This window comes from Aquimarina algiphila (assembly GCF_007489275.1).
In the GTDB taxonomy this organism is placed as follows: Bacteria; Bacteroidota; Bacteroidia; order Flavobacteriales; family Flavobacteriaceae; genus Aquimarina; species Aquimarina algiphila.
In genome coordinates, this window is the sequence record NZ_VLNR01000038.1 from 1 (window position 1) to 57,671 (window position 57,671).

General features: G+C 33.1%; 63 protein-coding genes, 1 tRNA gene and 1 pseudogene (1 of these 65 running past the window's edge). 50 read left to right on the top strand and 15 right to left on the bottom strand.

Features of this window, described 5'->3' with window-relative positions:
• The 16 genes from FOF46_RS31625 to FOF46_RS17185 all read left to right on the top strand — a co-directional run.
• On the top strand, window positions 1–296 hold a 296-nt coding region (locus FOF46_RS31625), incomplete at its 5' end, for a hypothetical protein (RefSeq protein ID WP_167571870.1).
• 58 nt (window positions 297–354) lie between these two features.
• Window positions 355–954, top strand: a complete 600-nt coding sequence (locus FOF46_RS17115) for a hypothetical protein (RefSeq protein WP_143917295.1) — start codon at window positions 355–357, stop codon at window positions 952–954.
• 95 nt (window positions 955–1,049) lie between these two features.
• Entirely contained in the window at window positions 1,050–1,673 is a 624-nt protein-coding gene (locus FOF46_RS17120; protein WP_244299641.1) for a hypothetical protein, read from the top strand.
• Between the two features lie 47 nt (window positions 1,674–1,720).
• Window positions 1,721–2,125 carry a hypothetical protein gene (locus FOF46_RS17125; protein WP_143917297.1) on the top strand — a complete coding sequence of 135 codons (405 nt, stop codon included), beginning with the start codon at window positions 1,721–1,723 and terminating at the stop codon, window positions 2,123–2,125.
• Between the two features lie 21 nt (window positions 2,126–2,146).
• On the top strand, window positions 2,147–2,668 hold the full coding sequence (locus tag FOF46_RS17130) for a hypothetical protein (protein WP_143917298.1): 522 nt from the start codon (window positions 2,147–2,149) through the stop codon (window positions 2,666–2,668).
• A gap of 12 nt (window positions 2,669–2,680) precedes the next feature.
• Window positions 2,681–2,983 (top strand): hypothetical protein, encoded by a 303-nt coding sequence (locus tag FOF46_RS17135; protein ID WP_143917299.1) that lies wholly within the window; start codon window positions 2,681–2,683, stop codon window positions 2,981–2,983.
• A gap of 86 nt (window positions 2,984–3,069) precedes the next feature.
• Window positions 3,070–3,405, top strand: a complete 336-nt coding sequence (locus FOF46_RS17140; protein WP_143917300.1) for a hypothetical protein — start codon at window positions 3,070–3,072, stop codon at window positions 3,403–3,405.
• Window positions 3,389–4,225 carry a hypothetical protein gene (locus tag FOF46_RS17145; RefSeq protein ID WP_143917301.1) on the top strand — a complete coding sequence of 279 codons (837 nt, stop codon included), beginning with the start codon at window positions 3,389–3,391 and terminating at the stop codon, window positions 4,223–4,225. Before FOF46_RS17140 ends, FOF46_RS17145 begins: the two co-directional genes overlap by 17 nt.
• A gap of 47 nt (window positions 4,226–4,272) precedes the next feature.
• A complete protein-coding gene (locus FOF46_RS17150) occupies window positions 4,273–4,455 on the top strand; it encodes a hypothetical protein (protein WP_143917302.1) in 183 nt (60 codons plus the stop codon).
• A gap of 1 nt (window position 4,456) precedes the next feature.
• Complete coding sequence (locus FOF46_RS17155; RefSeq protein WP_143917303.1) at window positions 4,457–4,885, top strand: annexin; 429 nt, start codon at window positions 4,457–4,459, stop codon at window positions 4,883–4,885.
• Window positions 4,886–4,890: 5 nt separating this feature from the next.
• Entirely contained in the window at window positions 4,891–5,892 is a 1,002-nt protein-coding gene (locus FOF46_RS17160; protein ID WP_143917304.1) for a peptidoglycan-binding domain-containing protein, read from the top strand.
• A gap of 38 nt (window positions 5,893–5,930) precedes the next feature.
• Window positions 5,931–6,323, top strand: a complete 393-nt coding sequence (locus FOF46_RS17165; protein WP_208746790.1) for a hypothetical protein — start codon at window positions 5,931–5,933, stop codon at window positions 6,321–6,323.
• A 35-nt stretch (window positions 6,324–6,358) separates the two neighbouring features.
• Window positions 6,359–6,838, top strand: a complete 480-nt coding sequence (locus FOF46_RS17170; RefSeq protein WP_244299642.1) for a CHAP domain-containing protein — start codon at window positions 6,359–6,361, stop codon at window positions 6,836–6,838.
• Between the two features lie 16 nt (window positions 6,839–6,854).
• Window positions 6,855–7,517: a hypothetical protein gene (locus FOF46_RS17175; RefSeq protein WP_143917306.1), complete on the top strand. Its 663-nt coding sequence runs from the start codon at window positions 6,855–6,857 to the stop codon at window positions 7,515–7,517.
• A complete protein-coding gene (locus FOF46_RS17180; protein WP_143917307.1) occupies window positions 7,514–7,711 on the top strand; it encodes a hypothetical protein in 198 nt (65 codons plus the stop codon). The genes FOF46_RS17175 and FOF46_RS17180 overlap by 4 nt, the downstream gene beginning before the upstream one ends.
• On the top strand, window positions 7,698–7,928 hold the full coding sequence (locus tag FOF46_RS17185; protein WP_244299643.1) for a DUF4248 domain-containing protein: 231 nt from the start codon (window positions 7,698–7,700) through the stop codon (window positions 7,926–7,928). Before FOF46_RS17180 ends, FOF46_RS17185 begins: the two co-directional genes overlap by 14 nt.
• 68 nt (window positions 7,929–7,996) lie before the next feature.
• Here the strand turns inward: FOF46_RS17185 and FOF46_RS17190 are convergent, their stop codons facing one another.
• A complete protein-coding gene (locus FOF46_RS17190; RefSeq protein ID WP_143917308.1) occupies window positions 7,997–8,806 on the bottom strand; it encodes a hypothetical protein in 810 nt (269 codons plus the stop codon).
• 240 nt (window positions 8,807–9,046) lie between these two features.
• Between FOF46_RS17190 and FOF46_RS17195 the strand changes: the two genes are divergently transcribed.
• The 17 genes and pseudogenes from FOF46_RS17195 (at window position 9,047) to FOF46_RS17280 (ending at window position 20,251) form a co-directional block, all read left to right on the top strand.
• Window positions 9,047–9,964 carry a DNA adenine methylase gene (locus tag FOF46_RS17195; protein WP_143917309.1) on the top strand — a complete coding sequence of 306 codons (918 nt, stop codon included), beginning with the start codon at window positions 9,047–9,049 and terminating at the stop codon, window positions 9,962–9,964.
• 92 nt (window positions 9,965–10,056) lie between these two features.
• On the top strand, window positions 10,057–11,211 hold the full coding sequence (locus tag FOF46_RS17200; RefSeq protein WP_244299644.1) for an antirestriction protein: 1,155 nt from the start codon (window positions 10,057–10,059) through the stop codon (window positions 11,209–11,211).
• A gap of 151 nt (window positions 11,212–11,362) precedes the next feature.
• A pseudogene (locus FOF46_RS17210) lies at window positions 11,363–12,052 on the top strand (recombinase family protein).
• Between the two features lie 127 nt (window positions 12,053–12,179).
• Window positions 12,180–12,386, top strand: coding sequence for a hypothetical protein (locus FOF46_RS17215; RefSeq protein WP_143917313.1), 207 nt, complete (start codon window positions 12,180–12,182; stop codon window positions 12,384–12,386).
• Window positions 12,387–12,443: 57 nt separating this feature from the next.
• Complete coding sequence (locus tag FOF46_RS17220) at window positions 12,444–13,118, top strand: hypothetical protein (protein WP_143917314.1); 675 nt, start codon at window positions 12,444–12,446, stop codon at window positions 13,116–13,118.
• A 256-nt stretch (window positions 13,119–13,374) separates the two neighbouring features.
• Window positions 13,375–13,863, top strand: coding sequence for a hypothetical protein (locus FOF46_RS17225; protein ID WP_208746791.1), 489 nt, complete (start codon window positions 13,375–13,377; stop codon window positions 13,861–13,863).
• Between the two features lie 53 nt (window positions 13,864–13,916).
• Window positions 13,917–14,813, top strand: a complete 897-nt coding sequence (locus FOF46_RS17230; protein ID WP_143917316.1) for a hypothetical protein — start codon at window positions 13,917–13,919, stop codon at window positions 14,811–14,813.
• Between the two features lie 48 nt (window positions 14,814–14,861).
• On the top strand, window positions 14,862–15,179 hold the full coding sequence (locus tag FOF46_RS17235) for a hypothetical protein (RefSeq protein WP_143917317.1): 318 nt from the start codon (window positions 14,862–14,864) through the stop codon (window positions 15,177–15,179).
• 14 nt (window positions 15,180–15,193) lie between these two features.
• The gene (locus tag FOF46_RS17240) at window positions 15,194–15,463 is read left to right on the top strand and encodes a hypothetical protein (protein WP_143917318.1); all 270 of its coding nucleotides are present in this window, start codon (window positions 15,194–15,196) and stop codon (window positions 15,461–15,463) included.
• A gap of 11 nt (window positions 15,464–15,474) precedes the next feature.
• Window positions 15,475–16,398: a hypothetical protein gene (locus tag FOF46_RS17245; RefSeq protein ID WP_143917319.1), complete on the top strand. Its 924-nt coding sequence runs from the start codon at window positions 15,475–15,477 to the stop codon at window positions 16,396–16,398.
• An 81-nt stretch (window positions 16,399–16,479) separates the two neighbouring features.
• Complete coding sequence (locus FOF46_RS17250; RefSeq protein WP_143917320.1) at window positions 16,480–17,160, top strand: GNAT family protein; 681 nt, start codon at window positions 16,480–16,482, stop codon at window positions 17,158–17,160.
• Between the two features lie 197 nt (window positions 17,161–17,357).
• Window positions 17,358–18,437 (top strand): hypothetical protein, encoded by a 1,080-nt coding sequence (locus FOF46_RS17255; RefSeq protein ID WP_143917321.1) that lies wholly within the window; start codon window positions 17,358–17,360, stop codon window positions 18,435–18,437.
• Between the two features lie 73 nt (window positions 18,438–18,510).
• Window positions 18,511–18,834, top strand: coding sequence for a hypothetical protein (locus FOF46_RS17260; protein ID WP_143917322.1), 324 nt, complete (start codon window positions 18,511–18,513; stop codon window positions 18,832–18,834).
• Between the two features lie 29 nt (window positions 18,835–18,863).
• Window positions 18,864–19,064, top strand: a complete 201-nt coding sequence (locus FOF46_RS17265) for a hypothetical protein (protein WP_143917323.1) — start codon at window positions 18,864–18,866, stop codon at window positions 19,062–19,064.
• A gap of 21 nt (window positions 19,065–19,085) precedes the next feature.
• The gene (locus FOF46_RS17270) at window positions 19,086–19,499 is read left to right on the top strand and encodes a hypothetical protein (RefSeq protein ID WP_143917324.1); all 414 of its coding nucleotides are present in this window, start codon (window positions 19,086–19,088) and stop codon (window positions 19,497–19,499) included.
• A gap of 89 nt (window positions 19,500–19,588) precedes the next feature.
• A complete protein-coding gene (locus FOF46_RS17275) occupies window positions 19,589–19,987 on the top strand; it encodes a hypothetical protein (protein ID WP_143917325.1) in 399 nt (132 codons plus the stop codon).
• Window positions 19,988–20,020: 33 nt separating this feature from the next.
• The gene (locus tag FOF46_RS17280; protein WP_143917326.1) at window positions 20,021–20,251 is read left to right on the top strand and encodes a hypothetical protein; all 231 of its coding nucleotides are present in this window, start codon (window positions 20,021–20,023) and stop codon (window positions 20,249–20,251) included.
• Window positions 20,252–20,272: 21 nt separating this feature from the next.
• Here FOF46_RS17280 and FOF46_RS32570 read toward each other — a convergent pair whose 3' ends face one another.
• Entirely contained in the window at window positions 20,273–20,548 is a 276-nt protein-coding gene (locus FOF46_RS32570; RefSeq protein ID WP_143917360.1) for a tyrosine-type recombinase/integrase, read from the bottom strand.
• Between the two features lie 351 nt (window positions 20,549–20,899).
• Between FOF46_RS32570 and FOF46_RS17290 the strand changes: the two genes are divergently transcribed.
• Both FOF46_RS17290 and FOF46_RS17295 read left to right on the top strand, forming a co-directional pair.
• Window positions 20,900–21,970, top strand: coding sequence for a Fic family protein (locus tag FOF46_RS17290; protein WP_143917327.1), 1,071 nt, complete (start codon window positions 20,900–20,902; stop codon window positions 21,968–21,970).
• Between the two features lie 44 nt (window positions 21,971–22,014).
• A complete protein-coding gene (locus FOF46_RS17295; protein WP_143917328.1) occupies window positions 22,015–22,599 on the top strand; it encodes a hypothetical protein in 585 nt (194 codons plus the stop codon).
• Between the two features lie 177 nt (window positions 22,600–22,776).
• Here the strand turns inward: FOF46_RS17295 and FOF46_RS17300 are convergent.
• A tRNA-Asn gene (locus FOF46_RS17300) sits at window positions 22,777–22,850 on the bottom strand.
• A 273-nt stretch (window positions 22,851–23,123) separates the two neighbouring features.
• Complete coding sequence (locus tag FOF46_RS31630) at window positions 23,124–23,291, bottom strand: hypothetical protein (protein WP_160114279.1); 168 nt, start codon at window positions 23,289–23,291, stop codon at window positions 23,124–23,126.
• Between the two features lie 276 nt (window positions 23,292–23,567).
• Between FOF46_RS31630 and FOF46_RS31635 the strand changes: the two genes are divergently transcribed.
• A complete protein-coding gene (locus FOF46_RS31635; RefSeq protein ID WP_160114280.1) occupies window positions 23,568–23,729 on the top strand; it encodes a hypothetical protein in 162 nt (53 codons plus the stop codon).
• A 124-nt stretch (window positions 23,730–23,853) separates the two neighbouring features.
• On the opposite strand, the gene rseP is transcribed toward FOF46_RS31635, so the two are convergent.
• Window positions 23,854–25,167: an RIP metalloprotease RseP gene (gene rseP / locus FOF46_RS17305; RefSeq protein WP_109437890.1), complete on the bottom strand. Its 1,314-nt coding sequence runs from the start codon at window positions 25,165–25,167 to the stop codon at window positions 23,854–23,856.
• A gap of 157 nt (window positions 25,168–25,324) precedes the next feature.
• Here rseP and FOF46_RS17310 point away from each other — a divergent pair, with 157 nt between their 5' ends.
• The 3 genes from FOF46_RS17310 (at window position 25,325) to feoB (ending at window position 28,444) form a co-directional block, all read left to right on the top strand.
• Window positions 25,325–25,996, top strand: coding sequence for an SCO family protein (locus tag FOF46_RS17310; RefSeq protein WP_109437891.1), 672 nt, complete (start codon window positions 25,325–25,327; stop codon window positions 25,994–25,996).
• A 108-nt stretch (window positions 25,997–26,104) separates the two neighbouring features.
• A complete protein-coding gene (locus FOF46_RS17315; protein WP_143917329.1) occupies window positions 26,105–26,332 on the top strand; it encodes a FeoA family protein in 228 nt (75 codons plus the stop codon).
• A 15-nt stretch (window positions 26,333–26,347) separates the two neighbouring features.
• Entirely contained in the window at window positions 26,348–28,444 is a 2,097-nt protein-coding gene (gene feoB, locus FOF46_RS17320; RefSeq protein WP_143917330.1) for a ferrous iron transport protein B, read from the top strand.
• Between the two features lie 190 nt (window positions 28,445–28,634).
• Here the strand turns inward: feoB and FOF46_RS17325 are convergent, their stop codons facing one another.
• The gene (locus tag FOF46_RS17325) at window positions 28,635–29,561 is read right to left on the bottom strand and encodes a DMT family transporter (RefSeq protein WP_143917331.1); all 927 of its coding nucleotides are present in this window, start codon (window positions 29,559–29,561) and stop codon (window positions 28,635–28,637) included.
• A gap of 131 nt (window positions 29,562–29,692) precedes the next feature.
• Window positions 29,693–30,109 (bottom strand): hypothetical protein, encoded by a 417-nt coding sequence (locus FOF46_RS17330; protein ID WP_109437894.1) that lies wholly within the window; start codon window positions 30,107–30,109, stop codon window positions 29,693–29,695.
• Between the two features lie 95 nt (window positions 30,110–30,204).
• On the opposite strand from FOF46_RS17330, the gene crtD reads away from it, so the two are divergent.
• Genes crtD through FOF46_RS17345 form a run of 3 tightly spaced genes read left to right on the top strand, consistent with a single transcriptional unit; the run spans window position 30,205 to window position 33,465 of the window.
• Complete coding sequence (crtD, locus tag FOF46_RS17335; RefSeq protein WP_338120333.1) at window positions 30,205–31,689, top strand: 1-hydroxycarotenoid 3,4-desaturase CrtD; 1,485 nt, start codon at window positions 30,205–30,207, stop codon at window positions 31,687–31,689.
• A 6-nt stretch (window positions 31,690–31,695) separates the two neighbouring features.
• Entirely contained in the window at window positions 31,696–32,325 is a 630-nt protein-coding gene (locus FOF46_RS17340) for a carotenoid biosynthesis protein (RefSeq protein WP_109437896.1), read from the top strand.
• Entirely contained in the window at window positions 32,326–33,465 is a 1,140-nt protein-coding gene (locus FOF46_RS17345) for a lycopene cyclase family protein (RefSeq protein ID WP_143917332.1), read from the top strand. It begins immediately after the preceding gene.
• Window positions 33,466–33,548: 83 nt separating this feature from the next.
• Here FOF46_RS17345 and FOF46_RS17350 read toward each other — a convergent pair whose 3' ends face one another.
• The 4 genes from FOF46_RS17350 to FOF46_RS17365 all read right to left on the bottom strand — a co-directional run bounded on the left by FOF46_RS17350 (window position 33,549) and on the right by FOF46_RS17365 (window position 36,863).
• On the bottom strand, window positions 33,549–34,319 hold the full coding sequence (locus FOF46_RS17350; RefSeq protein WP_143917333.1) for a LytR/AlgR family response regulator transcription factor: 771 nt from the start codon (window positions 34,317–34,319) through the stop codon (window positions 33,549–33,551).
• A complete protein-coding gene (locus FOF46_RS17355; protein WP_167571871.1) occupies window positions 34,320–35,141 on the bottom strand; it encodes a sensor histidine kinase in 822 nt (273 codons plus the stop codon).
• Window positions 35,142–35,462: 321 nt separating this feature from the next.
• Window positions 35,463–35,939: a nuclear transport factor 2 family protein gene (locus tag FOF46_RS17360; protein WP_143917335.1), complete on the bottom strand. Its 477-nt coding sequence runs from the start codon at window positions 35,937–35,939 to the stop codon at window positions 35,463–35,465.
• A 189-nt stretch (window positions 35,940–36,128) separates the two neighbouring features.
• Window positions 36,129–36,863, bottom strand: coding sequence for a TerB family tellurite resistance protein (locus tag FOF46_RS17365; RefSeq protein ID WP_109437901.1), 735 nt, complete (start codon window positions 36,861–36,863; stop codon window positions 36,129–36,131).
• 223 nt (window positions 36,864–37,086) lie between these two features.
• Here FOF46_RS17365 and FOF46_RS17370 point away from each other — a divergent pair, with 223 nt between their 5' ends.
• From FOF46_RS17370 to FOF46_RS17385, 4 genes are all read left to right on the top strand, one after another.
• Window positions 37,087–37,497 carry a BrxA/BrxB family bacilliredoxin gene (locus FOF46_RS17370; RefSeq protein ID WP_109437902.1) on the top strand — a complete coding sequence of 137 codons (411 nt, stop codon included), beginning with the start codon at window positions 37,087–37,089 and terminating at the stop codon, window positions 37,495–37,497.
• A gap of 153 nt (window positions 37,498–37,650) precedes the next feature.
• The gene (locus FOF46_RS17375) at window positions 37,651–38,391 is read left to right on the top strand and encodes a lysophospholipid acyltransferase family protein (RefSeq protein ID WP_143917336.1); all 741 of its coding nucleotides are present in this window, start codon (window positions 37,651–37,653) and stop codon (window positions 38,389–38,391) included.
• 12 nt (window positions 38,392–38,403) lie between these two features.
• Window positions 38,404–39,405 carry an acyl-ACP desaturase gene (locus tag FOF46_RS17380; protein WP_109437904.1) on the top strand — a complete coding sequence of 334 codons (1,002 nt, stop codon included), beginning with the start codon at window positions 38,404–38,406 and terminating at the stop codon, window positions 39,403–39,405.
• An 11-nt stretch (window positions 39,406–39,416) separates the two neighbouring features.
• Complete coding sequence (locus FOF46_RS17385) at window positions 39,417–40,070, top strand: HD domain-containing protein (RefSeq protein WP_143917337.1); 654 nt, start codon at window positions 39,417–39,419, stop codon at window positions 40,068–40,070.
• A 225-nt stretch (window positions 40,071–40,295) separates the two neighbouring features.
• Here FOF46_RS17385 and FOF46_RS17390 read toward each other — a convergent pair whose 3' ends face one another.
• The 4 genes from FOF46_RS17390 to FOF46_RS17405 all read right to left on the bottom strand — a co-directional run bounded on the left by FOF46_RS17390 (window position 40,296) and on the right by FOF46_RS17405 (window position 49,053).
• On the bottom strand, window positions 40,296–41,513 hold the full coding sequence (locus tag FOF46_RS17390) for a S8 family serine peptidase (protein WP_143917338.1): 1,218 nt from the start codon (window positions 41,511–41,513) through the stop codon (window positions 40,296–40,298).
• Between the two features lie 588 nt (window positions 41,514–42,101).
• On the bottom strand, window positions 42,102–45,386 hold the full coding sequence (locus FOF46_RS17395; protein WP_143917339.1) for a discoidin domain-containing protein: 3,285 nt from the start codon (window positions 45,384–45,386) through the stop codon (window positions 42,102–42,104).
• A gap of 76 nt (window positions 45,387–45,462) precedes the next feature.
• Entirely contained in the window at window positions 45,463–47,466 is a 2,004-nt protein-coding gene (locus tag FOF46_RS17400; protein WP_143917340.1) for a M12 family metallo-peptidase, read from the bottom strand.
• Window positions 47,467–47,979: 513 nt separating this feature from the next.
• A complete protein-coding gene (locus FOF46_RS17405; RefSeq protein ID WP_109437908.1) occupies window positions 47,980–49,053 on the bottom strand; it encodes a PA0069 family radical SAM protein in 1,074 nt (357 codons plus the stop codon).
• A gap of 155 nt (window positions 49,054–49,208) precedes the next feature.
• On the opposite strand from FOF46_RS17405, the gene FOF46_RS17410 reads away from it, so the two are divergent.
• The 4 genes from FOF46_RS17410 to FOF46_RS17425 all read left to right on the top strand — a co-directional run.
• The gene (locus FOF46_RS17410) at window positions 49,209–50,189 is read left to right on the top strand and encodes a toll/interleukin-1 receptor domain-containing protein (RefSeq protein WP_109437909.1); all 981 of its coding nucleotides are present in this window, start codon (window positions 49,209–49,211) and stop codon (window positions 50,187–50,189) included.
• A 2-nt stretch (window positions 50,190–50,191) separates the two neighbouring features.
• Window positions 50,192–51,265, top strand: a complete 1,074-nt coding sequence (locus FOF46_RS17415; protein ID WP_407933699.1) for an isoaspartyl peptidase/L-asparaginase family protein — start codon at window positions 50,192–50,194, stop codon at window positions 51,263–51,265.
• A 281-nt stretch (window positions 51,266–51,546) separates the two neighbouring features.
• The gene (locus tag FOF46_RS17420) at window positions 51,547–52,224 is read left to right on the top strand and encodes a suppressor of fused domain protein (RefSeq protein WP_109437911.1); all 678 of its coding nucleotides are present in this window, start codon (window positions 51,547–51,549) and stop codon (window positions 52,222–52,224) included.
• A gap of 321 nt (window positions 52,225–52,545) precedes the next feature.
• Window positions 52,546–57,671 carry the 5' portion of an alpha-2-macroglobulin family protein gene (locus FOF46_RS17425; protein WP_143917342.1) on the top strand. The gene runs 400 nt beyond the window's last position, so the window shows 5,126 of its 5,526 coding nt (coding positions 1–5,126); its start codon is at window positions 52,546–52,548; the stop codon falls past the right edge of the window.

The following is a 57,671-nucleotide window of genomic DNA, read 5'->3' on the forward strand; positions in this document are numbered from 1 at the left end:
ATACGTCATCTGAAGAAAAGAAAGGTTTTTTACAAAAGCATAAAACGACCTTACTGGTCTTAGGAGGATTGGCAGTAGTAGGTACCGGAATTGCCATTGCTGTGAATTCTAACAAGAAGAAAACAGCAAAACCTATTTCAGGGACACCGAAAAAACGGATTGGACAGGGCAAACGAAACCTAACACAAAGGGATGAACTGGGAAGGTTTACCAAAGGCAATAGTCCACAACGTAGAAAACGAACAGCTGCTAAAAGAAAAGCCCCGGAGAAATTAATTCCGAAGGCATTATTATAGAAATCAAATCATAAAAGAGAATTCCGCTTTGACGGAAGCCATAAAAACAAGTTTTATTATGAAATCAAAAGCAAATACAAAAAATAGCCTTCTGGAAGTAGGCAAACATCTTACTACAGGAGTATTGGGAATGGTGGCCGGATCGGCAGTAGGAAGATATTCCCTTGCACTGGGTGCATTGACCATATTCGGAGGAGCCTACTACGGTAAAGACTGGATTACTTCTGCAGGGGTGGGAATGGCATTCTCCAATGGTTTTGGCAAGAAAGAAGCAACCACTAATGGGATTGATGGGATTACGGATAACCTTGATCAAGCCAAAGATCGGGCCGTTACTTCTTTAAAAGCTATTGGTAAAAAATTATACCTCGATAAATTATCCCCTGCTATGGCACAAAAGCTATCCCTTGGAAATCTGGAAGATCGCCCTTTGGTCTTTATGGGATCTGAAGTAGCAGATCAGGGTGATTTTGATACCAGCGAAGTGGATGAAATTATCCAAAAGATTGAAGCTGGGGAACCCATACCAACTGCTGATATACAAGAGGATTTTGTAGAAGGCCTGGAGGATGAAATGGGAGAGGCAGATTTTGGAAGTATTGATATTACCCAGCTCAATGGAGCTGAAGATATCTCCGAACTCAATGCAGTAGCGTAAATCCAGTACAAAGTATTCAGTACTAAAATAATGTACCTAACACTTTGTACTTAAGACTCATTACTAAATACTTAATACTAAAAAACATGAATACCATGAAAAAAAGTTCAAGATCACAGTTTTTAGAAATTGTGAATGCCCATATCTCACTTCGGGATCAGGCCAAAAAGTTTGATCCTGCTATGGTCAAAGTAGCCACAGGGATTAAAGAAGGAAGGTTACAATTAGCAGATACAGCCTATTATTCGATCAAGTTTGCTGGGAATAAAGCCAATATTGATATGTTTGAAACCCAAGATGCTAAAGAGATTGGGATTACCAATGTGACCCAAGCCAAGCTTCAGAAGGATCGTTTGTTTTTATGTAACCGTATCATCCTGTTAGCTTCAGAAATTGAAGGGGATCTTCCCGGGAGTGATTCAGAGCTCAAGAAAGTGATCAAACAAACTAATTTTGGCAGTATCAAAAAAGTAGGCGGATTACAAAATGGGGTATTCTCCCTAATTGCCAATAAAAAGATCATCATCGATGAGCGTCCAATGCAAGATTTTGCTACTGATGGCAATACAACGATCAATATAGGAACCTACTTTTTAGAAAGCCCCCGCTTTATTCGTGATGATGAAGAATTCGAATTCAATATCGAACTGGGTGATGATGCTCCTGAGAAGGCCCTTATCAAAGTAGTACTGGCAGGAACGGCAACTGTCCCTGCATAGGTCGGTCGATAATCGACATTTAAAATAATAATGAAATATCACTTTAGATGAATAACGAAGAAAAACCAAAAACCAAAGAGAGCAGAGTCACCTTTTCTTTTAAAGTAGATAAGGCAAATGGGCTGTTCACCGTTGATAATCTGGAACTCCCAAAACATACTAAGCTGGTCAAAGGATTACAATTGATCTCAGAATACCCGGATCGATTGTACTATCGCGGAAGTCAACGTATTGAAATTGGTGGAGAAGAACTGTTCCCAGATGGATTTGATAGTAAAATACTAATGTCCTCGCTTAGTGTTGCTCCAAGGGAACGCTTCTTTGAATTAGGAGATGTATTACCCGGTGATCTTTCCGTAAAGGTTCGATACCAGGATAAAGATCATAGTAGTGCTGCGTTTGGACAAGGATATAAGGTTAGTTTGATCATACTTATTGAAGAAGGTCTCTAAAAGACATTTAAAAATGAAAAAATGAAGTGTAAAGTTCAGTTAGACAATAAACAGGATGCTACTGGTGTTATAGTGCGAAGGAAGTTTGTTCCATTAAAATTTAGTATTCACACGGAAAATCAATTTTTAAACGCAGAGGCCAAACTTCCTTTTACTACTAATGCTGTTATCGGAATATTGACGACATCCAACGTTCAGAAAAAATGTAGTGATGTTCCCGGACCATCCCGTTTGTATTATGGAGTATTGCCTTCCAAAATGGAAGATACTAGCTTTTTGGATAGCAATCCCGGAACGACATATACAACAAACTACCCCCGGAATGTTACCATAGAAGAGCAAGTAGGAGGATGGTGGTATTATGCACATCCGGTAACGGATATCTTTCCTTTTATTGCTTCAGGGGATATTCCGGCAACACCCAGAACTCCAATCATTATTGATGTTCTTCAACCCGGACAATGCACTCCAGAAAAATATTACTTGTGGAGCTACCCCTTTTATGGATATGCTTTTATCTCGTTCAACTCACCCATACCTTAAAACCAAAAAAAGATGATCCTGGGAACACTATCTCTATTTCAGAAAAGAGGAATTTTTTATAAAGAACATCAACTCACTTCTGAAGATAAATTTTCAGTAATGATTGATTCGGCATTAACACCAGATGAAGAGTTAACGCTTTCTGATATTCCTGAAAAGTATCAAATTACCCCTGTAGCTGAATCTGGAACAACAGATTATATCCATGCCACTTTTGAAGATGAAGGTAAAGCCGAATACCCATATGAAGTTACAGTATGGTTATTGGTTGAAGAAGTCCCAGAAGCCCATAATGGGCATTTAAATAAAATATAAATCATATGCCTCTACATAAGAGTGCAATACTAAAACACACCATGTGTGCACGCTATGGGCGTGAGATAATAAAATAAGTTATGCTTATGAGAGAGGAATTTGCACTGCAGTATGCAGAGAGAAGAGTTAAAGAGCGGGGATTTAAGAACTATAGGATCGTATATAGGGAATTTATTATCCCTGCTATGGGTATGCTAAAATTTCAGGCGTATAACGAAATCTGGTTAGTCACTTATATTGATTGGGGCCTTGTTGTAAAATCTGATTACGGACGATATGACAATTGGTATACTAAAGAGATCAGGGAAAATATTCATGAACATGCAGATCGTATTGAGATTACCAATACCAGGAAGTACCAACGTAAAATCCGCTTTTTACAAGTGATCTTAAAAACAAAGGATGATGGAAGCAAGACATAGAAAACCCGGATCCGTTCGGTTAAATGATACGCAATATGCAGAGATGGAAAGAATGGGGTTTGAAAGTGAGAGTGCCTATGTGAAATACAAAATGGAACAAGGTCAGTCGAAGCTCGAGGTATTAAAAACACCATCACCAGAGCATAATTCTGTGAGAACATTACCTGTTGTAAACGAAAGAAAACCTCATACCAATGTAGTAGAAGATCAGCTGACCATCCAACGGTTATCCATAGAAAACCAAAAGCTCCAGGAGAGGCTCGAAGAGATCAGTAAGAACAATCAGGAAACTTTAAATGGGGTACATCATAAGGTACATTCCCTGCTCCAGGAGGAACTGCAAAAAAGGGATTTTGAAGAGCTTAAAAAATCCTACGCAATGCGTAGCGATAAAATAAAAGAGTTAGAAAAAAACCTCTCAGAGGCCAAAAAAGAAACAGAAGCCAAGCAGGAAGAAATCGAAGCTTTGGTCAAGAAATTAGGATTTGTAGAATTAGGAAAGGCCCTGCTTCCCGGAGCGATCTCCGGGCTGGCTAAACAGTACCCCAAACAAATGCAGGGGATTGCAGGCACTTTGGGAAGATTAGGTCTCAATGAGACAGATAGAAATATAAATGATAGCGAGGAGAATGACTATTTACTTCAGGTATTAGAGCATCTTAGTGAGCTGTTTACAGAAGAGCAGTTCGAACAAGTAATACAACTGATGATTCAACTAGGAGAACAGATCAAAGAAGATGACAACCTGATTCAAAAGATAGGCTACTATCTCAATCAATTACAGCAAAAGAAAGAACAAAGAGATGAAGAATCTAAGTAACTAAGACTTCTTAGATACTATATAAAATTCAGAAACATAAAAAAATTATGCAAGCACAAGTTACCATAGGATTAGAAGTAAAAGACAAAACAGAAGCGCACCAAGTCAAAAAGGCTTTTGAGACGATGAACAAGCATTTTGGTGCCAAAGGCATTATTCATATGGAAAAATTGTTCCTTAATGATGCTTTTATCAGGAACCTGGTTAAAATGAAAATAAATAAAAAGTAATATGGCATTACCTGCAGCAACTCTAGCAGTAGAAGCTATAAAAAACAGACCAAAAATATCTGTAAGCAAAGATGTAACTACAGTCCTACTAGCTAGTGGATTGGGTATTGGGATGTTCTTTGCTATACGGGCTTTGGTCAGAAAGTTTAAACGGAACAACCGGGAGAGGCATGCTTTACAACCAGGCAATCCCGCGAACTATGCAATTCGTCTGAAGATGGCATTTGAAAATGACAATGCCTTTGGTTGGGGAACAGATGAAGAGGTCGTATTTAATACCATAGAACAGATCCCTAATGCGGCTATGATGCGAAAAGTAGAACGTGCCTATAAAGATTTATACGGAAGTAATTTATCTGCGGACCTGACAAGCGAGCTTTCTACAGAAGAGTTTGCCATTGCCCAGGAAATTATCAATTCAAAAACTTGAAAAAAATGATGGAATCTAAAACAGTCGCAAAACGACAATCAAAAAATAAAATAACCCAAAAGCCACTTTCCAGGAAGAAAGTACTGATGTACGGTTTAGGAGGAGGATTGGTACTAGGATTGGGATATCTGGCCTATACATATTTCAGTAACCGGGCAGCCAATCAAAGGAGTATACAAAAGCCAATACCTCCAATACCTCCCGGGACCATAATTACCAAACCTATTCTCCCAAGAGTCGCTAGCGACAAATTTCCATTAAAAAGAGGAGCTAGAGGATCACTTGTACAGATGGTACAAGAAGCGCTCCTTGCTAAAGGTGGAAAGCCTGCACTGATGATAAAAGAAACAAGCTTTAGAAATGGTAAAGTAGATGGAGTTTTTGGTAAAGGAACAGAACGGGCATTACGAGCTGCAGGGTTTCCTTCGGTGATAACAGCAACTACCTTTACCACCCTGGTTGGAAGAACTGCCAATGCTGGTGGGTTTCATCCCGCCAGTATTGCCAATGAAATTATAGTCGCTGCCAACAAACAAAATTTGTTTGGTGTTCTACATGGATTGAAGAAAATAAGTTCTGTTAGCCAATATAAAAAAGTAAGTGCATTTTTTCAGAATGTAAGGATCCTGGGGACACGGGTCACTTCCCTTGTCAATGCGCTACTGAGTGTGGCTTTTAAAAATAAAGAACTGGAGAAAGTAAAGATTAGAGCAGAATTTAGAAGAATGGGACTCAAACAAAATACGCGAGGAGTATGGTTTATTCCAGGAATAGGAACTATTGGATCATTTGATAATACAGAAAATCAAATCACCCAGGAATGGAACCTTGCCGTTATAGAACGTCCTACATTACTTCAGGCAATGGATGGTTCACTTATTGTTCCGGAATTAGCTCCTGATACCGTAGTTGGATATATCACAGGAATAGAGAATGGAAGGACACGGATTTTAACACAGTCGGGAGAAACTGTATTTGCTCCTACTGCGAATCTATCCTCTTTGTAAATGAAAAACCGGAAAATAAAAAATGTAAAAGTAAAAACATGAAAAAAATAATCAATTGGTTTAAACGGATTTTTGATAATGACCTTCCGATATGGGGATATCTAAAAGTATGGCGGGAATTATCCTCTTTAGCCGTAGGACTGATCCTATGGGTGCATAGTGCAGCTTTTTTGCATTGGATTGATCCAACAGCAGGAACTTATGATGCAGGTATATTTCAAGTGTATCTTTTTGCGATCATAGGTATTTTTATCCTTCACGGGATTGTACGGATACTCATGAAACTTATCTGGCCTACATCAGAAGAATACCTTGATCATCAGTTTAGAAACGATTTTAAAACCATAACACCATGGCAAAAACTAAAGTTATCTACGTTTATCTTCTTTGCATTCTTATTTGCAGTCACCTTTTTAGCCAGGACGCTGTAAATCTTCAAAGCCTCCAAGAAGTCATTAATAGTGAAATGGAACTTAGACAATGTGTAAAGGAATTGTATGATTCTCAAGTGGGGGTTCGTGAAGTTGGAGGCGAAAATAGAGGAGCTTCTGTGGAAATGTATTTGGAAAGTGTTGGGCTAGGTCATTCTCTGGCTTGGTGCGCTGCGTTCGTGAGTTGGTGTTATCAGCATGCAGGAGTGGAAGCTCCCAAAAGTGGCTGGGTGCCCAGTTATGCTCTGCAACGTAAACGGATTTACCAAAGGGGAAAGTTTCAGAAACAAAAACCACAAACTGGTGATGTATTTATGATATGGTATCATAAACTGAAGCGTCCGGCACATATTGGATTTGTGGATCATTGGGGAGACAAATGGGTTGTAACTGTAGAAGGCAATACCAACGATAACGGATCCAGAGAAGGTGATGGTGTGTATAGAAAACGACGACTAAAAAAGCAAATATGGGCAGTATCAAACTTCGTCAGTAACACTGACAGGCAAAAATGAAATAAACCATAAACTTATGTTGTCAAAAAGTTTACAAATATTACGAAACAAAGGGCATAAGATATACAGGGAACCTTATAAGGTTAACATTGTTGGGTATCGAAGTCGTTTTGTTCGTAGTAACCAGTTCGATGATGAGATACACGTATTCTACACAAATGATCAAGGGAGGTGGGTGTATCATATCTTTAAAGCCACTACAGATCCTGGACAGTATTGGCTAGAAAACCCAATGCACTCGCAAGGGACTGCATTTCTAAAGAAAGGACAATATATAGACTCCCATAGTATAGGATTGCATCGAGGAGTATATAAAGCACTTGTGCAACGAAATGAAGTAAGTGTGATCCGGGATTATGAAAGAAAAGGATTATTTAAATGGTTTGAATCGGGAGTTCAGGATACTGGAAAATTTGGAATCAATATCCATAGAGCAAGAAAACAAGGAACTACCAAAGTCATTGATGATTTCTCAGCTGGTTGCCTGGTATTTGCTAATGCTGAAGATTTTAAAAGGTTTATGAATATTGCTAAGGAACACCAAAAACGATATGGAAATAGGTTTACAGTAACCTTAGTGGATTTTAGGGATGAGCGTAGAAGACGATTAAGTAAAATTGCCTGGGGATCTGTACTGGCAGCGGGAGGGTTGTTTCTATTAAATAGAATGAATTCATGAAGGTATCTAAAAACACTCAAAAAGCAGGATTAGCATTGATGGGTAGTATGCTGGGTTTTATAATTGCCAAAAAATACGCTCCCAAAGAAACCTATCCGTTTATCCTGATTGGTGGCTTTTTGGGTAATGTGCTTGGAGAGGAATTGATTCATGAAAGTGTAACTAAAAAAAATCATAACCATGGAGGGAACTAAATTGCAAAGTGTTTATTTTGAAGGAGAAGAACCTATAAAGATTAAAGCCTATTATAAATATGAGTTGGCAGCTTTATATAGTGTATGCACCAAAACCTTCTCTTCCTGGATCCATACTTATTTAGAAGAATTACAAAAATTTGGCTACAAAAAAAGCACCAAACTCCTGAGACCAGAGGTGGTGCGTTTTTTATTTGAAAGGTTGGGGGAACCTTGACATAGAAAATACATAGTCAAAACAGGTATATAAACGGTGTTTTAAACCTACATGTTTCATCTATATCATCAATAATTATTTAGTACAAAGTCTGATTCATATATAGGTTTTGGCTTTGTGCTGGGAATGATTATCATTTTTTTGTCATGATCACTAAAACTAAAAGGAGATTCTACAATATAATGATCAAAAGTATCTAGCAATAAATCAAAATACCCTGATTCATCTTCCTCTCGATATGCTACTGCTCCACCAAAAAACGCAACATTATTATACTTTAGAAAATACTCTATAAATTGTTCTAAATACTTAAATAGGTTTTTTTGATTTTTAAAATATGTTGCGTCGCTAATACTGAAGCCATCAAAGCCAAAAAAACTTGTGGCATGATAATTTCCTTTATATTCAATTATTTGATTCTTATGTAATTTTGCATAAAATCGTAGAGGCCAATCCGCCATTATTCTAAAACTACTTTTGTCTTCTGTTTTTTGCACTCCGTAATAAACTCTTGAAAGATCTGAGTGAATAATATTACCATCGTAATAAGATCTAGAATCCACAGGAGTATCTATTTCTTTTTTTATGGCAATGGCTTGTTGGTAACTAATATTAAATTTGGACATTAGGGTATACGGATTATAAACTAATATCCCACATGCAATGGTATAAGCGGCATTACTAAAAGAGTCACCCTTAGTTTCGGTTATATAACTGTCATCATCTACAATTAACTCTTTCTTTAAGTGTCCAATATTTTTAAATCCCAAAGATTTTAATAGAGATTTTAAAATTTCCGACCTTTGCTCATTAGGGAATAATTTTTTAACGTAGTTTACAGTGACATTTTTAATGTCATTAATGTGAAGTTTATTCATAATAAAAAATTTAAGATACATCTTTGTAGTCTGGCATCGAGTAGGAAGAAATTAACTCATGACCAGATGGATCTCTTTTTATTATAAAATTTAATAATTGCGATTCGTTCGCTTGATTCCTCAAGATTCTTCCTAATGGTGAATCACCCCTTATATCTCAAAAATATAAAAATGAACTTAAATTAAAACCTAAACCGAAATAAATCTTTTGTTTTGCTTTATTATTGTTAAAAAACAATAATGCTACCTCCATTAAATGGCCTAAGCAAAACAACCAAAACTCCAATCACCTATTATGGAGGTAAACAAGCATTAACCAAACTCATCCTTTCACTAATACCAACGCATAATTTGTATTGTGAACCCTTTGTAGGAGGAGCTGCTGTCTTTTTTGCCAAAGATCCGAGTTCTACAGAAGTGATTAATGACCTCAATGGGGATGTGGTTAACTTTTATCAAGTCTGTAAACTTCAATTTACTCAACTAAACAAATTAATCCAGGCGACACCTCATAGCAGAAAGTTACATAGCCAAGCTGCAAGAATTTTAAAAGGTGATACAGAAAAAGACAATGTAAAACGAGCTTGGGCTTTTTGGGTACAAACCAATATGAGTTTTTCGGCACGAATATTTGGTGGATATGCCTATGAGAGAAAAACAAATGGGGTTTCAAAAACAATCTTTAATAAAAAACAGGCCTTTACTAAGGAAATCTGTGAACGATTGGATTTAGTAGATATCGAATGTAATGATGCACTCAAGGTAATTAAAAGTAGGGATACAAAAGAGACTTTCTTTTATATTGACCCTCCATATTTTAATTCTGATATGGGCCATTATAAAGGATATTCAGAAAAGGATTTTACAGATTTATTACAACTACTGAGTACCATCAAAGGAAAATTTTTGTTGAGCAGTTATCCATCTAATATACTAGAAAAGTATACAAAAAGTAATAATTGGTTCCACAAGTCCCTAGAAAAAAGAATCGCCGTGACCGAGCGTACTAAGAAAAAAAAGATCGAAGTTCTAACTGCTAATTATGATATCATAAATATGACGAATCATCTCTCTGGAATAATGAGGCCAGAAATTTTAGGAATAAAATCACAAGCAATGCGATTACAATTAATGTTTGCAAAAAAAGACTCATCCTAACTCAATCAGAATCATCCCGAAAGCAACAAAGTCAGTCACGGTATTATTGTCTGATGAAAAAGCCGCTTATTTCTTTGAAGAACTATGAAAAGATGATGAATAAAGTCCAGGTAAAAACACTTCCTGAAGCTTTACAAAAAGGACATTGGTTTTTTATAGAAGCTAAATCGTTTTACTATTCAGAACCAACCATTCGAGAAACTATAGATATGTATTTAGAACATCTGAATGCCTATTTATCCAGAGAGGAACCACTTCAGGATGAAATTTCAGTATTAGAAATCGAATTTATTAAACGATTTCTGGATATGCATAGAACAGTGCAAACCAAGGAGAAATTGAAAACTTATATTTTTGATCTTCATACCGCTATTTCAAAAAAGCAAATCACTAGAAATTCTCCAGTAGCAAATGAGATTCTCTTAATTCAGAAGAAACTAATTCACTTGCATAATGATCAACTTTTTCAAAGTCTTATAAAAATTGTGATCAATAGAAAGTGGTTGAGAAGGCTACGGAAAATTATAAAAACTAATCTTTCTGGTGTACCTAATGATCTAGGACTAGGAAGTATTGATAACCCCATTACAATAGCATCAAAACGAGCTTCAGGTCTTTTCTCTCCAATGAATATGCAATCCCACTTGGACAATACCAAGACCTTCAACTTAAACGGAGATTTAGGGGTTCTGTTGGGAGATATAGAACGTTTTGAATTAGCTATTACCATAGAAGGAGATCAGGGCGGAGGAAAGACCAGGTTTACCTATCAATTGGCAGATGCTTTTGCAGATATCGGACATGAAGTAGCTATTTTTTCCTTGGAAATTGGTAGTAAATCTGATCTGATTACCCGAATGAAAGAAGAGTATCTGCAACCAAAAAACCAAAATCATATTTTTATTACAGATCAGTTGCCGGATGGATACAAAACGATTTCGAATGCAACCAAAGATTTTGATGTGATCATTATCGATAGTTGGAACAAAACAGGATTACCATCACAAGATTTTGATCGCTTACGAAAGCAACATCCTAATACGATATTCATTGTGATCTTTCAACGTACTACACAAAAAACAATAAGAGGAGGAACAGCTCCACTTTTTGATGCAGGGATTAATATCGAGATCATCAAAGCAGATGATACGTTTAAGAATAACTACGCCATTACTACCAAAAACAGATATGGTATTACAGGAGTTAAGTACAATATTTTTACTAAAAATATTATAGAAGTTTTCTGACAAAAAAATAAGTTAATTATTATCAATTCAAAGGCTTAAAAAATTGGTCGTTTTATTGAACTTTTGGTCAGAAACAGAAGAATAAAACCTATCCCGTTCAATAAAGCGGTTCATTTCATAAGTTTACCAATTAACACTTAAATGAACTAGTATGTTATTTGGATATGCACGTATTAGTACTCCTTCCCAAAAGTTTGATTTGCAAATCGACGCTTTGCTGAAAGCAGGAGTAAAAGAAAAGAATATTTATAATGATGTTTCTTCCGGAGCAAAAGCAAATCGAAAAAACCTTGATTTACTTTTAAGTAAGTTACGAGAAGAAGACGTAGTCATTGTTTGAAAGATGGATCGAATCGCAAGGAGTGTTTCTCATATGCTAAAACTTGTTGATGAATTTGAAAAATTGGAAGTTGGCTTTAGAAGTTTACAGGAACCTTTTATTGATACAATATCTACTCACGGAAAATTTGTACTAACTATTTTTAGTGCGGTTGCCGAAATGGAGCGTAATATTATTGTGGAAAGAATATTGGCTGAACAGGAAAGTGCGCGGAGAAGAGGCGCTGTTATTGGTAGACGAAAAGGACTTGGTCAGAAGGCAGAAGCAAAAGCTATCCTAGCTGAAAACTACTATCGAGATGAAAAAAATCAACTTTCTATTTCTGAAATTATGAAACTAGTTGATATTAATTCCAAAGCAACTTTATACAAATATTTAGCTCATCGCGGTCGCAGAAATTGTGTTATTTGCAAAACTATGTTTTGGGATAAAGATCAGGATATGCACAAGTCATATTGCAAAAAGCATATAAATAAAAGAGGGAAAAATAACCAGAATTAAATAAAAACCCTTAATTTAGAATTAACGTAATCATGCTAATTACCCCTTATCCGGATTAACTCTGGGTAAGAGATTCTTTGTTTTTTAAAAAGATTAAAGCATAGATATAAGAACAGAAGAAATAGCAATGGAATACAAGTATAATATATTTTACAATGATGGTTCTTTTAAAGAAAGAGGAACTGGTGATTTATCAAGTTTGGAAAGACTAATTCCACCAGAAATTTTAAAACTGGTTTCATCTCTAGAAGAAACTAATTTAAATAAGAACATAAATGTTTCTGCAACTACGGAAAGTTTTTCTGTTACAATCAATAGTATAACTAAAGTCTAAATAAACGATGAAATAACAAGTAATAAAAGAATTTTAAGACGTTTAAATTTAACACAAATGAAATTTGATAAAGATTTTAAAAAGGCAATCAGCCATTTACCATCAGATGAAAAGGATAAATTAATACTGCGTTTGTTAAAAAAAGATTTAAACCTTGCTAACCGCTTGTATTTTGAATTATTAGATGATAGAACTGCTGAAGATAAACGACAGGTCATAGAGAAAAGAATATTAAGTAGAATAGAGCATTTTTCAAAATACGACTCTACACCTGGATACTTGATGATGTATATAAGAGATCTTAGTGGAGAAATAACTGAACATGTAAAAGTTACGAAGGATAAATACGGAGAAGTCAGTTTAAACCTGTTAATGTTAATGCATACATTAACTCTAAAAAACAGAGATGTTTTATCATATACACACGGAAAAGCAAGGAAGTTCTGTCTGTATATAATAGCAAGAGCTTTTAAGATACTTATTCTAATACAAAAATTGCATGAAGATTTATGGATGGAGTTTTATGATGATTTAGAAGAATTGGGGCAATTAATTTCCGAGAATGATTATTTAATGAAGACTGCTATTCAAAACGGTTTTGATGTTAATTGGCTAATAAATAAGGAAATACCTGAAGATATTGAGCAAATTCATAGAGATATTAGAAATCAAGGGTACTTATCAGGCTCAGTTTATTTGAGAGATGCTGGATATACAAGAAAAATAAAATAAGAATCCTTAAAGTTAAAGTTCAATAAAACGATGAAAAAAATATCAAAACTTAATAAGTCCTCATTAAAAATAGATCACCAAAAACAGATTTACAAAATTATAATACTATACTTGGTTTAAAATTATGGCCAAGACAAAGATTCGAGATTAATATATTAAAGAATTACCTATGAAATCTTTCAATAAATACGAAATTATAATATCAACTTTGACTATTTTGCTTATTATAGGTTGCGTTAATAGTAATAATAATGAAATGAATATTGATTTAAATTGTGATTTTGACTTTATTCAACCAGAAAAGACAATTAAAATTATAAAGGAGGTATTTTCTTCTAAGAGTAAATTTGATAATGTATTCTTTAAGGGTGATTTTGATCTTGCAGATAGAGATACTATTAATTTTAGATATGTATGTCCCTTTTGCGAGAAATCTTGTTTTAAGATAAATCTTAGGGATAGGCTCCGTGATGATTTTGAAAAAATAGTAGAAAATAAGATTCTATTACCTGAAGATATTGAGGAAAATAAAATTGTAATATCAAGTAAATTATTTAAAAACTCATATAATATGATCTATGGAGGAACTCCAACATATTCTTTTATTAAATGTAATAATTGTACAAGTGAATATTTAGCTGTAATCGGATTAGATGAAAAGCAATACGGATTATATTATGGGCAAGCACAAGGTATGTGGCTGATTAAACAAGGAAGGGTAATCAACGATACCCAACAAAAGTAACTGTTGCGCCAACAACCCCATAAAATTAAAAGTTCAATAAAACGATCAATTCAATGAAAGAACATTATATTTTAGGTTACAATATTAACATCTATGAAAAAGAACGAGTACTAGATATAATAGATACTCAAGGGATTTACAAAGATGAATTTGATATATTAAAGCAGACAGGGAATATAAGTACTAAACTGATATATTGTAATAAAAATCTGATTAAAATAGTGGAGATTGATGAATTAAACAATATAGAAACTCGATTACAGGATAATTTAAATTGTATTAAATACCAAGATATTCCTAAAAACAGAATTAATTTTCTTATTCATTCTGAAAAGGAGGAAAATAGTTGTTTAGGTGAAATTGATTTCACCAAATTCTTAAAACCTAATTGTGATGATATAAGGTCTCCGTTTCAATTAATTGGAAAATTGTCCAAAAAAGATGAAAGTTTTAAATGGCTACCATTTGATGAACTATATCTGACTTATCCATTATTTACCGGGATAGGTGATTATCTGTTTTTAGACTATTCTAATCCTTTAGCACCTAGTGTGTGTCAAACGGATTATATAATTGATTATCCCTACGGAGAAATAAATAAGAATCTGGTACACAGATTTGAAAGATCGAATTTAAAGGCTAAGTCAATTAAGATTGTGAATGACTTAAATGATTTAGATTTTGAATATTGGTATAATGGTATCGCTGGAGTTCCATTTTGGATTCAGCATCCAGAAATACCTCGATGTCCGAAGAATGGCAAAAAAATGAAATTTGTATGTCAAATCAGTACAACGGAGTCTGTAAAAGTTAAAGAGTCGGATGTTCTGAATGACAACAGTTTATCAATACGAGATCATCAATTTTTACAATTTTGGGGGAGTGGTGATTTATATGTTTTTATAGAACCTGAAAGCAAAATTGTTGGATATTTGATTCAGGATACCTAATGATTATTGTATTTCATAAACAAAGAAACAGGAAAGTTTAATAAAACGATGGAAAAGCCTAAAAAATATAATGATTATCCAGATTTCTATCCAGTAGAAAAAAAATCAGAAATTTATGCAAGTGAGTTACAAGAATTGTTGGGATCAAATTTTAAAAAGTTAATAGATTGTTTCCCAGGCGGTATTATTTTTAATATCTACAGTTATGGAAATGGTTATTCAATGCAAGTATCATACAAGGGTTCAAATGAAAATCTTAATATAATAGACAATGTAGCTTGTTTTCTAACAAACATTTATTGGGGGAATAAAGTAGTTTTATTCAATATTAGTAAACAAGAGATGGATAGAATTCTAAATACTTAAAGTTCAATAAAACGATGAGAAACAAAATAAGTACCGATTTAATCCCATACAAAAACGATATACCTCATAGTAAAGACAACTGGCCTTCTCCAGAAGCTGATCTAATGTGTATTGCAAAGGAGTTTCTTGATAATCTTGATCATCACGGTTTTTTAGATTTATATTTTGATAGTGAAGAACAAGTATTTATCGTTTATGATAAAACTTCAGAAGAATTATTACAAGAAGATATTACCGAAATTATGAGAAAATTAAATGAACATATTGAAGATCTAAAAGTTTAAATAAACGATAAATGTTTGATTTCAATTTAATAATTCAAGAAGCGGAAAAAATGACCGGCTTTTGGTTTTTTTCTCAAAATTGGTTTGATATACTTTCTCTTGTTTTAACCATATTAAGCTTATGGCTTGCATATTACCTTGGAGAACGAGGTTACAGAAGAGATAAAAAGGATAAAGAAAAAGATCAGAAGGAACTTATTAAATCTGAAGTTAAACTTTTTGAAAACAATTTAGGGCAATTAAATCTAGCCATAGATGGTCAATTGAAAGGGCTCAAAAAATACAAAGAAGGGCAAAACTTCAGTTTAGAATTTAATCCAGATGTACAAGTCGACTTCTTAAAATTTATAGATGTAAAGCATATTTATGAAGCTATCGGATTTAAGAAGGAAGATGGTATAGAAAAAGTAAATAGCCTTTTTGCAGCACTGTACTCTTTAAACGATTTTCGACATTCTTTGAGGGATTCCGTAAGGACTTATATTTCTAGATATACTACCTTAGAAAAAAGATTCTATTTATACCGAAAGCTGATGTATAGAATGTTCCACGAAATTAGTAATAGAAGAGCAATAGATGTTATACGAAGTCCTCAAGGTTTTCAAATTAACTTTGGACATAATGAATTTGCAGAAAGGTATTTTCATCACGTCCAAGCTGTTTTGTCTAATCCGGATTTATTAAATGAAAATCAGGTGGTTATTAGGGAAAAGTTAATCGAACTGTTTATAATGCCACTTATCGAAATAACTAAACAATATATTCCTGTTGATGAAGATGCTATTGAGGTTTCAGATGTAACTAATGAGGTAAATGCTGCTTGGATAGACATGGAAACAGTTACAAGAGCTCATTTTGAAGAAATAGAAGGACATATAAATAGCTTAGAAAAAGTAAAAACAGAAATTATAACATTTTTAGATTTGAACAAATAGAACGGACATTACGAATCCATGTAACGCGGAAATGTTTTGCTGGTATAAGAGTAAAATAAAAGCTCAATAAAACGATAAAATATGACGGAAAAAGAAATTAAGAAATATATTGATCGTTTGAACAATAAAAAAGTACAGGAATCGATTTTCATCAGACCAATTAATGAAACAATAGTAATTGGAAAAGTTTGGTGTGAACAGCCAAAAGAAAACGACTCTATTAGCAATTCCAGTTCGTACAGGTTTTTCTTTATTAAAAACAATTTGGGAGTTTATGTAAGTGCTGTATTAGATATGAATTCTGATTTACATTGGTATGTTATTCCAGAGGAGAGAAAAAAAGGGCTACTGACTAAAGCTCTTAAAGAAACCATTTTGCCTTACATTTTTTATGAACGAGAAGAACAGAGAATAACTGTTAAATTGGAAATTGGAGAAAAAAATTATGCGAATTCAAAAAATGTCGCATTAAAGCTAGGTTTCAATTCATTGAATGAAACACAAACAGAATTTTTATTAAAAAAATCGGAATTTGATTGGAGTTTTGAAAACCTAAATGAACAAAATTCTCGAATTGGAAATGAAAGAATACAAGTTTTAAGAAAACGAGTAAATTATGCATCTCAAATTTTAAGAAAAGTAAGTGACGAACTTTTAATGGCATATGAAGATGATAACGAATTGCTTGAATTATCAAAAGAAGTTAAAAGTCATACTTGGAAAATAGAAAACTTAATTTGGGAATATGAACAATCTGAATAAAAAAAACTAAAAGCCAACACCGTAAGACTTTAAAGTTTAATAAATCGATGACCTATTTTTTAAAATATAATAGTAAAATTACTGAATGGTGGCATGTGCCAATAATTATTGGAGCGTCAATTCTTTTCCACTATTTAATAACCAATATAAAAGATAAGTTCAAATAAACGATTGGATAATTATGGTAAACTGAATATATGGCTCCTGATTTTAACAATAAAACGATTAGTACTTTGGCTAAAAGAGCGGCATATTTATGCTCGAATCCAGATTGCAGAACGCAAACGGTTGGTCCGAATGAAGATCCAAATAAATCGACAGTAATTGGAGAAGCGGCTCATATTTATGGTGCTCGCCCGAGATCAAAGCGCTATGTTTCAATTATGACTGATGTGGCTAGAGCAAATATAACAAATGGAGTATGGCTATGTAGAAACTGTCATAAATTGATAGATACTGATTATCAAAAATTTTCTAGTGATATTTTATTTGCTTGGAGAGAAGAACATGAAAAATATATTAGTTCCGAACTAGGAAATGCAACCGATAAAATTAGGCAAGAACAGCTTAGTTCACAACTATCAGAGTTTAAAAATTATCCTCCTTTAGTCAGGAGAATTATTATTGATAAACCCATTGGTTGGGAGTATAAATTGACCGTAGAACTAATGAGGTATTTAAATGACCCTATTCTTAGAAAAATAGAAGATTTAAAGGATGGGCTTTACATTAAATTTCAAGAACATATTGATGAGGAGGAAATGACTGATTGGATAAGTCAAAGGATGAAAGAATCGGGAAAGCTGGTGCCACCAATGGTTGGGCTTATTGACAAATTAAACAAAAGCTGGGGAGCTCCAGGAGAAGAAGGAGATTTAAAAGAGATTCATCATATTTGTTGTCTAATCCGAGATAATTTAGAACTTATCGTTTCTCATGAAGAGAAAATATATTCCACTAATGTGCCGGAGCGTTACGAACGAATTTTGGAGTTATTGAAAAATTTACTTGGATCTCAAGCGGAAAAACTAAAGAAAATTCCTAATAGATTGGAAGAAATTATTTCATATATAGATAATGATGATAAAAAAGTGCTTAAAGATCTTGAAGGAAAAGAAGAAATGGTTGTTTTTGAGGTACCTGAAAATTGGGAGAAAAACTTTAATAAAGAGCTGAAAAAATTAAACATTAGCATAGGTAATCCAGCTACTGAAAGTGGTTGTTTTTCATTTTTACTTCTTGGAATTGTATCAGGTTCTTTGATTTTTTTCTTATAAAAGGAATACATTACTATGTTAAAGCCCCATGAATTAAAATACAGAATAAAAATTTCAATAAAACGATAAATCAATGGAAGAATTAATAAAAGGGAAAATAAAGAAATTCACTGAAATAAGCAGGAAACTCAATCTGAAACATTCCGAAACTAAGCCCTACACATTGGCGCAATTTTTTGATTTTGAAATTATCAGATATGATGAAGATGTGGAAACCACTATTGATTTCAAAAATAAAGATCAACTTATTGAGGTGTTGAAAAATTTGAATCCCAATAATGTGACTGAACAAGCATTGAAGAATTTAGAAAAGAAATTTCTTGAAAATAATGTAAATCCAGGAAATCAGTTTTACCTGAAACTAAAAACTGGTGGTAGTGGTTATGGTAATGGATAATTTTATAAAGTTCAAATAAACGATAATCTATGAGTGTATATATTTTTAAGCAGCTTAATTTAAATCGTGGAGATCTAATCTATATCCAAAACGAAAAAGGAGAAGGGATTAATGGTTCTTACGAAGGTGAATATAATCCCTCTAACGAATCATTCAAGTTCAGTAATTTTAATTATGGCAAAACTGAAATTATCTATCTTGATAAACTACAAGCTCTGACAAGGCTCTAATAAAAGTTCAAATAAAGGATGATGAATTTGATTTTGAAAATATGGATTTGGATAACGTTCTTAAAGAACAAGAATTCGTTACCTACAAAATCGAACATCATTAATCCAAAAATGGAACACGAGGGAATGTCTGGAGCCTTTATTTGGGAAGATGAAGGTTTGTGGGAGGTAAGGAATCATCATCTAACAGATGCATTTAAGTATGTAATTCATCATAGAATGGAATTAGTTGTGGGGTCTGAAAACGATGTCGGGGTTATGCGTTCCAAGGGTTTTGACAAACAAATTTTTGAAATGGCTAAAAAATATTTTCCTAATTGGATTGGGTTTGATAAATCTAGATGCTCATACAATCCGGAATTAGCTGATAGAATGATGAGAATCAGAAAAGTTGCAGATTGGAGATTTCAAAAATTACTGAACGAGGAATATTAAAAAACAAACGCTAACAAGATGTCGAGATGTTAAAATAAAAGTTCAATAAAATGATTGTTAAAAAAAGGTTTAATTCATTATAATTGACAATGAGTATTTTATTTATCATAATCGGAGTTGTTATAGGAGTAATTCTTCTAAGTATAGGAATTGTCTATTTGAGATATTTTATTCCATTGCGCCCACAAGAAAATGGATTTGAATATGTATATGTAAATAATGATGGAACTGTACGTGAATTATATAATGATGAGATTGAGTATTTAAATGAGAAATTTCATCCAACTGATGGTGCAAGACCATATGTTAAAAGTCGATATAAATCATTAACACCCGATAAAAAAATGTCTGGTTTTATACAACGGAATAGAGTTCCAAGAAAAGTGGAAATAAAAAATGTTGCACAACAAAGTATCTTAAAAAAAACGGAGTATGAAGTTGATGAAACGGGAGCTTCAGGTATATTTTCGAAGTCACCAAATATTTAATTTAACTCTTATCATAAAAGTATAAATAAAACGATGGAAAATAAATTAATAATTGATTTGTCCCTTTTTATAGGGAAAACACCTAACGAATTAAGATCACATATTGATTTACTAATATCCAATATAAAATGTGATGTTGAATTACCTGGTAGAAATGGAATTAGGACAGAAGAAGTTAGGTTAGTTGATTCACTTAATTTTAAAAAGTTAGGCGCTTTAGGTGAATACAAAATAACAGAAATTATTAATCAAAATGATAACTGAAGTCTAAACAAACGATTAAAATTAAAAATCCAATACGTTATTCAATGCTTCATCAGTTTTTGTATGATCGAAATTAGATTGATAACTAATTGTGGTGCTCAAATGTGAGTGTCTGTATAATTTTTGTAACATTTGTACGGGAATATTGGATCCTGCAATATTACCAAAACTATGCCTGGAGATATGATTGGTAATCTTTTTATCGATTTCTGCTTGTTTGGCAATCTTCTTTAGATGTACATTAAATTTTCCTGCTGCAGCATTTATTTTTCGTTCGATATCCCTGGGATTCTTCAGCTCTACTTTTTGATTCTGGAATTAATATTGAGATTATAAAAATAGATAACAGCTTCAAAAACAATTACGTCATTATCTCCAAAAACAGATATGGCATTACAGGAATTAAGTGTAATATTTTCAATAAAAGTATTATAGGAACTGCAGAAGATATTTCTGAATCAGTTACAGAAAATTCAAAAACTGGAATGTGAGGTATTCCACAAGTTTTTAGTAGATAACTCTCTTCAGATTTGGATCTCATATAAAGAAAACCGAAAAATCTTTACATAAGAACCATAACATGTAAAGAAAATCAGATTATCTTTACATGAAATAGTGAACGTGTAAAGAAATTTATAAATTGTTGTTATGAGTTGGAAACCTTCAAATCTTCCATATGATAAAGATCCGGAAACCAAAAGAGTACTTAAGAATCTTTCTGCAGCACATCGTGCACTTGCCGAACTTAAAGGAGTTGCCCAATCCATACCAAGACAAGAAATATTAATTAATACATTAACATTTCAAGAAGCAAAGGATAGTTCTGAGGTAGAAAATATTGTTACGACACATGATGAGTTATACAAAAGTTCATTAGGTTTTGAAGGGTTTATTTCCCCAGCCGCTAAAGAGGTTGAAAACTATAGCCAGGCACTTAAACGTGGGTTTGCTATAGTATCGCATAAAAAGATACTTAGTAGTAATAGTATTATTGAAATTCAGGAAACCTTAGAGAGGAACAACGCAGGTTTTAGAAAATTACCAGGCACCAATCTTAAAAATCAGAAAACAGGAGAGATTGTGTATGAACCTCCACAAAGTGCTGATGAAATAAAAAAGTTAATGCAAAATCTGGTTGAGTTTATTAATGACAATGAATTAGTAGATTATGATCCAATTGTAAAAATGGCAATTATACATTTTCAGTTTGAAAGCATACACCCTTTTTATGATGGAAATGGCCGAACGGGAAGAATTATTAATATCCTTTATTTAGTACTGCAAGAACTATTAGATATTCCCATTTTATATCTAAGCAGATATATTATTCAGCATAAAGGAGATTATTATCGGTTATTACAAGAAGTGCGTGATCATGATAATTGGGAGCTATGGATTTTATTTATGATAAAAGCTGTTGAGGAAACTGCATTATATACTATTGATATTATTAATGATATAAAACGAGATATGATGCGCATGAAAAATATTCTGAGGGATAATTATAAGTTTTATAGTCAAGAGCTATTGAATCATCTTTTTAAATTGCCATATACCAAAATCGAATTTCTGATGGAGGATTTAAAAATAAGTCGTGTTACTGCCTCTAATTATTTAAATAAATTAGCTAATGATGCTATTGTTCATAAACATAAATTAGGAAAGAGTAATTACTATATCAATCCTTTGTTAATGGATACACTTATCAAAAAAAAGTAATCAAAAATAAATAATAGTTTAGAGTTAAATAATAAATCAAAGCTATGATTAACGACCTTAAAGATAAATATGATTTCGAATTACGTTTGGCAACAAAAAAAGAGGTAGATACTCTTGTTTATTTTATTGCTGAAAAGAAATGGGAAGATAGTAGAAAGTATATAAAAAGCCCCAAACCCAAAGTGATTATAGTTGAGAAGGATGATTTCATTAGTAAAGAAAGAACCCGTATTCTCGAATTAATAGGTAGTAAAGTATTAGTGCAAGATTATAAAAAGTATAATGTATCCATTTTTGTTTACAACTATATCCGAGAGTATGATGAGGATATCATTTCTTCGTTGACTTCTAGGGTAATTAGCACAAAAAAAGGAATGGAATTTTTAGAGAATGAAGATGTTCTTTTTAATTTGAGAGAGCTTAAAAATAGTGTGTATTATAAAAAGAAAGTTAAATCGGGTAGGCGAAATAGACCAAGCGAAGAATCTATTCAAAAAACTCTTGAAATTAAAAAATATATTGAAATCACGAACCCTGAGATGAATATAGATAAGATTTGCCATGAATTTGGTTTTTCTAAAACTTCGTACTATAGAGTAATTAAATGGTTAGAAGTTAGAAATATGTGAAAAATATTGCTTTTTCACCTTTAGAATATGTTACATAGCTCAATTTTCAACTAATTAAGACCATAATAATTCATATAAAACCACGAAATGCAAGCAAAATGCAAGCAAATCTTGGTAAAAACCGCCTAAAAACAAAAAAGAGCTACGATTTTGTATCGTAACTCTTTGAGTGTTAAGCTCCCCCTCTTGGGCTCGAACCAAGGACCCTTTGATTAACAGTCAAATGCTCTAACCAACTGAGCTAAGGAGGAATTTATTTTTGCAAATATAGAGCGTTTTTCTCTTTTTGCGAGTGCAAATATATACTATTTTTTATATCTCGAAAAGATTTTTTCGATTTTTTAGAATTATTTTTCCTCTATTGGATAAAATAAGGGATATCATCATGTAAAAATGGCATTTTGTTCAAGAATGATTACAATTCAAAAACCTCCGACTAATTATTTTTAGCCGAAGGTTTATATAAGATCATATCTCCTAATTAAAGATTGCCTACCTCTTGTTTTTTTAGGAAATAAAATCTCTTAGTATAAAATAGGTGTTGTAGGGTAAGGAATAGGAAAGTGCCCCGGTTTTGTACAACCATTTTGAGATCCATCATCATATACACTTGTTGTATATGGTTCTGTTCCACCGTTAATATGCTTAACTTCTACACTTGTTAACTCGGTTACATTTGTTGAATTTTTCATCTTTTAATTGATTTACTGTTTATATTATCTTACTACGTTTACCGCTTTGCGGATAACTGGTGTAAATCTAATGCTGGTTGATCTCAAATGCTGAGACGCTGTTAAAAAATGAAGGTGTAGTTAAGATAATTTATGATACAGGCACACGTTAAATTAAATTTTAAATAGCAATCCCGGGATTTGAGACATTGCCATTCTACTTTAGCACCATGAGAAATGATAGTGCGCAATGTGATTTTTCAGAAAAAATAATGTTTAATAATAAAAATAAATTTTATGAAAGATGTAAAAGATTTTGGAGTACAAGAATTGAATTTTAATGAAACCAAAAATGCAAATGGTGGTTTCTGGGTAGAACTGTGGGGTGGAATTAACTTTGCAAGATTAAACAGTAGCAGTGTTCTTAGTTGGGATGATGGGGCTATCGGATACTCTTAGTCGTTAGAAAACAAAGTGATGCAAAAAAGCTATTTCCATTTTATAGGAAATAGCTTTTTTTAATTTTTATAGAATCAAATTATAGAAGCTTTGTTGAAAGTTCTATTTTTTTGATGAATGGGTATTATTTAAAAATTGCCCTATAAATGTCATTACCGTTAGCAAATAATAATAATGCAATTAATAGAATAAACCCTGCTAGTTGAGCATACTCCATAAATTTGTCATTTGGTTTTCTACCCGCAATAATTTCATACAATAAAAACATTACATGACCACCATCTAATGCAGGAATAGGTAAAATGTTCATAAAGGCTAATATAATCGAAATAAAAGCAGTTGTGCCCCAAAAAGCTCTCCAGTTCCATGCGTCTGGGAATAGATTTCCTATGGCTCCAAATCCTCCTACCTGACTAGCTCCCTTTTTTGTAAAAACATATTTAAATTGAGCAATATAATCGTGCAATGTCCAGTATCCAAAATCAAAACCTTTGGTAATACTCGCTCCAAAAGAATATTGTTTTTCCTGAATTTTATATCCATTCCTAACAACAATTCCTATGAGCCCATCTTCATTGGGAGTTATCGAAGTTGTATGAGTTTCACCATTTCTTGAATAATCTATAGAGATTGTTTTTCCTTTATTTTCTTGGATTGTTTTTCTAAACTCGTGCCAATATTGTATTGGTTTTCCTTCTACCTGTGTTATTTTATCTCCTTTTTTAAATCCTGCTTTAACAGCAACATCAAGATATGTACTATCTACAATAGGCTTATTAATAGGGGAGAAAGGCCTTAATACACCAGATTCAAACATTGTAGTACCAATATTTTCAGGAATTTGAATAGTTTCTTCACTTCCGTTTTGATGTAAAACACTAATGTTTTTTACATCACGCATGAATAAGTGATGGTTAATTTGGGTAACATCTTCAAGAGGTTTGCCATTAACACTCATGATGCGATCCCCGTCTTCAAACCCCATTTTTTTAAATGAGTCTTCGATGGCAAATCCATTTGGCATATCATCAAAACCTACATGATTAGTTCCCCAAGTGAATATTATTGCCATATAAATCAAAAACCCAAGAATGATATTAACAGTAACACCACCGAGCATAATAATCAATCGTTGCCAAGCTGGTTTAGATCTAAATTCCCAAGGTTGAGGAGGACCAGCCATTTGCTCTTTATCCATACTCTCATCTATCATACCAGCTATCTTTACATAACCTCCTAGAGGCAGCCAACCAATACCATATACGGTTTCCCCTATTTTTTTCTTGAATAATGAAAATTTTACATCAAAGAATAAGTAAAATTTCTCTACTCTCGTTTTAAATAGTTTAGCAGGAATAAAGTGTCCTAATTCGTGTAAAACGATTAGAATAGATAAACTTAATAGTAATTGTATAGCTTTTACAAAAAATGGACTCATAGGTCGTTCTTCAAAATTAAATCACGCAAAAGTAACCTTTTAGAAGGGTATATAAAAAAAATCTGCTATGCAGTTAGGTATATTTAGTATTTTTTTAATGAAAAACAATGTTTTAATAAAGTAGAATCCTTGTAATTTTGCAGCATAATAATTCGCAATGCTTCAGTTTTTCTCTAAATACAAATTTTTTGCAGTTGTACTTTTTGTATTATCAGCTATTATAATTTCTATTATCTATTCTATTCTTAAGCCCAATAAGGTTTTGCCTGTGTATGAACCGGATATGGTAAATGCAGAATTAGTGGATAGTACAGTGCAATATATTCGCAAGTATCATAAAATTGCAGATTTTAAACTTACCAATCAAAACGGAGAAGAGATCACTCAACAAAATTATGAGAATAAGATTTATGTTGCAGATTTTTTCTTTACAACTTGCCAAACCATTTGTCCGATTATGACAGGACATATGAAAGAAATACAAGAACGATTAAAGGATGATAATGAGGTTTTGCTGCTTTCTCATTCTGTTACACCCCAGATTGATAGTGTAGCCAGATTAAAAAAATATGCTATAGAGAAAGGAGTAAATGATGCAAAATGGAATTTGGTTACCGGTGATAAAAAACAGATCTATGATCTTGCTAGAAAATCCTATTTGGCAGCCAAATCAGACGGCGATGGAGGAGCTTATGATATGGTGCATACAGAAAATTTCGTTCTTGTAGATAAAAAGAAACGAATTCGTGGATTTTATGACGGGACTAATCCAGAAGATATTGATAAGCTGATTGAAGATATAGCTGTTCTGAAAAATGAAACTAAGTAAAATTATACACTTCATATTTTTGGATTATTGTATTTTGAAAAATTTAGCTTTTTCGATAAGATTATTTACATTACTTTTGCCTTGTTTAAAATTAATCTAAATAAACATTTGAAGACTACAATTGCTACTCTCAAAAGAGGTCAACGTGCATTGATAAAAGAAATCATGTCTGATGTTATTCCACTTAAATTATTAGAAATGGGATGCTTGCCAGGAAATGAGGTCGAATTATTGCAGACAGCTCCTTTTCAATGCCCAATGTATCTTAATATAAATGGTAGTCATCTTGCGATCCGTAAAGAAATTGCAGCCCAGATAGAAGTTCAAATTATTTAGTAGCAATTCTTTTTTATGGCTAAGCAAATTAAAGTTTCACTTATTGGAAATCCAAATACCGGAAAAACATCTGTTTTTAATTTGCTTACTGGCCTTAATCAGCAAGTAGGTAATTACCCTGGTATTACTGTAGAGAAAAAAGAAGGAATATGTAAACTATCTCGAGGTGTAAAAGCTCATATTTTAGATTTACCAGGAACCTATAGTCTAAATGCGTCTTCTCTGGATGAAAATGTAGTTATAGAACTCCTTCTAAATAAAAAGGATAAAGATTTTCCAGATGTTGCTGTTGTAGTAAGTGATGTAGAAAATCTAAAACGAAATTTACTGCTGTTTACACAAATTAAAGATCTTGAAATCCCTACGATTTTGGTGATTAATATGGCAGATCGAATGAGTAGAAAAGGAATTTCATTAGATATTCCGCTATTAGAAAAAGAACTAAATACCAAAATAGCTTTAGTAAGTGCCAGAAAAAGTCAAGGAATTGATGAGCTTAAAAAACTTATAGAGTCATACTCTACATTACCCAAAACATCCTGCTTAAATGCCCTATCTTTTGCTCCAGAGTATTTTGACAGATTACAAAAAGCATTTCCTAATCAATCCTTGTATAAACTTTGGTTAGTTATTACTCAGGATGTAAACTTTAGGAAATTTGATAAACAAGACTTGGATATTGCTCCTGATTTTAAAATCAAATCAGAAAGTGAACTCAAAAGACTACAGCAAAAAGAAACCATTAAAAGATATCAGTTTATTAATGATGTCCTTAAACAAGGGCTTACAATAGATGAAAAAGCTGCTACCGGAATGCGAGCTAGACTCGATAGAGTGCTTACTCATAAATTCTGGGGATATTTTATTTTCTTTGCGATATTAATGTTGATCTTTCAAGCGATATATGATTGGTCTTCATATCCAATGGATTTAATCGATGAAGCTTTTGCGTGGCTTAGCGAAGCTGCAAAGTCAGCATTACCATCAGGTCCATTTGTAGATCTTATTACAGAAGGTATCATTCCGGGATTAGGGGGGATTGTTATTTTTATTCCTCAGATTGCATTTTTATTTCTTTTTATTTCAATTTTAGAAGAAAGTGGCTACATGAGTCGTGTAGTTTTTCTTATGGATAGAGTAATGCGTCGCTTTGGATTAAGTGGTAAAAGTGTAGTGCCATTAGTTTCTGGGACAGCGTGTGCAATTCCTGCAGTAATGGCAACTAGAAATATAGAGAATTGGAAAGAGCGATTAATTACTATTCTTGTTGTTCCTTTTACAACGTGTTCGGCAAGATTACCGGTATATTTAATTATTATAGCATTGGTTATTCCAGATGAAAAGGTAGGTTGGATATTCAGTTATCAAAGTCTTACCCTGATGCTTTTATATTTTATTGGTTTTGGGTCTGCCGTTGGGTCTGCCTGGTTGCTCAATAAGTTGCTTAAGATAAAAAGTAAATCTTATTTTGTTATCGAAATGCCTGGCTATAAAGTGCCTTTGTTTAAAAACGTTGCTATTAATGTAATTGAAAAAACTAAGGCTTTTGTTTTTGGAGCTGGAAAAATCATTTTGGCAATTTCAATTATTTTATGGGTATTGGCTAGTTTTGGACCCAATGAAAATTTTAGTAAAGCCGAAGAAATTGTGACAGCACAATATCCTGATGTTTCTCAGGAAGAACTAGATCAAAAAATAGCATCACATAAGCTCGAATATTCTTTTATTGGATATGCTGGTAAGGCAATTGAACCCGTGGTAGCGCCATTGGGGTATGATTGGAAAATAGGAATAGGGATTATTAGCTCATTTGCCGCAAGAGAAGTATTTGTAGGAACATTGGCAACCATTTATAGTGTAGGGAGTGATGAAGAAGAAACCATAAAAAATAGAATGGCAGCAGAGGTTCACCCTGTAACGGGTAGGCCCTTGTTTAATTTGGCTAGTGGAATCTCTTTATTATTATTTTATGCGTTTGCAATGCAATGTATGAGTACGTTAGCTATTGTAAAACGCGAGACTAATAGTTGGAAATGGCCAATGGCTCAACTTATATTGATGAGTGCTTTAGCATATAGCATTGCATTGATTGTGTACCAAATTTTAAAATAAAAAAATAAGTTTCAGTATCTTTATACGACTTTATAGGTATTATGAATATTCTTATCCAAAATGTAGCGGTGATTTTAGTTTTTGCAGGAGCAATAGGATTTTTAATTAAAAAGTTCTTTTGGAAACCTTCATTGTCTTCTGTAAAGAAAAAATCATCAAACTCTTGTGGGAGTTCTGGGTGTGGCTGCCATTAATCTTTTAGTTTTTTTATCCATTTTAGAGGTCCGCTACTAATTAAATACACACCAACAAAAATCAAAACACAACATAAAAGTTTAGGAAGTGTTATATCTCCCTGGTATTGACTGTTTACTACAAAATATGATACGACAGCTACAAGAATCATAGCAACCGCGGGTTGAACATAAATATAACTACTGGAAACGGTAGGTTTTACAAATTGTAAGGCAAACATATTGAGTAAATAGGCAAAAAAAGTAGGGCCAATCACTACATAAGTCAATGAGATCCAGCTAGAGGCATCAAAAGATTGAAAATCTGTATGGATTAATTTTTGGATACAAAAAGGGAACATAAATATAAAGCCAAACAAAAAAGTCCATACAATTACGGTAATCGGTTTATATTTTGACATAAGAGGTTTTACAATGACTAAATAAAATGCAAAAGCCAGTGCATTAATGCTAACAAAGATATTTCCTAATAAAGAACCTGTTCCAAGACCAGAATTACCTAAATAAATTAATAGAACCGCTCCAGCTCCGCCAATGGATATACCTAGAATGCGTTGTAGTGTCAAAGGTTCTTTAAGTAAAAAATAACTAATAATCACAGTAAAAATTGGCATTGCAGTAATGATAATTGCAGCGTCTACAGGAGAAGTAAGGCTCAATCCATTCATAGAAAAGAACTGATTAGTAGCAACACCTAATAAACCACATAGTGCCAGACGGGCTATATCTTTTCTTTCTACTTTTTCTTTTACAAAATACTTTAAAACAAAAAATAGAATGCCAGCTCCACTAATTCTTAGAAAAACCAATACAGATGCTTCAATTTTATTTGGCATTAACCCTTTGGCAATAAGATAGTTTGCCCCATAAATCATATTTACACTCAATAAAGCTATGTGTGCTTTGGTTTTATTGGAAATCATCAGGCAAAGAAAAGGAAACTTAATGAAACTATATTTCAAAAAGTTTGAAAACGTACTTTAAAATAGTAAGTGAATTAATTTGGTTACAGAAATGAATATACCTGATGTTGATTTATTTAGAAAGTAATGCTTTAGTTAATAAGTAATTCTAATTGATAATCAGAAGGGTTAATAGCATCATTTGCTGAAGGGTAAGGACTGATATTATACCCATATATTCTTTTCTGTTCAATGTTTAGTATTTCTACAATATGATCTGGATTTATATTTTGAGGACCAAAAATAAGTTCCTGTTCTTCTAACAAAACATCTTTTTCATAAAGGGCAATACTTATTTTTACTTCTCCAGGCCAGATACAATTAATATCAGTAGGACATCGGGAATCCTCTATTACTTTGATAAACTTGATACTTTTAGAACTAAAACTGATGCTATTTCCAACATTAAGTTTTGTGATGATTTTAGGTGTATTGGATTGAGCTAAATCTTGTGCTGTAATCAAAACAAGAGGAGTAATGAATAAAAGAAGAGTTAGTAGTGGTTTCATTGTGATATAACAGAAGTTAAATATATACAAAAAACGCTTTAAAATCCAATGAAATATCAGCAGATTGTTCAATTTTGAATATCCATTTATGGCATATGATGAATAAAAAAAGTGCTCTCATTATTGGTTCTGGCATTGCTGGTTTGGCAACCGCAGTACGTCTAAAAAATCAAGGTTTTGATGTTCAGGTTTTTGAAATCAACAAAACCCCTGGAGGTAAATTAACTGAAATTAGTGAAAATGGTTATCGTTTTGATTGTGGTCCATCTTTGTTTACTATGCCACAAATGATAGAGGAGCTTTTTACAGTTTCTAAAAAACAGAGATCAGATTATTTTGAGTACGAAAGGAAAGAAATTATTTGTAATTACTTTTATGAAGATAATACTCGTTTTACAGCGTTTGCCGATAAAGAAAAATTTGCTGAAAAAGCTGCAATGACTTTTGATGTTGACGCTATTGATATTATTAATTATTTTGAAAAGAGCAAGAAGAAATATGACCTGACTACTTCTCTGTTTTTAGAAAAATCATTACATAAATTATCAACTTATCTATCCATAGATACATTAAAAGCGATAGCAGGAATTAGCACATTAGAGATTAATACTTCATTGCATAAGGTGAATACAAAAAGGTTTAAAGATCCCAAGTTAATTCAACTTTTTGATCGATTTGCTACCTATAATGGATCTTCTCCTTATCGAACTCCAGGAATTATGTCGATGATTCCGCATTTAGAACAACATTATGGCACTTTTTTTCCTAAAGGGGGGATGTACAGTATTGCAAGAAGTTTATATAGATTAGCATTAGATCTAGGAGTGCGTTTCCATTTTGGAGAAAAGGTTGAGCAAATTATTGTTAAGAATAATAACGTAGAAGGTGTTCTTGTAAATGATAAAGAAATTAAGGCAGATGTTGTGATTTCTAATATGGATATTGTATCAACATATAGTAAACTTCTTCCTAATCAAAAACCTCCAGGAAAAATTTTGAAACAACAAAGATCCAGCTCTGCATTAATTTTTTACTGGGGTATCCGTAGGATTTGTTCAGAACTCGATTTACACAATATATTTTTTTCTAATGATTATAAAAAAGAATTCGAATTTATATTCGATAAAAAGCAAGTTACAGATGACCCAACAATATATATAAATATCAGTTCCAAAAACGAATGTCAAGATGCTCCTCAAGGCTGCGAAAACTGGTTTGTAATGATTAATGTACCAGGTAATGAAGGGCAAGATTGGGATAATATTATTGCAAAATCAAGAGAAAATATAACAAAAAAAATATCTCGTATTCTGGGAGTTGATATAAAAAATTTAATAGAATTTGAAGAAATTCTGGACCCAAGAACAATAGAAAGTAAAACGCAATCATACCAAGGTTCATTATATGGATCATCTAGTAATAATAAGTATGCAGCTTTTTTAAGACATCCTAATTTTTCTCGAAGTATTAGAAATCTATATTTCTGTGGAGGAAGTGTACACCCTGGCGGAGGCATTCCGTTATGTTTACTATCAGGAAAAATAGTTTCAGAGTTGATTCAAAACGATAATAGATTATAAACACAAATGAATTCGGATAAAAAAAGACAATTTTTCATAATAACCATTATTTGGATATTTAATATTTCGGGAATTATAGGCATTCTAATAGGTTATGAAGATTGGTTTTTACCTTTGACGCCATTACACCTTTTAATTTATTTGTTTTTGATCCTTTGGGATACTAATTTCAATCGCACTTTGATTTTAGCATTAATGATTCCTTTTGGTATTGGAATGATTACAGAGTATCTAGGTGTGAATTATGATTTAATCTTTGGAAACTATGAGTATGGAAAAAACTTGGGCTATAAGATTTGTGGAGTGCCTTTAATCATTGGTGTAAATTGGGTGATTTTAACCTATAGTTCTGCTGCTATAGCTCAAAAGGTGCATGATAACCTATTCATTACTTCTGCAATTGGAGCTGTTTTAATGGTTGGCTTAGATACTTGTATCGAAATGTCTGCCCCTCGATTTGATTTTTGGGAATTTGAAGGTGGGGTAATTCCGCTACAAAATTATATTGGCTGGCTGTTTACAGGATTTGTCGCACATGTTTTTTTACAAAAAATTATAAAAGCTTTTCATTTCAAAATTTCACTACATATTTTTATCGCTATATTGGTCTTTTTTACCATCTTTTTATTTGTTTAGATGCAAAAATACGATTACATCATTGCAGGTTCAGGTGCTTCAGGGTTGATGCTGGCATATCATATGGTTTTAGATCCTTTTTTTGATGAGAAGGAGATTCTACTTATTGATAAAGAAATAAAGAATAAGAATGATCGTACCTGGTGTTTTTGGGAACAAGGTGAAGGGATTTGGGATACCATCATAAGTAAAAAGTGGGATAAAATTTACTTCGGAAGTGAAACGTTTTCGTCTGAAACAAATATTTCTCCTTATCAATATAAATTGATCAGAAGTAAAGATTTTTACAGTTTTGTTTTAGAAACTTTAGAACAAAAACCAAATATCACGATTACTCAGGAAAAAATTACTTCTTTAACCGATGAAGGAAGTATTGTAAAAGTTGAAACAAATCAAAGTATCTACCTTGGAGATAAAGTTTTTAATAGTATACTACTATCGCGAGAATATGAGAGTCAGAAAAAATACCCAGTTTTAAACCAGCATTTTGTGGGATGGTTTGTCAAAACTTCAGAACCTGTATTTGATTGTACTACTGCTACTTTTATGGATTTTACGGTAGCTCAGAAAGAGAATACTCGGTTTATGTATGTATTACCCATTTCTAAAACTGAAGCATTGTTTGAATATACTTTGTTTTCAGAAGATCTTTTGGAAGAACAAGAATATGAAGATGAAATTATAAAGTACTTAGAAGAAAAAGGGATCATTTCATATGAAATCACCGAAAAAGAAAAAGGATGTATCCCGATGACATGTTATAAATTTGAAAAACATAATTCTAAAAATATTATACATATAGGTACTGCCGGTGGGTGGACAAAACCTAGTACAGGATATACATTTAATTTGACATCAAAAAAGGTTCGCGAGCTTACTAAATTCCTTAAAAACAATACAGAATTATCAAAATTTGGTAGGAAAACTAAGTTTTGGTACTATGATTTATTGTTTATCGATCTATTATTTCAACAAAATCATATAGGTGCTTCCTTGTTTTCAAGATTATTTGAAAAGAATAAAGTAATCAAGATTTTAAAGTTTTTGGATGAAGAGACTTCATTGTTAGAAGATATTAAAATTACGACAAGTCTTCCGGCAGGAAAATTTTTGAAAATGGTATGGGGTAGAGTTTTTTAAATCAGATTTCTTCTGATTCTGTAAACTTTTCAGTTTTAGTATTCAAAATGTATAAAATCTTTTGAAGCCGTATTTTTAATATATTACCAATTCATTAATTTTTTTAGCCCTTCTTTTCTTGATTTTGATAACTTCAATTTGTCTCCATTTTTTAACGTCATTATATAATCCCCACTAAAAAAAGGTTCAATTTGCTTAATTTCATTAATGTTGACTATGTTTGAACGATGACATCTAAAGAATATTTCTGGGTTGAGTTCACTTTCAAGACGATTAAGAGTATCTCTGATCAAATGCTGAGTGCCGTTGTTTAGAAATACATTAATATATTGATTCTCTGCTTTTAAATAAATCACTTTATCGATTTCTAAAAAATAAACTCGATTAGCCAACTTAACAGGAATACGTTTGATATACATTGCTTTTTTATTGGCATTCGTTTTTTGAAGTAATGCATCTAATTTGAAGTTGAGGTCTTCGTTTGTTTTGAGCTCAATCTGTTTTTTTGCTTTATGAAGAGCTGCATAAAAACGTTCGTCATCAAAAGGTTTTAGTAGATAGTCAATAGCGTTTACTTCAAATGCATGTATTGCGTATTGATCATAGGCAGTAATAAATACATAAACAGGGGCAAAGTATGGGCGTACTGCGCTTATTACATCAAAACCGGATATCTCGGGCATTTGAATATCGAGAAAAACCAAATCGGGTTTTTGTTCTATAATAGCCTCAATGGCTGTTTTTCCATTAGTGCAAGAATCAATTAATATATAATCATCTTGCTCATCAAGCAAAATCTTTAAATTTTCCAGAGCTTCGGGTTCATCATCTATGGCGATTACTTTTATTTGCATTTATTTGATTTGATATGGAATGTTTAATTTGACTAACACTCCATTTTTAATATTCAAAAACTTAATAATGTACTGATCTTGATATAGTTGACTGAGCCGTTCTATGGTGTTTGCTAATCCAATTCCTTCTACTTTGAAGACATTAAAGTTTTCTGATAATGGGGGACCATCATTATACATTTCTATGCATAATTGATCTCCCTTTTTTTTAATATCAATACTCAGTATACTCGCATCTACCTTTTTTGATAATCCGTGATAGATACTATTTTCAATTAAAGGTTGTAATAAAAAAGAGGGTATTAATGTCTCAGATAAATCATCACCAACCTCTATTTGAACGTTCATTTTATTTTTAAATCTCTTCTCTTCTAAAGCGATATACTTTTTGATGAACTCAAGTTCTGATGTTAGTTTTATGAATTGTTCTTCATTTTGACTTAATACGATCCTTAATAAATCACCCATTTCTGATAACATCGAAATGGATTTTTTCTTTTCGTCTTGTCTTACTAGAGAAGAAATTGTATGTAATGTATTAAAAAGAAAATGTGGATGTAACTGCATTTTAAGAGCCATTAGTCGGGATTTTGTAAGACGGGAATCTAATTGAGCTGCCTTTAAATTACTTTCTCTAAATTTTTGATAATATTCGACGGCATAACTCCCAAGCATTAATGCCCAATATGTCAGAAAATACCATTCAAACTGAGAGAACAAAAGACCAATGAATAAAGTAGCGATTGGTTGTCCCTGAAAACCAGGTATGGGACTTAATTTGATGATTATCACATACAATAATAGATGGAAACAAACAATCATGATGCTGATTGGTAAGTGTAATAAAACCCCTAGATAATAATTGTGTTTATGAATTGGGACTTTATGAGAGAGGTAAAAAATAAAAGGAATCCAACACCCCCAAAAAAGCCAGGTAGTAGTCTTTATACATAGAATCCAAAAAAATGATATTGATTGTCCATTTAAATCGGATTTAATATAAAGCATAATAGAAGAGATTATTGCCATTGCGATTAGGCATAGAATAATCTCTCCTTTACTTAAATAGAATCTTCTTTTCATTAGTTTGATACCACATCTTTTGAAAGAAAAATCTCAAAAGATCACTTTATGTTCTCTAATTTATTTTAAATAATCTAAATAAGCGAGTTCATTAATGATTTTCCAGTTTCCATTTGTGTTAATTAAAGAAAAGTATAGATTGAATATGGCTTTTTTACCGGTCTCCTTTACTTTGACTATAGCGCTTAAGTTACCCTGCACATCTATAGATATAAACTCTATTAATTTTACTTCTCCTCCAAATTTTTTCTGCTTATAGAAGTTAAGCATGGTTGCTCTATCTAATACAGTGACTCCTTTTTTAGCATCATTTACAACAATTCTAAAATCATCATGTAATACTGAACTCATTTTTGAAATATCTCTTGTCGCAGAACCATCTAGATGTTCCTGAACTACGTTCTTGATATCGCCGATAGGATCATCAGAAATAGGGATGGACAAATTCTTAATTTCAGATGTTTTAAAAGGAATGGAAACTGAAAATCCTTTGTTAAAACTTCCGATTAAAATAAACAATAGCATTAATTTTTTCATAGAATGAAGGTTTTTAAAAAGGAGTCTAGAACTGATTGTAATTCTATCTCTTTTTGATTAAATAATGCTTAAATGAACAGCAATACTCTCTAATTTTAATAGTGTATTTTGCGAATGGTAGAAAAAATGTTGTGAATACTACGAATTTTAAGATAAACTCATGTCTATGCAGAGTATAAACCAAAGAAATTAAACAATCCCTCGTTCTTTTTTGATTTGGTCATAGGCTTTTTGTACCTCTCTAAATTTATCTTCGGCACCTTTGATGTGTATTTCATCCATATGCTGTATTTTATCTGGATGATATTTTTTGGCCATTGTTCTAAATGCTTTTTTTACTTCGGCATCTGTTGCCGATTTTTCAATTTCGAGAATCTTATATGCATGATCTCCAGTTTTAAAAAACATGGCTTTAATACTTTCAAAATCTTTAAAATTGATTCTTAGAAAGCCTGCAATTTTGCCAATTTCACTAGCTTCAGAATCACTTACTATACCATCTGCATTTGCAATTCCGAACAAAAAATGAAGAATTTGTAGCCTAGAGGGGTATCGGGTGTGTTGATTAATATACATGCAAATACGTTGTGCAGAGATTTGCCTGCTTTTAATGATTTCATTAAACGATCTAAAAGTAGCATTTGCATGTTCTTTTCCATAAGCACTTACAAAGTATCGACGAACATAATCTAGCTCGGTTTGATTTACTTTGCCATCTGCTTTAATAACAATTGAAGAAAGGGATAATAAATTAAGTTCAAAATCTGCAGGAGTAATTTTTTGCTGTTGCGAAAATACAGTTTTGAACCCTCTGCCATTTTTACCAGAGGTAGTATCCAAGAGGCTTCCTAGGATAAAACCAAGAATTGCTCCCGGAAATCTAAAAAACACGGCTCCTAATATAGCAGCAAACCATTTAATCATTCAAATTTTTTTTGGGTTGTAAAGATAACTGAAATTATTTTTTAATATATTTTGTTCTATAGTATATTAGACAATAAGATACAATATTTGTTACGGGATCGTTGTAAATAAAATAGAATTATGTTGTGAGATGATATATTTCTACGACTACTTGTCAGTTACTTTTATATGGTACATAATTTGTACCTTTGTATAAAATTGTAGTACGAAAAAAAACAGAAATATGTATCCACCAGAGTTAGTAAAACCAATGCGTGAAGATCTTACCAATATTGGTTTTGAAGAATTACATACAGGAGAAGCAGTAGAAGCAGCAATAGCAAAAGAAGGAACTACGTTGGTAGTTGTTAATTCGGTATGCGGTTGCGCTGCGGCAAATGCACGCCCGGGAGCAAAGGCTTCTTTAGATAATAATAAAAAACCAGACAATTTGGTAACCGTTTTTGCAGGAGTAGACAGAGAAGCAACGGATAAGGCACGTGGATTTATGATCCCGTTTCCTCCATCATCTCCTTCTATGGCCTTATTTAGAAACGGGGAGTTAGTTCATATGCTAGAGCGTCACCATATAGAAGGGCGACCTGCAGAAATGATCGCAGAAAATCTTAAAGATGCATATAACGAACATTGCTAAAATGTAAGTAGCGTATATGCTAAAAAAAGAGTTCTAAACCGTTTGTTGTTACAGGCGGTTTTTATTTTAGTAAAACTATTGGTTTACTTGAAATAATGTAAGACCTTGCGAGACAATTACACAAGTCAAAATTTTAATAATTGAACAGAAGGGATGGAGGCAGTAAAAAGGATACTTAGTTATCCGCTTTCTATAATTTTCTATTTATCTTTTGGATTAACATTAGTAGTTTTTCAACCATTACAGTGGCTTGGGAAAAAACTGGGCGGTAGATCGGGACACAGAGGGGTAGTAAATATCATGAATCTATGTTTATTACGATGTCTACACTTTTTGGGAGTAAGAATCAGTTTTAAGAATATTCATAAATTGCCAAAGGATCAATCTTTGATCATTGTTTCTAATCATCAAAGTATGTTTGATGTTCCTCTGATATCTTGGTATTTAAGAAAGCACAGACCAAAGTTTATTTCCAAGATTGAATTAGGGAAAGGAATTCCGAGTATATCGTTTAACCTAAGGCATGGAGGGCATGTTTTAATCGATAGAAAAAATCCTAAACAATCTATTCCGGCCTTATCTAAATTTGGAAGATTTATCGCTGAGCATACATTTTCTGCAGTAATTTTTCCTGAAGGCACAAGAAGTAGAGATGGAAAACCAAAAGAATTTGCTCCTACAGGATTAAAAATTTTGTTTAAGAATGCACCCAATGCTTTAGTCGTACCTGTAACTATAAATAATAGTTGGAAACTAGTTCGATTTGGTAATTTTCCAATGGGCGTTGGAGTACATTTGACATTGGAGGTGCAAGAACCTCTTTCAATCGATAAAGAACCCGAAATATTACTCGAAAGAATTGAAGAAAGGGTTACTTTAGCAATTAGAACGTAACATACAACTATAATGGCTTTAGATAATATTAGACTAGAAGTAATGCAACTATTAGAGAAGAAAATAGAATCTTTTATAGATAAATTTTTGATTCCGATAGATAAGGTGTGGCAGCCAACAGATTTCTTACCCGATTCTCAGAATGAAGATACGTTTTTTGATGAAGTAAAAGAATTAAGAGAGTTGGCAAAAGAACTTCCTTATGATTTTTGGGTTGTTCTTGTAGGGGATACGATTACAGAAGAGGCTTTACCTACATATGAATCATGGTTAATGGATGTAGAAGGGATTAATCAGCATGAAGATGGTAAAGGAAATGGCTGGTCTCGTTGGGTACGTTACTGGACAAGTGAAGAAAATCGCCACGGAGATACACTGAATAAATACTTATACCTATCAGGTAGAGTAAACATGATTGAGGTAGAAAGAACAACTCAACATTTAATTAATGACGGATTTGATATTGGTACAGATAGAGATCCGTATAAGAATTTTGTATACACTAGTTTTCAGGAGTTAGCCACCAATATTTCTCATAGTCGGGTGGCAAAAATGGCAAGGGAGTACTCAAATAAATCACTAGCTAAAATGTGTAAAATTATCGCGGGTGATGAGATGCGTCATTATAACGCATATAGTGAGTTTGTAAAAAATATTTTTGAAGTTGACCCTAGTCAGATGATGATTGCTTTTAGCCATATGATGAAACATAAAATTGTAATGCCTGCACATTTTCTTAGAGAATCTGGAGACGCTATAGGTACTGCCTTTGAAGAATTCTCAAATGCTGCTCAACGTTTAGGAGTATATACTTCTCAAGATTATATCGATATCATGCAACGCTTAATTGATAAATGGGAAATTGATAAACTGGTAGATTTAACCGATGAAGCCGAGAAAGCACGGGATTTTGTGATGAAACTACCCGCCAGAATGCAACGAATTAGTGAGCGACTGGTAATCCCTGATGAGATTTTTGAATTTAAGTGGGTACAACCTGCAATAGTAAAATAGTAGATATAGGTATGATTGAAGATAAGATTGTATCTAAAACTATTGATTTTGTAAAAGAAAAACTTGCTGGAGCAGAGGGAGGACATGACTGGTTTCATATCCAAAGAGTGTATAATAATGCAAAGCTAATTGCTAAGGATGAAAATGTAGATCTTTTTGTGGTATCCTTAGGTGCATTGCTTCACGATATTGCAGATTCAAAATTTCATGATGGTGATGAAACTGTTGGGCCTAAAGTCGCATCAGATTTTTTAGAAAGCCTCAGCGTTGAAGAAAGTGTTGTTACTCATGTAATCAAAATTATAGAAAACATTTCCTTTAAAGGAGGTAACATAGATCAAAAATTTAAATCCCCAGAACTGGATGTTATTCAAGATGCGGATCGATTAGATGCCATAGGTGCTATCGGAATTGCAAGATGTTTTAATTATGGCGGGTTTAAAAACAGAGTTCTATATGACCCTGATATTTCTCCCAACCTTAATATGACGAAAGAAGAATACAAGTCTTCAACCTCTCCAACAATTAATCATTTTTATGAAAAACTATTCCTGCTTAAGGATAGAATGAATACTGAAGCCGGTAAAAAACTGGCTAATGAACGTCATCAATATATGGAAGGGTTTTTAGAACAGTTTTATAAAGAATGGGAGGGGCAAGTCTAAACCCTAACGGTATAAAATACTATATTACTCTGATTATGAAGTAATTGATCTATCAGAAGAATATTATTGTACATCATAAACTTTTATAAGAATCGATATTTCTTTTAACGAGGTGAAAGCACAAGAATATTGTATATGAACTAGAGTATGTTTACATAGAATAGAAAAAAAGAGGCTGGGTGCAACCCAACCTCTAACAAATTCAAAATATTTAATTATCTATTTTTAATTAAGGGTAGCAATAGGAGCAGTTGATCCTCCTTTGCTTACAGATCCATTTGTTCCTGTACTGTTACCTCTTAGTAATAGTATACCTGCTACATGTGGTGATGCCATAGATGTACCAGAGATTCTATTAAATTGACCGTTTAACCAAGTAGACCATACTGCGGTACCTGGAGCCCAACGATCTACACTTCTTCCAAAGTTTGAAGTACCTGCGGCTGCACCTGAACGAGTCATGTTACCAACACACCAAGAGTTACCCGTACGTAATCTTTGTGGTGAGTAAAATTGGGTGTCATCATTGCTATTTCCTGCTGCCATAGCTCCAATCGCTCTTGCTTCAAGATTTCTAAAGGCATTATCAATGGCCTGAGAAGTAGCTCTATTACGGAATCCTACACTATAGTTCCAGGTATCTCCATTTCTTGCATTATTTGCTACATAGTCTACCCCAGCAAGAATACCAGCGGTACCACCACTTCCTGCAGCATTTAGTACTCTAACAGAAATTACAGTAGCCCCAAAAGCCACACCTACAACTCCAGAGCCATTATTTTTTGCAGCAACTGTTCCTGCTACGTGAGTTCCATGTCCATTTTGATCTTGCCATGACCCACCTACAAAACTTCTGCTTCTGCCAGTATCAATAGTTAGATCACTATGTGGTGCTATACCACTATCGATAATCCAGCAGGTTCTACCACTACCGTTAGCTCTTCCTACTCTTTCTATACCCCAGGGTAAAAAATCTCCATTTGGAAGTTGAGAATCCTTAGTAGCATTTTTACCTTGTACTGTCGCAGGGAGCGTGCTTACAGGTTTTCCCATATCTACATCCAACTTATGAATATAATTAGGTTCTATATAAGCTACTTCAGGATCATTTTTAAGCATGTCTGCTTGTTTTTGAGATAGATTTTTAACAGCAAACCCTTGAATAGCATTAGTATAAGTTTGCTTTATATTATCCTCTGCTATCGCATATTTTGATAGCGTTTGCATGGATTTAGCTTTCATACCAGCACTTTTACCTAATAGAGACTCATCCTCTTTGTAAATTATAATATACTCTCCAGGTATTGCTTGATCTGCTCCTATATTGTCAGTAGTTTCTATTCCTGTTTCTATCTCAGTAATCTCATTTTCATCTTTTTCACAACTATAAAAGAGAAAAGAAAAGACCGTTATAGCACTTAAAATTTTTAGTTGAGTTTTCATTATTTTTCAAATTTTGTGTTAAAGTTTAATTTTAGTTTTAAATTAAAATGTTGAGCTCTCATTAAAATTTGTCGTTCAAAAGTAGAGATTAATTCTTACAAAAAAATACGGTAAAAACGTAACAAACAGCTGGTTTCTAGGGAGTTATTTGCTTATAGATAAGTCAAAGTATATCTTAATTTTCAATAATGCAACATTGTTGCGTTATTGAGGATCAAGGAGTTGAACAGAAAAGAAAGACATCTAAAAGGAATAAAATTTAAGAAGGAAATTGACACAAAAAACCAAAAGTAATACAATCGAAGTTAACTGTATTTAACAGTTAATTAACTTTAGTTTAATATAATAACTAGCATTATTCAGAATAAATCCTTAATAATTCTATAAATAAATCAATGTGTAATTAAAATTTAGCAATAGATGCTTTTTAATAAAAAGGGGTATTGCTCAATATCGAACAATACCCCTTTCTTTGGTTTGAGAAGATGATGTTTTTCTAAAAATTCAATATTTTAAAGGGTTTTATCCATAAACCCTTGTCTTTGTTTCCGAACAACTTTAAAAATAAAATATTCTCACCAGTTAGATTCATTGTTGTTTGAAAACCTTAATACTTTTTTGTACTCCATTTTGTTCTATATGTAAAACATAAAAACCATTAAGTAACTTATGGGTGTCGATAGTAATAATGTCTTTATCTATTACATTTTTAGTTCGTTGGGTACGTCCATTTGTGCCAATAAGCTGTATAGAACGAACTGCTTTTTTAGACGTAATCCCTTTAATAGTTAGTTTATCGTTAAAAGGAATAGGAAATACTTTTATTCCATCAAAATCACTAAGATCTACAGCTGGAGGAGGAGTATTTAAAATCTCTTTACTAGCAAATCTGCCAGCATTTTGTGACGGAGTGTATCTTACTGTAAATTCTGCAACCGATGCCCATCTTTTGTCATCAACTTCAGAGAGTGCTCTAAAATAAATATAGCGACATCTGAAAGTGTCAAATTCTACAGTTTGTTTAAGTGTAGATTTTTGAAATGTTCCTGTTGATAACTGTTGCCAACTATTACCATCCCAACCAAATATAATATAGTCTTTTACCATTCCAGTTGTACCAGTCTGTCTTCCTTGATAAGAAAATCCGACTAAATCTCTTTGTTGACCGAGATCGATAGCTATAAAATGTGGATGTGAAGTATTATCATCATACCAGTTACTATGCCAATATGTACTAGGATCTCCATCGGCAGCTTTTTCTTTTGAATGATCTGCATTGCTAATTTCCTCGCTATTGGTGTCATAAACAGTGCAACCTTCGCAATTATCGATGACATCCGGGGGAGTTACGATATCCTCTATAATTGCTTGAATAGTATTAGAATAACTTGAATAACTATCACTGTCATATGCTCTAACTCTATAAGTGTACGTGCCGTTTGATAAACCTTTGTCTGTATACGTTTGAATACCTGTCCCAACAAAGTCTATTCTTTCATAAGCATTTCCATCACTTCTTTCAATTGTAAAACCATTTTCATTGGTCGAATTATCTTTCCACGTCAATGTGACATCTTTTTCACTGACCTGTATACTCAGGTCAGTAGGTGGATTTATTTCTTCACTATTTTCATCATAAAGGTCAGATTCCCAAATTCCTCTACCATACGTTGCAACACGAATTTTTCGTGTAGGGTAGTGGATTTCTAAATCTGTAGTTTGTACTCCGGGCAAATTGGTTGAAAACGGAACCCAGGAACTAAGATTATCATTAGTATAATACACTCCAGATTGCATACCTACATATAACCCATTGGCTGCGGTGTCATCAAAAACCAGACATTGAGCAGAAATGTTGGGGAGATTTCCTTTAATATTGGTCCATGTACTTCCTGCATCTATTGATAGGTAAACTCTTGACCCAGTAGCAGCAAGAGCTACTCGTTCAGGATTATTAGGGTCAACAGTAATAAAATTAACATCACCTCTAAAATTGCTTATTTCGGTCCAGGTTGGGTTGTTGCGTTGTCCATTTTTGGTTCTCCATACCCGACCTTTTTGAGCTATGTATATATAGTTGTTATCCGAAGCGGCTATTGCCATTTCATCAAGATTACCACCAACATTTATACTGCTTGTTAAATTCCTCCAGCTACCTCTACTACCACCATTGTTGCTTCGGTACAAATCTCTATATCCAACGTAAATATTGTTGTTATTAATAGGATCCATCATAAAAGGTGTTACCCATTCTCCACTGAAATTCCCAGGTTTACTAATGTTTCCTATACTATTTCCACCATCTGTACTTTTATATAAAGAACCAAACTGAGTGGTTCCATACACGATATTTCTATTTTTATGATCTATAAAACATTCCATACCATCGGCACCTAGCCATTCTTTAAATTGTCGGTTTGCTCCTCTCATAATATTGGTTCCATTATCTTGAGCTCCTCCTACTATCATATTGGCATCTGTAGCAGCGCCGCCAATACGATAATACTGTCTTACTGCTAATCCTCCTTGTGTTAAATCGGTTGTATTAGCTCCACGATCTCTACTTCTAAAAATACCTCCATCTGTACCTATGTATATATTGCCGTTTATATATTGTAAAACTTCTATATCTGCATGTACATAGGATCGGTCATTGGGTTCATTCCAAGCGGCTAGTGTTGTAAAACTTAACCCGCCATCTAATGATCTTGAATAGTTCATTCCTCCTAAATGTACTTCATTAGCATTAGTATCTGATACAGCAATGGCCATATCACGAGATGCCTGTGTAAAATATACCTGGTTTGTAGATACACTGTTATAATTTGCACGAGTACTAAAACTTGATCCACCGTCTATTGATCTATATAAATATCCAAAACTACTTTGTCTTTTTTGAACTAAGTACACAATATCTGGATTTGCAGGAGTTACAGCCATTTTCATTCGCTCAGTTCTGGAGATCCCACTAGTGATACGACTAAAAGAACGACCTCCGTTAGTCGATCGATAAAAACTATTTCCGCAAACATAAACCACATTAGTATTCCCTGGCTTGAATTCAATATCCTCGGCTCTGGAATTTAATACTGAACTAAAAGAATTCCCTGAATTAACCGATCTGTATAATGCTTCTGTAGTACCCACAAATATGAGAGTGCTGTTTGGATGAATGAGAATTCTTCTTGGAGTACCACTTACTCTGTAAACTTCTGACCATGAATCTCCTCCATTTGTTGATTTCATAATCTGACCAGCAGAGTTTCCTAAATATACAATACTACTATTATTTGGATCGATGGCTATAGCCCAAATGGACATATTGGTCATTCGGTCACCAAGAGGTTTCCAACTTTGACCCGCATTTATAGATTTCCAGATGCCACCTCCTGGAGATCCAGCGTATATTATTTTTTGATTTGTAGGTTCTACAGCTATGGCCGTAATCCTTCCTAGTCCTGGAGACCAACTTCTTGTGCGGGTCCAGTTAAAAGGACCTAATTCTGCCCAGTTACTGCTTCTTTGTACATTTCTTGCCGCTTGACTATTGTTTTGATTCCATGATTTCAAAAATCTATCATATTCATTCACAACTTGACGATCACTTATTACACGACCGTTAGCATCAGCATTTCGTTTGGCCCAGTATAAGTTTCTCATATACAATTTATAGCCACTTCCTTTACCTTTTTTATTTTTTTTGTAGTATTTGGTTCCTAAGCGTTCTAGTTTTTTTATGCTGAGGTTATTTTCGTTTTGCATCATTTGAAATAATTCTTGAGCAGAACCTGTATAATTCATTGGGTTGATTAACAAGAAAAGAACCAGAAGTAATCTCCATTGAAGTAGAGATAATTTTTTGAGTTGTGTCATTGGTTTTGTTTTTAGAATTGATTAAAAGGGTATGTGTTTTTATTACATACCCTCACTAAAAATTGATTATAAGAGTTTATTTGATATGAATCTTTTTGGTGAGTGTTGCATCACCGCTAATTATCTGTACAAAGTAAATACCGCTATTGAATGACTGAATATTAAGAGTTTCTTTTATATTTCCGATTGGAGAAGTTTGATTGATAGTTTTAGATACAATATTCCTACCCTGTATATTCTTAACAGTAATGATCGTATTTTTACTATGTACATTCTCAATTTCAAAAGTGATAAAATCTTTAGCCGGATTAGGATAAACTAAGATATTAGAATCTTTTACTGCCTGCGAAGTTGAAACTATGGGTACGGATGCAGGGGTGCCTGCACAAGTTGCTATTTCAATCCAATTAGCTCCGTTCCATTCAAAAACTTTCCCTTCAAATACAACCTGATCACCCACGCGATAATTTACACCTTCTGTCCAGGGATCTACACTAGAACATGGATCAAGGGTGTTGCTATCACAATCTACGTATTCCCAATCGTTATTTTCTGTCCTTATCCATACATTACCATTATATATTACAACATCTCCAGGTGAATAGATTGTGTTTTCGGTCCATTGCACGGCTACAGAACATGGATCCGAGCTACATTTCCCTAAATCGTTCCAACCGTTATTTGCTGTTCTCTCAAATAGCCTACCTTGGTAGGTTACTTTATTTCCAGCTACATAGGTTACATTACCAGACCATTCATTAATACCTACGCAGCTTACTTCATCACCTCCTCCTCCTGAACCTTCACAAGTATCTACACAACTCGCTCTGCTGATTGCTCTTCGAATTACATTTCTGGGCTGAGATCCAAAACCTTTTCTTAGGTTTGTTCCCACACTCGTTAAGTGGCAATAACTCATGATTGTTCCTCCATCCGAAGGAATTCCTGGGCGCCCGCAACCTCCTTGGGTATTGTAACAACCATCAATTGCGGTATTATTACCATTCCATACACAAGAATGCGTATGATTTGACCCAAAATTATGTCCTAACTCATGCGCGATTGTAGAGATATTCCAGGAATATCTTGGAACATCTTGATAACTGCGGTTTATGCCCGATAAACCATATTTATATGAACCACAAAGAGCATCTACCCAAGCTACTCCCCCAGAGTAATTATAAGTCACAAAATGGGCAAGGTCACCGTTAAAACCATATCGATTTCTGTAATTTCTAAAGCCATCTAAATCATTAAATGGAGTGGACGATGTCCAAACCTTAATGCCAGAAAGCTTTATTTTTATGTCATCATTAGCATACAATATAGCTACTTGATTAAACATAGCCTGTACAAAGTTACTGGCTGCCTGACTTCCTCCTTTATCTCTTACCACATCATTGCCAATGTCAAAAAATATTTCGGGACATTTAACTTGATTTGCTGCTGGAGTTTGTTTTGAAAAATCGTTTTTTTGGATTTCTTCAGTATGTGTATCTACAGTTTGACAAACAAAATCGTTAAGATGACTGATATCTTTATCTTCATATAGGATATGGTGATTACTATTGTCTAGTTTACCAAGTACCAGATTACCACTTTTTCCATCAAGACTAATTATTCCTGATACTTGATCATCTTGGATGGTAATGGCAGCAATTGAATTAGGACTGTTTTTTACGATTCCACTATAATGTGCGATATTCATATTGGGTTGAATAACTTTTCCAGAAGGCATTTCTACAATTGAAAAGTCATCTGTAGCAATTTCCACTTTTACTAATTCTAAAAGCATTGATGATTTTTTTCCAGGTAAAGAAAGATTCATTGCCTCTGGAGGGGATGATTCAAAACTTTTCATAGCAGAAGAGCTCAGTGATAAAATTGAAAAATCTTTAAATTCTTTTGGAATAGAGGCATTAGATTTTTCATTCTTTAGAAGAAACAAAGAGACTTCTTTAAAAAAATTTCCTGAGTGTTTTGCCGCTGCAATTTGTTGTTTTGGTTGAATGCTCTGGGATTGAGCAAAAAAAGATGTTGTCATCAATAAAATGACGAGAAATGTAAAAATACGTTTCATAAGTTTAGGTTTTAAGATTTAATACTGTATTTATGTTAAGTTGTTGAATTTAAAAATCATGTATTTTTTCATTGTATCACAGGGGTAATCTTGTGAATAGAGAACCTGATTTGAAAAAATAATAATACAAACACAAAATCATCAATAAAAGACATTATACCATTTTTGGTCAGTGTTTTAGGATGAAAAAGTGTACAACAATTTCTTAAAGTACTTTATGATATTTAATCTGAAATTTGGTTACAATTCAGATGATAGTACTTCTATTTGTATTCAAGAATTCAGAAAACTACAGAATCAATCCGTAGAATTGAGAAAGAATCTAGAAGAGGGTTGGGGTGATTTTTCATTTTAAGAGGTTTTGGGTTAGTTAGAAAGATGGTTATGTAATTTTTACGTTAAATTGGTTAACCAAAATTACACTTTTTTAATTTAATTAGAATATCATAAAGTTAAATATTTTTTTAAATTGTTTTTGTAATTAATTGTCATATAAATAGAGAAACTAGTCTTTTAGAATAATCGTAATTGTCCATTTTTATACTCTTCATGCATGTGACAATTTAAATGCACTTTTTGTGTCTCTGGAAAGTATTTTTTTCTTGCTAAAGAGAATAGTTGATGAATCTGATCAGCGATATTTCCAGACCCTTTCATTCTTCTACCAAATTCACTGTCATTTAAATTGCCTTCGTGACACTCCTTAATTTGATGAAGAATTTTGTCTTTACGATCTGGGAGAGTATTTTCTAACCAGGTGGTAAAAAGTTGCCCAATTGCACCATTAAGTCTTACAATAGTATATCCAACACTTTTTGCTCCTCGCTCAGAAATCTCCTTTGCGAGTGGTAATATTTCATGACTATTAATGGATGGAATTATTGGTGCCATCATTACATTTGTTGGAATTCCAGATGTGTTTAAGAGTTCCAGAGTTTCTAATCGTTTCTTAATACTGGCTGTTCTGGGTTCCAAAATTCTTCGGGTTTCTTCTTTTAAGGAAGTGATAGATAGAAATACAGATACAAGATTGTGTCTTGCTAATTCTGTTAAAATATCCAAGTCTCTTTGGATCAATGCGTTTTTGGTTATGATACCAACAGGATGTCTGTATTTTAAAAAAACTTCAAGTAATTTTCGTGTTATCTTAAGCTTCTTCTCGATGGGTTGATAACAATCTGTGTTTCCCGAAAGTGAGATAGGGTATGCTTTCCATGTTGAACTTTTAAGTTTTTTCTCAAGCAATTCGGGAGCATTTTTCTTTACCAAAATTTTACTTTCAAATTCTAAACCAGCTCCATAACCCCAATATTCATGAGAATTTCTTGCATAACAATATACACAACCATGTTCACAACCTTGATAAGGATTTAAAGAGTACATCATACCCACATCTGGACTGGTTACTTTGTTTACAATAGTTTTTGGAAAAGTTTCAATAAAAGTAGTCTGTGGTTTATCTATTATTTCTCCTTGTGCAAGACAATAATTAAGAAAGTCATCTCTTGTTTCATGATGATTTTTAAGAAATCTATTGTTGATTTTTTCCTGGGCACCTCTGCCTTTTATATGTTTTTTAGGTTTCATGAGTGTAGTTTTTTTACGGTTTAAAAGTAAAACTTTTGTTGGAATATTTCCTAGTAAAAATGGAAATATTCCAACAAAAGAGAGTAATTTTGTATAAGTGGTTTTTAATAAAAGAATAAAGTCAGTTTTAGGTTAAAAAGAAAAAGTGGTCAGTGATGAAAAACAAGAATTATGAATATGATGTTGCGCTTTCTTTTGCTGGAGAGAATAGGGCATATGTCGAAGAGGTAGCTAATAGCTTAAAAATAAGAGGAATTAAGGTCTTTTATGATCTGTTTGAAGAAACAAACCTATGGGGTAAAAATCTTTATGAATATTTATCAGAGATTTATCAAAATAGAGCAAAATATACGGTGTTGTTTATTTCAGGGTTTTATAATCAAAAACTATGGACAAATCATGAAAGAGTTTCGATGCAGGCAAGAGCATTTCAGGAAAGTAGAGAGTATATTCTTCCGGCAAGATTTGATGATACAGAGATTCCGGGAATTTTAAAAACAGTGGGGTATATAAACCTTACAGATAGAACTCCAGATGAGTTTGCTGGTTTGATCGAAAAGAAAATAAAGAAAGACCAAACGTTTTTAAAAAGTAGATGGTCCAAAATTTCTACTTTGATTAATCCAAAACCCTACATATTTACGATCAAAATAGAAAGCGAAAGTGGAGAACTCATTAAAAATGCAAAGATCGTATTAGTAGCTAATAATTTGACATACCTCGAAGGATTTACTGATGAAAAAGGACTTGCGCATTTTATTATTCGAACGCGTAAATTGTATACTGCGCTTATCGCACATCCCGAATATCCAGGTGTTATGTTTAAGGATTTAAACCCTAAAGAAGATATATTAATCACAATCGAAAAAACAAAAGGATCAGGGTCTACAATTCTTAATAAGTCAGGAGAAATCCCTTTAATTTCGGGAAGAATTAAACCTGTAGTAAAATCAAATAAAGTATTGTCATTATATGCTGATAATATTGCGATCGAAGGAGGGGTACATCAACCGTATGACTTTGAGTTAAATAAATCTATATGCCTAGAAGATAATGGTGGAAATATCATACATTTAACCTTCAGATTCTTTCAAGGAAGGATCGCTTTAGTAGATTATTGTAAACACAAATCATAGTAATTATGCAAAGAGTAATCATATTTTTAAGCTTAGTGTTGTTTCTGGCATGCAAAGAACAGTCCAAGGAAACGGCCAAAGCACCAGTTGTTGAGACTACAACAGAAGAACTTCAAAAACCTGGAGATAGTTTTGGAATTGTTATTCATGGGGGAGCAGGAACGATCTTGAAAAAGAATATGACACCCGAAAAAGAATTGGCATATAAAACTAAGTTAGAAGAAGCAATAAAAGTGGGGCATACGATTCTAAAAAATGGAGGAACAAGCCTAGAAGCTGTAGAAAAAACAATAAATATTCTAGAGAATTCTCCTCTTTTTAATGCCGGTAAAGGTGCTGTTTTTAATAGTGAAGGAGTTAATGAATTGGATGCTTCAATTATGGATGGAAGTACCCTAAATGCAGGTGCAGTAGCTGGAGTAAAGACAGTTAAGAATCCTATAAATCTAGCTCGGGAAGTTATGATTAACTCCCCGCATGTATTACTTTCAGGAAGCGGAGCAGAGTTATTTGCTAAAGAAAGAAATATTGAAATGGTAGATCCAGCATACTTTTTTACAGAAGATCGTATGAAATCTTTAGAAAGAGTAAAAGAAAAGGAAAAAGCAAAGGAAGCCAATACCACAACAGCTTTTTACGACCCTTATATCAAAGACTCAAAATTTGGAACTGTGGGATGTGTGGCATTAGATAAAAACGGAAATTTAGCTGCCGGAACTTCAACTGGCGGGATGACCAATAAAAAATGGAATCGTATAGGTGATTCTCCAATTATAGGAGCTGGAACATATGCAAATAATGCCACTTGCGCTGTATCAAGTACAGGATGGGGAGAATATTTTATTCGCGCGATGGTTGCTCACGATATTTCTGCTTTAATGGAATATAAAGAGCTTTCCCTTCAAGAAGCAGCTCAAATAGTAATACAAAAAAAACTTAAAAACCTGGGAGGCACTGGAGGAATTGTAGCCATAGATAATAAAGGTAATATTGCTATGGAATTTAATACTGCAGGAATGTATCGCGCTACTATGAATGCTGCCGGTGAACTTACTTTAGGAATCTATAAACAATAATAACATAGATTATACATTAGAAAGATAAAAAACCCCTCTGTTAAGAGGGGTTTTTGTTTTTTTAGAAATAAGTATTTTTAACAAATAAAAAAAACACTATTTTCAGGGGGTAGTACTACCAAAAATCATTTTACTTTTATCAAACTATTGTAGTATTTTCTAAATGATAAATAAAAACAATATTTGGGGATGGTGTTTTTGTTTTTTAGAAATGTTTGTAGTGAAGTGGAGGGGAAACCACATAGAATGTACAAGAACTAATTCAAAATAAAAAGTAAAACATGGATTATCAAAAACATTTTGATGCTTCTTATGAGAAGCGCAATTCTTTCTGGAAAGAAATAGGAAATCTGGAAAGCGATGTATTGTCTCATTTAATAAATCCAAGTTTTATGGGAGGGCCTACCTGGCCTTCATTAAGACAGTCGTTTATAAAAATAGATACTCCTGGATCAACATTTTTGGCAACCGATGGATTAAGTGATCCATATAGTGATTACGATACCAATGAAAAAAATCAAGCATATAATGGATTAGGTTTTGAATTGTATGTAGAAACAGAAAACCTGGAAAATCTAGATACGGTCAAAAATTCGTGGCAGTTTGATATGCTATACCAAGCAGGCTTATTAGCAGCAGATAATGGAAATTTAATCAATCTGTTTCAACAGTATACATACTTGTCTACAGAATTATATAATATAAAAGTACCAGATAATTTTGTTAATGAAGATGGTCGTGTAGGGGTTCTTATGGGATTACAAAGTGATCGAATTCCTAAACAAATAGAGTTAAGTATTGAACCAATCCTTTTAGTAAATGTAAAACTAATCACCCCGGATGAAGTAAAATATATTACAGACCATGGTACAAATGGAAGAAATGAAATAGTAGAAAAGATAATGCAACAAGGTAATGCTACATTCTCTTCCTTGGATCGAAAATCGGTACTATTATAATATGAAAAGATAGATTATGATTAAAACCTTAATCTCTGTATGAATCATTTGTGTATTTGGCAAGGTAACAGCTCAAAAGAAAATAGATGTAAGAGAAATGTAAGTTATTAGATTCTTCATCCTGAGAAGGAGGAGATAGTCTTATTATTCTCGAATATGGATAAAATCTAAACGAATATAAATTAGATCGTTGATCTAATTAAAAAAGAATATATTTTTAAATATTGATAGGTACTAAAATTCATAACAAGGGATATACAATAAGATAATATTGGATAGAATTAAATTTATACTACCTTTAATCAGCTAAACATCAACTATATGAAATCATTACGAATTCTTTATATGCTACTTTTTGTAGCATTAGTATTTTCTTGTAAGAAAAAAGACGCTCAAGCTATAGCTGAAGCAAATGCATCTGAGCTAAATAAATATCAGGACTATATTTCAGATGTATCTTCTGGAGTTATTTCGGTATTAGATAATGTGTATGTTGTATTACAAACTCCGGTAGAAGGATGGAGTGATAATCAGGAATTACCAAAGGATTTATTATCAGTATCCCCAAAAGTTAATGGAAGAATAATTGCAGTAAACAACCGTACAATTTCATTTCAACCCGATGAAAGTTTTGATGAAGATACTGCATATACATTTACATTAGATTTAGAAGAGTTAGTAGAGGATTTTGAAGATGATTTAGACGAAGAATTTGTATTCACCGTAAAAACATTAAAACAGCAATTCTCTGTAATCACTGATAATTTACAATCTTATAGTAAAGATTGGCAATATATTGATGGTACAATTACTTCTAGTGATCAAATGAAGTTTGACACTGCTAAGCAATTGGTCACTGCTATGCAAAAAGGTAAGGAAGTCGCTGTAAAATTTAGTGAATCAATAGATAAAAGTCGTCAGTTTAGTTTTAGAATTGATAGTATTCAGCGTTTTGAAGATGACTCTGAGGTAGAAATTAAATGGTCAGGAGACTCATTTAATATAGAGACCGAAGGCTCAGCAACGTTATCAATACCTGGAAAGAATAATTTCTCGGTGATTAGCATTTCTGTAGCAAATGTGGATAATCAATACGTAGAGATTAATTTTTCTGACCCACTTAAGAAAAATCAAAATTTTAATGGACTGGTTACTATATCAGGGGCTAAAAATCTAAAATATACTGTAAACGGAAATGTTCTAAAAGTATACCCAAAAATTGAACTTAAAGGAATATTAGAAGTTACTGTTTTTGAAGGAATTCGAAGTACAGATAATTATAAACTTAAAAATAAGTATACAGAAAATGTATCTTTCCAACAACCAAATCCAGAGATAAGATTATTACAAAGTGGAGTGATTTTACCAACTTCTGATAACCTCAAGTTTAATTTTGAAGCTATAAATCTTCGTGCTGTTGAAGTGCAGGTAGTTAAAGTATTTGAAAATAATATGCTTCAGTTTTTACAAAACAATAACCTTGATGGATCTAGTAATTTGAGAAGTGTTGCAAGACCAGTCGCCAAGAAATTGATTAATCTTAAAGAAAACCCTTCGTTAAACCTTAGTAAATGGAATGCGTTTGCGATTGATTTAAAAGAACTCATTTCTCCAGACCCTGGAGCAATTTATAGGGTAGAACTTAATTACCGTAAAGCGTATTCACTATACAAGTGCGAAGGAGAAGGAGCAGACGATACACCAATTAAAGATTTAACCAATAATTATGATGAAGAAGAAGAAACAAGTTTTTGGGATAGTTCTCAATACTATTATGATGATTATTATGATTATAGTTGGGAAGAAAGAGAGAACCCATGTAGCACTTCTTACTTTAGGGATAAAAAAATAAGTGCGAACATATTAGCTTCCAATTTAGGAGTTGTGGTGAAGAAAGGATTAAATCAATCCTATGCGATTACTGTTAATGATATCGTAACCACGAGTCCGGTTTCTAATGCCAAAGTAGTTTTCTATAATTACCAGCAACAAGAAATAGGATCGGCTACAACCGATGCAGAAGGAATGACAGGGTTTGATGCTGATCGCCCGGCATATTTTGCTATTGTAACATCAGGGAAACAACAAACCTATGTAAAATTAAATGACGGTAATGCACTATCAGTAAGTAAATTTGATGTTTCTGGAGTACGACTTCAAAAAGGAATTAAAGGATTTATTTATGGAGAACGAGGTGTTTGGCGCCCGGGAGATACATTATTTTTATCTTTTATGCTTAATGATAATGCAAATAAGCTTCCAAAAGGACACCCTGTAAAGTTCGAATTGAGAGACCCCTACGGAAAAGTAACACATCAGGAAACAAAGACAAACGAAACCAATAATTTCTATAAATTTATAGTCAATACTTCTGATGAAGCCCCTACAGGGAACTGGCAGGCAAAAGTCAAGGTTGGTGGAGCCAGCTTTAGTAAAATACTTAAGATAGAGACCATAAAACCAAATCGTCTTAAGATCAAAACTACATTCGATGATGAAGTATTGGTGGCTGATAAGAATATTAAAGGAAATCTAGAAGTGCTATGGTTGCATGGTGCGATTGCAAAGAATTTACAGACTGATATTAATGTAAGATTTAATCCTGCGCAAACCAAATTTAAAACCTTCCCGGGCTATGTTTTTGATGACCCAACACGAAGGTTTGGTACAGAAGAACAAGAAGTGTTTCAAGGAAAAATTTCTGGAGAAGGAAAAGCTTCCTTTAACCTTACCCCTAAACTTGAAAATAAGGCAGCAGGGATGTTAAAAGCTTCTTTTATTACTAAAGTTTATGAAAATGGAGGAGATTTTAGTACCGATGTTATCAGCAAAGACTTCTCTCCTTATAGCACGTATATTGGAGTAAATACACCTAAAGGAGATAAAGCTCGTGGGATGTTACTCACCGATACACAACATAATTTTGAGGTGGTTTCAGTAGATGAAAAAGGAAATCCTAAAGCAGTAAAAGATCTTGAGGTTTTTATCTATAAAGTCGATTGGAGATGGTGGTGGGATTCTTCAGAAGATAATTTGTCTTCGTATAACAGAGGTTCATATCATAATGAAGTATTCAAAACAAAAGTTACAACCAGTAATAGTGGTAAAGCGAATTTCAAATTTGAATTAAAATATCCAGAATGGGGGAGATACCTAGTAAGGGTTGTAGATCCAAATGGAGGTCATGCTACAGGAAAAATAATGTATATTGATTGGCCAGATTGGGCAGGGAAGTCAAGAAAAAATGACCCATCAGCAGCAACTATGCTTTTGTTTTCTACAGATAAAAACACCTATAATGTTGGTGAGAAAGCAATAGTAACATTTCCATCAAGTGAGGGTGGTAGAGCATTGGTAACTGTAGAAAATGGCACAGAAGTATTATCTTCTCAATGGGTGATTCCTCAAAAAACAGAAACCAAGTTCGAAATTCCAATCGAAGAATTACATACGCCTAATGTGTATATTCATATTACGTTATTACAACCGCATGCCACAACTGCCAATGATTTACCAATACGATTATATGGCGTAGTGCCGATCTCTGTCGAAAATCCAAATACCAAGGTAAAACCTAAGCTAACTATGCCAGATGTGCTTAGGCCAGAAGAGACAATTACACTCAAAGTTGGAGAAAATAATGGTAAAGCGATGACCTATTCTATTGCAATTGTAGATGAAGGGTTATTGGATCTAACAAGGTTTAAAACTCCAAATCCATGGACTAGTTTTTATGCACGTGAAGCGCTGGGTGTAAAAACATGGGATGTATACGATGATGTAATTGGGGCCTATGGCGGAAGTATTAATCAAGTATTTAGTATTGGTGGTGACGCCGAAGCAGGAGGAAGTAAATCTAAAAAAGCAAATCGATTTAAACCAATGGTTGTATTCGAAGGGCCTTTTGAATTAAAGAAAGGAGAAACTCGTGCGCATAAAATCAAAATCCCTAAATATATAGGATCCGTGCGTACAATGATTGTAGCTTCAGATGCAGATAATGCAGCGTATGGTAGTGCTGATAAAACTACTCCGGTTCGAAAACCATTGATGGTATTAACTTCAATTCCTCGAAAAATTACTCCAGGTGAAAAAGTGACAATTCCGGTTACTGTTTTTGCAATGGAAAAGAAAGTGAAAAATGTAAACGTTACTTTAAAACCAAATAAAGGGTTTAAAGTAATTGGCGAGACACAACAGAAATTATCATTTCCACAACCCGATGAGAAAATGGCATACTTTGATATCGAAGTATTAGAAGGAGCTTCGATTACAGATATTGAGGTGGTAGCCAGTGGAGGTGGAGAAAAAGCTTCATATAAGGTGCCAATTAATATTGTGAATCCAAATCCGATGACAACAGAGGTAACCTCAATTGTTCTGGAACCAAATAGTGAACAAGAAGTTAGTTTTGCTGCGTTTGGAATTGAAGGGAGTAATAGTGCGACCATAGAACTATCATCATTACCACCAATGAATTTTGAAAGTAGATTGAGCTATCTTATTCGGTATCCACATGGATGTGTAGAGCAAACTACTTCTGCAGCATTTCCACAATTATATTTGGGAGAAGTATTTAATTTATCCTCAGAAAAGAAGCAGAAAATCCAAAAAAATATAGAAGCAGCTATTTATAGATTGAAACGTTTTATTCAACCTGGTGGTGGGATGTCGTATTGGCCTGGCTATAGTAATCCTAATGATTGGGGAACAACCTACGCAGGGCACTTCTTATTAGAAGCAAATAAGCAAGGATATGTCTTACCTATTGGTTTCAAAAGCAATTGGATTAATTATCAACAGCAACAGGCTAAACGATGGAGAAGTGGTAACAATGATTTGGCACAAGCCTATAGATTATATACACTTGCTCTTGCAGGGAGTCCAGATCTGTCTTCTATGAATAGGTTAAGAGAAACATCGGGATTGTCTAATGATGCCAAATTAAGATTAGCAGCGGGATATGGATTGATAGGTCAGTCGAATGCTGCAATTCAATTATTGAATTCTGCTAATATCGATTTCCAACCAAGAAAGAATAACCATCATACTTATGGTTCTACAAATCGTAATCGAGCGATGGCTTTAGAGACGCTAGTAACATTAGATCAAAAAGCCAAAGCACAGAAAGTGGCAGTAGAATTAGCCAAAGAGTTGTCTTCCAAAAATTGGATGAGTACACAAACAACTTCATATGCATTAATGGGAATGGCAAAATATGCAAAATATGTAGGAGGAAAAGGTGTGAATGTAAATTATATTCTTAATGGTAGATCAATTACTGCTAATACAGGTAAAACATTAGCAACTTCTGGAGAAGTTGGCATTTTAAAGGATAATAAATTAGTACTTAAAAACAATAAAGACAATACTATTTTTGTACAATTAGCTACAAGTGGGATTTTGCCTGTTGGAGAAGAGAAAGTACTTGAGAGTAACTTTAAAGC

Excerpts from the sequence above, each read along its gene's own strand:
- FOF46_RS17310 (WP_109437891.1), top strand. The coding sequence starts at position 25,325 with ATGCTTCAGTTTTTCTCTAAATACAAATTTTTTGCAGTTGTACTTTTT.
- FOF46_RS17380 (WP_109437904.1), top strand. The coding sequence starts at position 38,404 with ATGGCTTTAGATAATATTAGACTAGAAGTAATGCAACTATTAGAGAAG.
- FOF46_RS17175 (WP_143917306.1), top strand. The coding sequence starts at position 6,855 with ATGTTGTCAAAAAGTTTACAAATATTACGAAACAAAGGGCATAAGATA.
- feoB (WP_143917330.1), top strand. The coding sequence starts at position 26,348 with ATGGCTAAGCAAATTAAAGTTTCACTTATTGGAAATCCAAATACCGGA.
- FOF46_RS17400 (WP_143917340.1), bottom strand. The coding sequence starts at position 47,466 with ATGAAACGTATTTTTACATTTCTCGTCATTTTATTGATGACAACATCT.
- FOF46_RS17410 (WP_109437909.1), top strand. The coding sequence starts at position 49,209 with ATGAAAAACAAGAATTATGAATATGATGTTGCGCTTTCTTTTGCTGGA.
- FOF46_RS17120 (WP_244299641.1), top strand. The coding sequence starts at position 1,050 with ATGAAAAAAAGTTCAAGATCACAGTTTTTAGAAATTGTGAATGCCCAT.
- FOF46_RS17325 (WP_143917331.1), bottom strand. The coding sequence starts at position 29,561 with ATGATTTCCAATAAAACCAAAGCACACATAGCTTTATTGAGTGTAAAT.
- FOF46_RS17280 (WP_143917326.1), top strand. The coding sequence starts at position 20,021 with ATGGAAAATAAATTAATAATTGATTTGTCCCTTTTTATAGGGAAAACA.
- FOF46_RS17125 (WP_143917297.1), top strand. The coding sequence starts at position 1,721 with ATGAATAACGAAGAAAAACCAAAAACCAAAGAGAGCAGAGTCACCTTT.
- FOF46_RS17185 (WP_244299643.1), top strand. The coding sequence starts at position 7,698 with ATGGAGGGAACTAAATTGCAAAGTGTTTATTTTGAAGGAGAAGAACCT.
- FOF46_RS17150 (WP_143917302.1), top strand. The coding sequence starts at position 4,273 with ATGCAAGCACAAGTTACCATAGGATTAGAAGTAAAAGACAAAACAGAA.
- FOF46_RS17235 (WP_143917317.1), top strand. The coding sequence starts at position 14,862 with ATGGAAAAGCCTAAAAAATATAATGATTATCCAGATTTCTATCCAGTA.
- FOF46_RS17290 (WP_143917327.1), top strand. The coding sequence starts at position 20,900 with ATGAGTTGGAAACCTTCAAATCTTCCATATGATAAAGATCCGGAAACC.
- FOF46_RS17365 (WP_109437901.1), bottom strand. The coding sequence starts at position 36,863 with ATGATTAAATGGTTTGCTGCTATATTAGGAGCCGTGTTTTTTAGATTT.
- FOF46_RS17115 (WP_143917295.1), top strand. The coding sequence starts at position 355 with ATGAAATCAAAAGCAAATACAAAAAATAGCCTTCTGGAAGTAGGCAAA.
- FOF46_RS17220 (WP_143917314.1), top strand. The coding sequence starts at position 12,444 with ATGAAATTTGATAAAGATTTTAAAAAGGCAATCAGCCATTTACCATCA.
- FOF46_RS17370 (WP_109437902.1), top strand. The coding sequence starts at position 37,087 with ATGTATCCACCAGAGTTAGTAAAACCAATGCGTGAAGATCTTACCAAT.
- FOF46_RS17395 (WP_143917339.1), bottom strand. The coding sequence starts at position 45,386 with ATGACACAACTCAAAAAATTATCTCTACTTCAATGGAGATTACTTCTG.
- FOF46_RS17345 (WP_143917332.1), top strand. The coding sequence starts at position 32,326 with ATGCAAAAATACGATTACATCATTGCAGGTTCAGGTGCTTCAGGGTTG.
- FOF46_RS17350 (WP_143917333.1), bottom strand. The coding sequence starts at position 34,319 with ATGCAAATAAAAGTAATCGCCATAGATGATGAACCCGAAGCTCTGGAA.
- FOF46_RS17195 (WP_143917309.1), top strand. The coding sequence starts at position 9,047 with ATGCTACCTCCATTAAATGGCCTAAGCAAAACAACCAAAACTCCAATC.
- FOF46_RS17275 (WP_143917325.1), top strand. The coding sequence starts at position 19,589 with ATGAGTATTTTATTTATCATAATCGGAGTTGTTATAGGAGTAATTCTT.
- FOF46_RS17390 (WP_143917338.1), bottom strand. The coding sequence starts at position 41,513 with ATGAAAACTCAACTAAAAATTTTAAGTGCTATAACGGTCTTTTCTTTT.
- FOF46_RS17145 (WP_143917301.1), top strand. The coding sequence starts at position 3,389 with ATGGAAGCAAGACATAGAAAACCCGGATCCGTTCGGTTAAATGATACG.
- FOF46_RS17135 (WP_143917299.1), top strand. The coding sequence starts at position 2,681 with ATGATCCTGGGAACACTATCTCTATTTCAGAAAAGAGGAATTTTTTAT.
- FOF46_RS17360 (WP_143917335.1), bottom strand. The coding sequence starts at position 35,939 with ATGAAAAAATTAATGCTATTGTTTATTTTAATCGGAAGTTTTAACAAA.
- FOF46_RS17250 (WP_143917320.1), top strand. The coding sequence starts at position 16,480 with ATGACGGAAAAAGAAATTAAGAAATATATTGATCGTTTGAACAATAAA.
- FOF46_RS17215 (WP_143917313.1), top strand. The coding sequence starts at position 12,180 with ATGGAATACAAGTATAATATATTTTACAATGATGGTTCTTTTAAAGAA.
- FOF46_RS17330 (WP_109437894.1), bottom strand. The coding sequence starts at position 30,109 with ATGAAACCACTACTAACTCTTCTTTTATTCATTACTCCTCTTGTTTTG.
- FOF46_RS17255 (WP_143917321.1), top strand. The coding sequence starts at position 17,358 with ATGGCTCCTGATTTTAACAATAAAACGATTAGTACTTTGGCTAAAAGA.
- rseP (WP_109437890.1), bottom strand. The coding sequence starts at position 25,167 with ATGAGTCCATTTTTTGTAAAAGCTATACAATTACTATTAAGTTTATCT.
- FOF46_RS17420 (WP_109437911.1), top strand. The coding sequence starts at position 51,547 with ATGGATTATCAAAAACATTTTGATGCTTCTTATGAGAAGCGCAATTCT.
- FOF46_RS17170 (WP_244299642.1), top strand. The coding sequence starts at position 6,359 with ATGGAACTTAGACAATGTGTAAAGGAATTGTATGATTCTCAAGTGGGG.
- FOF46_RS17240 (WP_143917318.1), top strand. The coding sequence starts at position 15,194 with ATGAGAAACAAAATAAGTACCGATTTAATCCCATACAAAAACGATATA.
- FOF46_RS17340 (WP_109437896.1), top strand. The coding sequence starts at position 31,696 with ATGAATTCGGATAAAAAAAGACAATTTTTCATAATAACCATTATTTGG.
- FOF46_RS17405 (WP_109437908.1), bottom strand. The coding sequence starts at position 49,053 with ATGAAACCTAAAAAACATATAAAAGGCAGAGGTGCCCAGGAAAAAATC.
- FOF46_RS17155 (WP_143917303.1), top strand. The coding sequence starts at position 4,457 with ATGGCATTACCTGCAGCAACTCTAGCAGTAGAAGCTATAAAAAACAGA.
- FOF46_RS17225 (WP_208746791.1), top strand. The coding sequence starts at position 13,375 with ATGAATATTGATTTAAATTGTGATTTTGACTTTATTCAACCAGAAAAG.
- FOF46_RS17140 (WP_143917300.1), top strand. The coding sequence starts at position 3,070 with ATGAGAGAGGAATTTGCACTGCAGTATGCAGAGAGAAGAGTTAAAGAG.
- FOF46_RS17355 (WP_167571871.1), bottom strand. The coding sequence starts at position 35,141 with ATGATTGTTTGTTTCCATCTATTATTGTATGTGATAATCATCAAATTA.
- FOF46_RS17270 (WP_143917324.1), top strand. The coding sequence starts at position 19,086 with ATGAATTTGATTTTGAAAATATGGATTTGGATAACGTTCTTAAAGAAC.
- FOF46_RS17265 (WP_143917323.1), top strand. The coding sequence starts at position 18,864 with ATGAGTGTATATATTTTTAAGCAGCTTAATTTAAATCGTGGAGATCTA.
- FOF46_RS17385 (WP_143917337.1), top strand. The coding sequence starts at position 39,417 with ATGATTGAAGATAAGATTGTATCTAAAACTATTGATTTTGTAAAAGAA.
- FOF46_RS17245 (WP_143917319.1), top strand. The coding sequence starts at position 15,475 with ATGTTTGATTTCAATTTAATAATTCAAGAAGCGGAAAAAATGACCGGC.
- FOF46_RS31635 (WP_160114280.1), top strand. The coding sequence starts at position 23,568 with ATGAAAGATGTAAAAGATTTTGGAGTACAAGAATTGAATTTTAATGAA.
- FOF46_RS17130 (WP_143917298.1), top strand. The coding sequence starts at position 2,147 with ATGAAGTGTAAAGTTCAGTTAGACAATAAACAGGATGCTACTGGTGTT.
- FOF46_RS17160 (WP_143917304.1), top strand. The coding sequence starts at position 4,891 with ATGATGGAATCTAAAACAGTCGCAAAACGACAATCAAAAAATAAAATA.
- FOF46_RS17295 (WP_143917328.1), top strand. The coding sequence starts at position 22,015 with ATGATTAACGACCTTAAAGATAAATATGATTTCGAATTACGTTTGGCA.
- FOF46_RS17200 (WP_244299644.1), top strand. The coding sequence starts at position 10,057 with ATGATGAATAAAGTCCAGGTAAAAACACTTCCTGAAGCTTTACAAAAA.
- FOF46_RS17375 (WP_143917336.1), top strand. The coding sequence starts at position 37,651 with ATGGAGGCAGTAAAAAGGATACTTAGTTATCCGCTTTCTATAATTTTC.
- FOF46_RS31630 (WP_160114279.1), bottom strand. The coding sequence starts at position 23,291 with ATGAAAAATTCAACAAATGTAACCGAGTTAACAAGTGTAGAAGTTAAG.
- crtD (WP_338120333.1), top strand. The coding sequence starts at position 30,205 with ATGATGAATAAAAAAAGTGCTCTCATTATTGGTTCTGGCATTGCTGGT.
- FOF46_RS17180 (WP_143917307.1), top strand. The coding sequence starts at position 7,514 with ATGAAGGTATCTAAAAACACTCAAAAAGCAGGATTAGCATTGATGGGT.
- FOF46_RS17190 (WP_143917308.1), bottom strand. The coding sequence starts at position 8,806 with ATGAATAAACTTCACATTAATGACATTAAAAATGTCACTGTAAACTAC.
- FOF46_RS17260 (WP_143917322.1), top strand. The coding sequence starts at position 18,511 with ATGGAAGAATTAATAAAAGGGAAAATAAAGAAATTCACTGAAATAAGC.
- FOF46_RS17230 (WP_143917316.1), top strand. The coding sequence starts at position 13,917 with ATGAAAGAACATTATATTTTAGGTTACAATATTAACATCTATGAAAAA.
- FOF46_RS17165 (WP_208746790.1), top strand. The coding sequence starts at position 5,931 with ATGAAAAAAATAATCAATTGGTTTAAACGGATTTTTGATAATGACCTT.